General features: G+C 70.1%; 49 protein-coding genes (1 of these 49 running past the window's edge). 32 read left to right on the forward strand and 17 right to left on the reverse strand.

Features of this window, described 5'->3' with window-relative positions:
- Window positions 1-83: 83 nt before the first annotated feature.
- The 7 genes from CQ393_RS14840 to CQ393_RS14870 all read right to left on the reverse strand — a co-directional run bounded on the left by CQ393_RS14840 (window position 84) and on the right by CQ393_RS14870 (window position 6704).
- Window positions 84-383 carry a hypothetical protein gene (locus CQ393_RS14840; RefSeq protein ID WP_343199990.1) on the reverse strand — a complete coding sequence of 100 codons (300 nt, stop codon included), beginning with the start codon at window positions 381-383 and terminating at the stop codon, window positions 84-86.
- Window positions 380-1312 (reverse strand): cytochrome-c oxidase, cbb3-type subunit III, encoded by a 933-nt coding sequence (ccoP, locus tag CQ393_RS14845; protein WP_228114596.1) that lies wholly within the window; start codon window positions 1310-1312, stop codon window positions 380-382. The genes CQ393_RS14840 and ccoP overlap by 4 nt, the downstream gene beginning before the upstream one ends.
- Before the next feature lie 5 nt (window positions 1313-1317).
- Window positions 1318-1476 (reverse strand): cbb3-type cytochrome c oxidase subunit 3, encoded by a 159-nt coding sequence (locus CQ393_RS14850; RefSeq protein ID WP_153192509.1) that lies wholly within the window; start codon window positions 1474-1476, stop codon window positions 1318-1320.
- Window positions 1473-2102, reverse strand: a complete 630-nt coding sequence (gene ccoO, locus CQ393_RS14855; RefSeq protein WP_153192511.1) for a cytochrome-c oxidase, cbb3-type subunit II — start codon at window positions 2100-2102, stop codon at window positions 1473-1475. The genes CQ393_RS14850 and ccoO overlap by 4 nt, the downstream gene beginning before the upstream one ends.
- A 15-nt stretch (window positions 2103-2117) precedes the next feature.
- Window positions 2118-3557: a cytochrome-c oxidase, cbb3-type subunit I gene (ccoN, locus tag CQ393_RS14860; RefSeq protein WP_153192513.1), complete on the reverse strand. Its 1440-nt coding sequence runs from the start codon at window positions 3555-3557 to the stop codon at window positions 2118-2120.
- Between the two features lie 195 nt (window positions 3558-3752).
- Window positions 3753-4211 (reverse strand): azurin, encoded by a 459-nt coding sequence (gene azu, locus CQ393_RS14865; protein ID WP_153192514.1) that lies wholly within the window; start codon window positions 4209-4211, stop codon window positions 3753-3755.
- A gap of 429 nt (window positions 4212-4640) precedes the next feature.
- The gene (locus CQ393_RS14870) at window positions 4641-6704 is read right to left on the reverse strand and encodes a 3-hydroxyacyl-CoA dehydrogenase NAD-binding domain-containing protein (protein WP_153192516.1); all 2064 of its coding nucleotides are present in this window, start codon (window positions 6702-6704) and stop codon (window positions 4641-4643) included.
- Window positions 6705-7078: 374 nt separating this feature from the next.
- Between CQ393_RS14870 and rpoE the strand changes: the two genes are divergently transcribed.
- The 9 genes from rpoE to CQ393_RS14915 all read left to right on the forward strand — a co-directional run bounded on the left by rpoE (window position 7079) and on the right by CQ393_RS14915 (window position 15841).
- Window positions 7079-7699 (forward strand): RNA polymerase sigma factor RpoE, encoded by a 621-nt coding sequence (gene rpoE / locus CQ393_RS14875; protein WP_153192518.1) that lies wholly within the window; start codon window positions 7079-7081, stop codon window positions 7697-7699.
- Window positions 7696-8544 carry a sigma-E factor negative regulatory protein gene (locus CQ393_RS14880; RefSeq protein WP_153192520.1) on the forward strand — a complete coding sequence of 283 codons (849 nt, stop codon included), beginning with the start codon at window positions 7696-7698 and terminating at the stop codon, window positions 8542-8544. The genes rpoE and CQ393_RS14880 overlap by 4 nt, the downstream gene beginning before the upstream one ends.
- A 124-nt stretch (window positions 8545-8668) precedes the next feature.
- Complete coding sequence (locus CQ393_RS14885; protein WP_153192522.1) at window positions 8669-10189, forward strand: DegQ family serine endoprotease; 1521 nt, start codon at window positions 8669-8671, stop codon at window positions 10187-10189.
- Between the two features lie 150 nt (window positions 10190-10339).
- Window positions 10340-12133, forward strand: coding sequence for a translation elongation factor 4 (gene lepA / locus CQ393_RS14890; RefSeq protein WP_194269682.1), 1794 nt, complete (start codon window positions 10340-10342; stop codon window positions 12131-12133).
- Between the two features lie 43 nt (window positions 12134-12176).
- Entirely contained in the window at window positions 12177-12995 is an 819-nt protein-coding gene (gene lepB, locus CQ393_RS14895; protein WP_153192525.1) for a signal peptidase I, read from the forward strand.
- 26 nt (window positions 12996-13021) lie between these two features.
- Window positions 13022-13390, forward strand: a complete 369-nt coding sequence (locus CQ393_RS14900; RefSeq protein WP_153192527.1) for a DUF4845 domain-containing protein — start codon at window positions 13022-13024, stop codon at window positions 13388-13390.
- On the forward strand, window positions 13383-14057 hold the full coding sequence (gene rnc, locus CQ393_RS14905) for a ribonuclease III (RefSeq protein WP_343199991.1): 675 nt from the start codon (window positions 13383-13385) through the stop codon (window positions 14055-14057). Before CQ393_RS14900 ends, rnc begins: the two co-directional genes overlap by 8 nt.
- Window positions 14054-14950 carry a GTPase Era gene (gene era / locus CQ393_RS14910; protein ID WP_343199992.1) on the forward strand — a complete coding sequence of 299 codons (897 nt, stop codon included), beginning with the start codon at window positions 14054-14056 and terminating at the stop codon, window positions 14948-14950. Before rnc ends, era begins: the two co-directional genes overlap by 4 nt.
- 153 nt (window positions 14951-15103) lie before the next feature.
- On the forward strand, window positions 15104-15841 hold the full coding sequence (locus CQ393_RS14915) for a DNA repair protein RecO C-terminal domain-containing protein (protein ID WP_153192529.1): 738 nt from the start codon (window positions 15104-15106) through the stop codon (window positions 15839-15841).
- Between the two features lie 36 nt (window positions 15842-15877).
- Here the strand turns inward: CQ393_RS14915 and CQ393_RS14920 are convergent, their stop codons facing one another.
- A complete protein-coding gene (locus CQ393_RS14920) occupies window positions 15878-16594 on the reverse strand; it encodes a response regulator (RefSeq protein ID WP_153192531.1) in 717 nt (238 codons plus the stop codon).
- A 125-nt stretch (window positions 16595-16719) separates the two neighbouring features.
- Between CQ393_RS14920 and rlmD the strand changes: the two genes are divergently transcribed.
- The 8 genes from rlmD (at window position 16720) to CQ393_RS14960 (ending at window position 23794) form a co-directional block, all read left to right on the forward strand.
- Window positions 16720-18057 (forward strand): 23S rRNA (uracil(1939)-C(5))-methyltransferase RlmD, encoded by a 1338-nt coding sequence (rlmD, locus tag CQ393_RS14925; RefSeq protein ID WP_343199993.1) that lies wholly within the window; start codon window positions 16720-16722, stop codon window positions 18055-18057.
- Between the two features lie 156 nt (window positions 18058-18213).
- Window positions 18214-18717 carry a CYTH domain-containing protein gene (locus CQ393_RS14930; RefSeq protein ID WP_153192535.1) on the forward strand — a complete coding sequence of 168 codons (504 nt, stop codon included), beginning with the start codon at window positions 18214-18216 and terminating at the stop codon, window positions 18715-18717.
- A gap of 25 nt (window positions 18718-18742) precedes the next feature.
- Entirely contained in the window at window positions 18743-19435 is a 693-nt protein-coding gene (locus CQ393_RS14935; RefSeq protein WP_153192537.1) for a DsbA family oxidoreductase, read from the forward strand.
- A gap of 54 nt (window positions 19436-19489) precedes the next feature.
- Window positions 19490-20497, forward strand: a complete 1008-nt coding sequence (gene nagZ / locus CQ393_RS14940) for a beta-N-acetylhexosaminidase (protein WP_153192539.1) — start codon at window positions 19490-19492, stop codon at window positions 20495-20497.
- Complete coding sequence (locus tag CQ393_RS14945; RefSeq protein WP_153192541.1) at window positions 20497-21048, forward strand: hypoxanthine-guanine phosphoribosyltransferase; 552 nt, start codon at window positions 20497-20499, stop codon at window positions 21046-21048. The genes nagZ and CQ393_RS14945 overlap by 1 nt, the downstream gene beginning before the upstream one ends.
- Window positions 21049-21294: 246 nt before the next feature.
- Entirely contained in the window at window positions 21295-22053 is a 759-nt protein-coding gene (locus CQ393_RS14950) for an S-methyl-5'-thioinosine phosphorylase (RefSeq protein ID WP_153192543.1), read from the forward strand.
- 90 nt (window positions 22054-22143) lie between these two features.
- Window positions 22144-22350, forward strand: coding sequence for a cold-shock protein (locus tag CQ393_RS14955; protein WP_057506519.1), 207 nt, complete (start codon window positions 22144-22146; stop codon window positions 22348-22350).
- Window positions 22351-22564: 214 nt separating this feature from the next.
- The gene (locus CQ393_RS14960; RefSeq protein WP_153192545.1) at window positions 22565-23794 is read left to right on the forward strand and encodes an NAD(P)/FAD-dependent oxidoreductase; all 1230 of its coding nucleotides are present in this window, start codon (window positions 22565-22567) and stop codon (window positions 23792-23794) included.
- Between the two features lie 8 nt (window positions 23795-23802).
- On the opposite strand, the gene pdeM is transcribed toward CQ393_RS14960, so the two are convergent.
- The 4 genes from pdeM to CQ393_RS14980 are packed head-to-tail and all read right to left on the reverse strand — an operon-like array spanning window position 23803 to window position 29492.
- On the reverse strand, window positions 23803-24450 hold the full coding sequence (gene pdeM, locus CQ393_RS14965; protein ID WP_153192547.1) for a ligase-associated DNA damage response endonuclease PdeM: 648 nt from the start codon (window positions 24448-24450) through the stop codon (window positions 23803-23805).
- Complete coding sequence (locus CQ393_RS14970; protein ID WP_153192549.1) at window positions 24440-26893, reverse strand: ligase-associated DNA damage response DEXH box helicase; 2454 nt, start codon at window positions 26891-26893, stop codon at window positions 24440-24442. The genes pdeM and CQ393_RS14970 overlap by 11 nt, the downstream gene beginning before the upstream one ends.
- Entirely contained in the window at window positions 26890-28494 is a 1605-nt protein-coding gene (locus CQ393_RS14975; protein WP_153192551.1) for an ATP-dependent DNA ligase, read from the reverse strand. The genes CQ393_RS14970 and CQ393_RS14975 overlap by 4 nt, the downstream gene beginning before the upstream one ends.
- Window positions 28491-29492 carry a ligase-associated DNA damage response exonuclease gene (locus tag CQ393_RS14980; protein ID WP_153192553.1) on the reverse strand — a complete coding sequence of 334 codons (1002 nt, stop codon included), beginning with the start codon at window positions 29490-29492 and terminating at the stop codon, window positions 28491-28493. Before CQ393_RS14980 ends, CQ393_RS14975 begins: the two co-directional genes overlap by 4 nt.
- A gap of 88 nt (window positions 29493-29580) precedes the next feature.
- Between CQ393_RS14980 and CQ393_RS14985 the strand changes: the two genes are divergently transcribed.
- A complete protein-coding gene (locus CQ393_RS14985) occupies window positions 29581-31224 on the forward strand; it encodes an isovaleryl-CoA dehydrogenase (protein WP_153192556.1) in 1644 nt (547 codons plus the stop codon).
- A 43-nt stretch (window positions 31225-31267) separates the two neighbouring features.
- Here the strand turns inward: CQ393_RS14985 and CQ393_RS14990 are convergent, their stop codons facing one another.
- Entirely contained in the window at window positions 31268-32200 is a 933-nt protein-coding gene (locus CQ393_RS14990) for a LysR family transcriptional regulator (protein ID WP_153192558.1), read from the reverse strand.
- Between the two features lie 241 nt (window positions 32201-32441).
- On the opposite strand from CQ393_RS14990, the gene CQ393_RS14995 reads away from it, so the two are divergent.
- A complete protein-coding gene (locus CQ393_RS14995; protein WP_153192560.1) occupies window positions 32442-33380 on the forward strand; it encodes an alpha/beta hydrolase in 939 nt (312 codons plus the stop codon).
- A gap of 156 nt (window positions 33381-33536) precedes the next feature.
- The gene (locus CQ393_RS15000; protein WP_153192562.1) at window positions 33537-34397 is read left to right on the forward strand and encodes an SDR family NAD(P)-dependent oxidoreductase; all 861 of its coding nucleotides are present in this window, start codon (window positions 33537-33539) and stop codon (window positions 34395-34397) included.
- 300 nt (window positions 34398-34697) lie between these two features.
- On the opposite strand, the gene CQ393_RS15005 is transcribed toward CQ393_RS15000, so the two are convergent.
- The 3 genes from CQ393_RS15005 to CQ393_RS15015 form a co-directional block, all read right to left on the reverse strand.
- Window positions 34698-35093: a hypothetical protein gene (locus tag CQ393_RS15005; protein ID WP_153192563.1), complete on the reverse strand. Its 396-nt coding sequence runs from the start codon at window positions 35091-35093 to the stop codon at window positions 34698-34700.
- Between the two features lie 361 nt (window positions 35094-35454).
- The gene (locus CQ393_RS15010; protein WP_153192565.1) at window positions 35455-35796 is read right to left on the reverse strand and encodes a hypothetical protein; all 342 of its coding nucleotides are present in this window, start codon (window positions 35794-35796) and stop codon (window positions 35455-35457) included.
- A gap of 122 nt (window positions 35797-35918) precedes the next feature.
- On the reverse strand, window positions 35919-37094 hold the full coding sequence (locus CQ393_RS15015) for an acetyl-CoA C-acyltransferase (protein ID WP_153192567.1): 1176 nt from the start codon (window positions 37092-37094) through the stop codon (window positions 35919-35921).
- A 185-nt stretch (window positions 37095-37279) separates the two neighbouring features.
- On the opposite strand from CQ393_RS15015, the gene CQ393_RS15020 reads away from it, so the two are divergent.
- Complete coding sequence (locus CQ393_RS15020) at window positions 37280-40084, forward strand: autotransporter serine protease (RefSeq protein WP_153192569.1); 2805 nt, start codon at window positions 37280-37282, stop codon at window positions 40082-40084.
- A 71-nt stretch (window positions 40085-40155) separates the two neighbouring features.
- Here the strand turns inward: CQ393_RS15020 and CQ393_RS15025 are convergent, their stop codons facing one another.
- Window positions 40156-41253 carry a Glu/Leu/Phe/Val dehydrogenase dimerization domain-containing protein gene (locus tag CQ393_RS15025; protein ID WP_153192571.1) on the reverse strand — a complete coding sequence of 366 codons (1098 nt, stop codon included), beginning with the start codon at window positions 41251-41253 and terminating at the stop codon, window positions 40156-40158.
- Between the two features lie 274 nt (window positions 41254-41527).
- On the opposite strand from CQ393_RS15025, the gene CQ393_RS15030 reads away from it, so the two are divergent.
- From CQ393_RS15030 to CQ393_RS15080, 11 genes are all read left to right on the forward strand, one after another.
- Window positions 41528-45043 carry a methylmalonyl-CoA mutase family protein gene (locus tag CQ393_RS15030; RefSeq protein ID WP_153192573.1) on the forward strand — a complete coding sequence of 1172 codons (3516 nt, stop codon included), beginning with the start codon at window positions 41528-41530 and terminating at the stop codon, window positions 45041-45043.
- Window positions 45044-45086: 43 nt separating this feature from the next.
- Window positions 45087-45641 (forward strand): DUF262 domain-containing protein, encoded by a 555-nt coding sequence (locus CQ393_RS15035; protein WP_153192576.1) that lies wholly within the window; start codon window positions 45087-45089, stop codon window positions 45639-45641.
- A 10-nt stretch (window positions 45642-45651) separates the two neighbouring features.
- The gene (locus tag CQ393_RS15040; protein WP_153192578.1) at window positions 45652-46182 is read left to right on the forward strand and encodes a hypothetical protein; all 531 of its coding nucleotides are present in this window, start codon (window positions 45652-45654) and stop codon (window positions 46180-46182) included.
- A 3-nt stretch (window positions 46183-46185) separates the two neighbouring features.
- On the forward strand, window positions 46186-46662 hold the full coding sequence (locus CQ393_RS15045) for a hypothetical protein (protein WP_153192580.1): 477 nt from the start codon (window positions 46186-46188) through the stop codon (window positions 46660-46662).
- Between the two features lie 128 nt (window positions 46663-46790).
- Window positions 46791-48413, forward strand: coding sequence for a sensor domain-containing diguanylate cyclase (locus tag CQ393_RS15050; protein ID WP_153192582.1), 1623 nt, complete (start codon window positions 46791-46793; stop codon window positions 48411-48413).
- 535 nt (window positions 48414-48948) lie between these two features.
- On the forward strand, window positions 48949-49995 hold the full coding sequence (locus CQ393_RS15055) for an LD-carboxypeptidase (RefSeq protein WP_153192584.1): 1047 nt from the start codon (window positions 48949-48951) through the stop codon (window positions 49993-49995).
- A 173-nt stretch (window positions 49996-50168) separates the two neighbouring features.
- Entirely contained in the window at window positions 50169-50699 is a 531-nt protein-coding gene (locus CQ393_RS15060; protein WP_153192585.1) for a hypothetical protein, read from the forward strand.
- Between the two features lie 199 nt (window positions 50700-50898).
- Complete coding sequence (locus CQ393_RS15065) at window positions 50899-51609, forward strand: response regulator (protein ID WP_153192587.1); 711 nt, start codon at window positions 50899-50901, stop codon at window positions 51607-51609.
- Entirely contained in the window at window positions 51606-53003 is a 1398-nt protein-coding gene (locus tag CQ393_RS15070; protein ID WP_153192589.1) for an ATP-binding protein, read from the forward strand. Before CQ393_RS15065 ends, CQ393_RS15070 begins: the two co-directional genes overlap by 4 nt.
- Before the next feature lie 194 nt (window positions 53004-53197).
- Window positions 53198-56176, forward strand: a complete 2979-nt coding sequence (locus CQ393_RS15075) for a diguanylate cyclase (RefSeq protein WP_194269683.1) — start codon at window positions 53198-53200, stop codon at window positions 56174-56176.
- A 110-nt stretch (window positions 56177-56286) separates the two neighbouring features.
- Window positions 56287-57212, forward strand: the start of a protein-coding gene (locus tag CQ393_RS15080) for a ligand-binding sensor domain-containing diguanylate cyclase (RefSeq protein WP_228114598.1). It continues 2146 nt past the right edge of the window; only the first 926 of its 3072 coding nucleotides appear in the window; its start codon is at window positions 56287-56289; the stop codon falls past the right edge of the window.

Raw genomic sequence — 57212 nt, forward strand, 5'->3', positions numbered from 1 at the left:
TAGGCGTGGCGTATTGCTGCGCGGGGGCGATCAGTATCGGCGTGTAGCAGGGACGAGGAAGCGACGGATTGTCGCAGCCGCGTTCAACGGTCCGGCGGCAGGGCGCGGTTGAAGCGGCTGGCGGGCCGCAGCAGGATCCAGGTGAAGAGACTGGACGAAGCGGTGGCCAGCCAGAACATGGCGAAGCCCAGCGTATAGCCGAGCTCGCGCGAGATATTCAGGTTGGGGAAGGTCATGTCGCGCAGCGTCAGCGGGTCGACGAAGGCGAAGAACACCATCGTCGCCACGCCGGCGGCGAAGAAGCTGGGCCAGGCGATGGCCCCCACGCGCTGGGCCAGCGGACGTGGGGGATGGTCGAAGCGTGGCTCGCTGAAGTCGGTCACTTTGCGCTCGTGCTGGCCTTGGCGTCGGACTGATTATGCGACAACGACCAGACGTAGGCGGCGACCAGGCGGACGCGGGTCTCGCCGAGCAGCTCGCGGTGCGCCGGCATGCTGCCGTGGCGGCCCTGGGTGATCGTCTTGTACAGGCTGTCGCGGCTGTTGCCGTAGAGCCAGTAGTTGTCGGTCAGGTCCGGCGCGCCGAGGTCCTGGTTGCCCTTGCCGTCCACCCCGTGGCAGGCCACGCAGACGCCGTCGTACAGCTTCTTGCCGCGGGCGGCCATGTAGTTGTTCTGCAGGGTTTCCGGGGCCGACAGGGTGCGCACGTAGGCGATGGTGTAATCCACCGCCTCCGGGCCGCCCATGCCGGTCAGCACGGTGCCCCATTCCGGCATGATGCCTTCGCGGCCGTCCAGCACCGTCTCCAGGATGCGCTCGGGCGAACCGCCCCAGTGCCAGATGTCGTCGGTCAGGTTCGGGTAGCCGATGGCGCCCTGGCCCGAGGAGCCGTGGCAGGTGGCGCAGGTGTTGCCGAAGATCGAGCGGCCCAGCGCCAGTGCCTTCGGGTCCTTGGACAGCTGGTCGATCGGCTGGCCGGCGTAGGGCTTGAAGGTCTGCTCCAGCTTGGCGTCCTCGACCGCCTTCTCCCTGGCGTGCTCGCCCTGGGAGGTCCAGCCGCTGTAGCCGGGGATGTTGCCCAGGCCGCCGTACCAGAACAGGTAGCCGATGCTGAAGATGATGGTCAGGTAGAACAGGTTGATCCACCAGCGCGGCAGCGGCTTGTTGTACTCGGTGATGTCGCCGTCCCAGGTGTGCAGCGTGTCCTCCGGCTTCGGGTCGCCGGGGCGGCGGCGCGCGGTCCACCACAGCAGCCATACGCAGCCGAAGATGTTCAGCGCAACCAGGGCGATGACGTACCACGTCCATCCCATGCTCATCATCCGCGCTCTCCCCCGTTGCCGTATCGCACGTTGTCCTCTTCCAGCGGCAGGCGTGCCGCATCCTCGAATTCACGCTTGCGCTTCGGGCTCCAGGCCCAGATCCAGCCGCCGACGAACAAGGCCAGCAGCAGCGCGGTCACGATGCCGGAGATCATTGCTGGCCTCCCCGCGGCGCATGCCGCCCCAGGCCCTGCAGGTAGGCCACGACCGCATCCAGCTCGGTCTTGCCCTTGACGTCCTCGGCGGCGCTGGCGAGCTGTTCGTCGCTGTACGGGTCGCCCAGCGCCTTGAGCGCGGCCATGTGCCGGGCCACCGTGGCGCCGTCCAGCGTGTTCTTCTCCAGCCACGGGAAGCTGGGCATGTTCGACTCGGGCACCACGTCGCGCGGATTGACCAGGTGCACGCGGTGCCAGGCGTCGGAATAGCGGCCGCCGACGCGCGCAAGGTCAGGGCCGGTGCGCTTGCTGCCCCACTGGAAGGGACGGTCGTAGACCGACTCGCCCGCCAGCGAATAGTGGCCGTACCGCTCGGTCTCGAAGCGCAGGGTGCGCACCATCTGCGAATGGCAGTTGTAGCAGCCCTCGCGGACGTAGATGTCGCGCCCGGCCAGTTCCAGCGCCGGGTAGGGCTCCACGCCTTCCAGCGGCTTGATCGCCTCGGCCTGGAACATCAGCGGCACGATCTCGGCCAGGCCGCCGAAGGACACGGCCACCGCGATCAGCACCGCCATCAGGCCGACGTTCTTCTCGACTTTCTCGTGGGGATTCTTGTTCTCGCTCATGGGGTTCCTTCCTCCTCAGGCACGCACTTCGGAGGCGTCGACGGGCAGCAGCGGCTGCGGTTCGATCGCGGGGGCGGTGCGCCAGGTACGCCATACGTTCCAGGCCATCAGGCACATGCCGCTCAACACCACCAGGCCGCCGCCGAGGCGGATCAGGTAGTACGGATAGGTGAACTTGAGCGACTCGACGAAGGTGTAGGTCAGGGTGCCGTCGTCGTTGGTCGCGCGCCACATCAGGCCCTGCATCACGCCGGCGATCCACATCGAGGCGATGTAGAGCACCACGCCGATGGTGTGCAGCCAGAAGTGCGTGTCGATGGCCTTGACCGAATACATCTGCTCGCGGCCCAGCAGCTTGGGCATCAGCGCGTAGATCGAGCCGATCGAGATCATCGCCACCCAGCCCAGCGCGCCGGCGTGGACGTGGCCCACGGTCCAGTCGGTGTAGTGCGACAGCGAGTTGACCGTCTTGATCGACATCATCGGGCCTTCGAACGTGGCGATCATGTAGAACGACACGGCCACGATCAGGAACTTCAGGATCGGATCGGTGCGCAGCTTGTGCCAGACGCCGGACAGGGTCAGCACGCCGTTGATCGCGCCGCCCCACGACGGGGCCAGCAGGATCAGCGAGAACACCATGCCCAGCGACTGCGCCCAGTCGGGCAGGGCGGTGTACTGCAGGTGGTGCGGGCCGGCCCACATGTAGATCGCGATCAGCGCCCAGAAGTGCACGATCGACAGCCGGTAGGAGTAGATCGGGCGGCCAGCCTGCTTGGGCACGAAGTAGTACATCATGCCCAGGAAGCCGGCGGTCAGGAAGAAGCCCACCGCGTTGTGGCCGTACCACCACTGCACCATCGCATCGACCGCGCCGCTGTAGACCGGGTAGGACTTGGTCAGGCCGGCGGGGATGGAGATGTTGTTGACGATGTGCAGCAGGGCGATGGCCAGGATGAAGCCGGCGTAGAACCAGTTGGCCACGTAGATGTGCTTGACCCGGCGTTTTGCGATCGTGCCGATGAACAGCACCGCGTAGGCCACCCACACCGCGGCGATCAGGATGTCGATCGGCCACTCCAGTTCGGCGTACTCCTTGCCCTGGGTCCAGCCCAGCGGCAGCGAGATGGCCGCGGCCACGATCACCAGCTGCCAGCCCCAGAACACGAAGGCCGCCAGCTTGTCGGAAATCAGCCTAACGTGGCAGGTGCGCTGCACCACGTGCAGGCTGGTCGCCATCAGCGCGCAGCCGCCGAAGGCGAAGATCACCGCGTTGGTATGCAGCGGCCGCAGCCGTCCGTAGCTGAGCCACGGAATGCCCTCGCCGAGCGTCGGCCAATAGAGCTGGGCGGCGATGATCACGCCCACCAGCATCCCCACGATGCCCCAGACCACGGTCATCACCGCGAACTGGCGCACCACCTTGTCGTTGTATGTCCCCTGCACGCTTTGCATGCGGCCTGATCCTCGGTCTGAACGGGGGAATCATCCCCGCGTGGAGCACTCCGGGCATTGACTTGGATCAATGCGTGTCCCGGGCGTTTGCAGTCATCCACGCACCGCGATGGGCCGTTGGATGCCATCCTGAACAGTATATGACGAAGGCCCGGGCGACAGGGTCGCCCGGGCCTGGGTCCTGGGTCCGGCGGATCAGCGGGTGACGACCAGCTTGCCCTTCATCATGGCCGAGTGGCCCGGGAAGGTGCAGTAGAAGCTGTAGTCGCCGCCGGCGGTGAGCTTGTTGCCCGGGAAGCGGACCTGGGTCTTCTGCCCGCCGCCGATCAGGCTGGTATGGGCGATCACGCGTGCGTCGCCGGCAGGCACGTAGTTGTTCGCGACGCCGGCGCGGATCGCGTCGCGGTTGACGCCGGCCATGTCGGCGGTGGTCGAGACCACCACGTTGTGGCCCATCGCCGCGGCCGGCAGCTTGCCGGTGTGGGCCAGCTCGATGGTGATGGTGGCGCAGCCGGCCGAAACGGTGGCTTCCTTGAGATCGAACTGCATCGCGTCGTTGCCCTTGAGCGAGACGGTGCAGTTGCCGGCGGCCTGGGCCGCGCCGGCGGCGCCGATCAGGGCCAGGGCGAGGAGAAGGCGGCGCGAGGTTTTCATGGGGTTGCTCCTGTGGGGTATGCGATGGACGCTGCGTGCGGCCTGGTCGTCACGGCCCGGCGACGGTGTGCCGGGCGACGGGTATAGATTCGGCCCGGGCGCGCCGGATTGCCTTGATTTGCGTCAATCGGCGCGCAGGTGGCGCGAATGGCCATGCGCTGCGTTCATCCGCGCCCGCCATCGCGGGGCTCCGGGGAGAGAGCCGCGATGGCGCGGGCGATGAAGTCGCCGGGAGCGGCCTGCGGCATCGCCTGTCGCTGGCGCGGAACTCCCGGGTGAGGTCCACGATGGCACGGGCGATGAAAACCGACGGGGCGGCCTGCTGCCTTGCCTGTCGCTGGCACAGCAAGGTGTTGCGATGGATGCGGCAGAAAAAAACCGGGGCTGCAATGCAGCCCCGGTCGTGTCCCCACTGCTTCGTGCGGGCGGTCAGGCGATGGGTTCGCGCAGCACCGGCATGTCCCAGCCCGGGCGCGGGGCGAAGCGGTCGCCATGGCGCGCCTGCAGGGTCCTGAGCTTGTCCACCAGCGTGTCGGCGCCGGTGGCGCGGATGTGCTGGATCGGGCCGCCGCGGAACGGCGCGAAGCCGGTGCCGAAGATCACGCCGGCATCGAGCAGGTCGGCATCGGCCACCACGCCGTCGTGCAGGCAGGCCACCGCCTCGTTGAGCAGCGGCAGGATCAGGCGGTCCTCCAGGTCCGACGGCGCCTGGTAGTCCCTGGCCACGTCGGGTTTGACCGCGCGGCCGTTTTCCCACTTGTAGATACCCTGGCCGTCCTTCTTGCCGCGCTTGCCCGGTTCCACGGTCGCCAGCGCGGCCGGGATCTGCAGGCCCAGGAACGGCGCCAGTTCCCTGCCGACGCTGGCGGCCACGTCCAGGCCCACGGTGTCGAGCAGTTCGATCGGCCCCATCGGCATGCCGAACTTCACCGCGGCGCGGTCGATCGCCGGGCCGGGGATGCCCTCGGCGTAGGCGGTGGCCGCTTCCAGCATGTAGGGGAACAGCACGCGGTTGACCAGGAAGCCCGGGGTGCCGGCCACCGGCACCGGGAACTTGCCCAGCGCCTTGCAGAACGCGGCCAGCCGCTGCTCGGTTTCCGGCGCCATGGCGTCGTGGTGGATGATCTCCACCAGCGGCATCTGCGCCACCGGGTTGAAATAGTGCAGGCCGGCGAACCGGGCCGGCTGGGCGATGTGCTCGCGCAGCTCCACCAGCGGGATCGAGGAGGTGTTGGTGGTCAGCAGCGCGTCGGCCTTCATCCGCGGCTCCAGCGACTGGTACAGCTCGCGCTTGGCCTCCGGGTTCTCGATGATCGCCTCGATCACCAGGTCGGCCCTGGCCACGCCGTCGCCGGCCAGGTCGGCCTTCAGCCGTGCCGCCACTTCCGGGCGCTTGGCCGGGTCCTTCACTTTTTTCTCGAACAGCGCCTGGGCGCGGGTCATGGCCGGGTCGATGAAACGCTGCTCGCGGTCCTGCAGGGTGACCTCGAAACCCTTGTAGGCTGCCCACGCGGCGATGTCGCCGCCCATCACGCCGGCGCCGACCACGTGCACGTGGCCGATACGGGCGTCCTTGCCGCCCAGGCCCTTGAGCCGTTCGGTCAGGAAGAAGATGCGGATCAGGTTGCGCGCGGTCGGGCCGCCGGCCAGCTTGACCACGGCGCGGCGCTCGGCGTCCAGCCGCGCCTGGATGCCGCTGCCGCCGGTGCGTTCCCAGGTCGAGATCAGCGCGTACGGCGCCGGGTACTGGTCCTTCTTCGCCTTGCGCGCGACCTGCTTGGCCATCTGCGGGGCGAGGATCTTGCGCGCCAGCCAGGTGTTGGTGGCCCAGGCGGTGGCGCGCTGCTTGAACGGCCGGGTCACGCCAGACTGCAGCAGCGATACCGCCGCGTCGACCAGCACCGCCGGCGCGGCGACCTTGTCGACCAGGCCGATGCCGCGCGCGGCCGAGGCCGACAGGGTGCGCCCGGTCAACATCATGTCCATCGCCGCCGGCGCGCCGACCAGCCGCGGCAGGCGCGCGCTGCCGCCCCAGCCCGGGAAGATGCCCAGCTGGGTCTCGGGCAGGCCGATGCGGGTGGACGGGTCGCTGGAGGCCACGCGGTAGCGGCAGGCCAGCGCCAGTTCGGTGCCGCCGCCCAGGCAATGCCCGTGGATCGCGGCGACGGTCGGGCAGGGCAGCTCGGCCAGCTTCTGGTAGGTGGACTGGCCGCGGCGGATGGCGTCGTTGACGGTGCCGCGGCGGTCGAACTCCTGGAATTCCTTGAGGTCGGCGCCGGCGATGAAGCCGGCGGCCTTGGCCGAGCGGATCACCACGCCCTTGGGCGGGTCGATCGCCAGCCGCTCGACGATGTCGCCCAGTTCCAGCAGCACGTCCTGCGACATCGCGTTGACCGGACTGTCGCGGCGGTCCAGGGCGAGCACGACGATGCCGTCGTCGCGGATCTCGGCCTGCCAGTGAGTGAAGCGGAGCCCATCGAAACCTGAAAGCATGGGACGTTCCATCCGGTTGTGTATGGAGAAGATCGCTATGATCCAGAGGTTGTTTCCCCGGCGTCAAATCCCAATGCTGGGAAGCATGGGCGTTCGCGCCGGCCGGTCATCGCCGACAGGCTATCCGAACGCAGGTAGGAACATGTTCACGTCCCTGTTGCGCCCGTCACGGCGGTCGACGTGCGGTGCCCGGTATCCTCGCGTGTTCCCCGCGCGCTTCCGGAATCGGCGCTGGTCGCGGGACGCGGGACGCGGCGACGGTAAACATGGTCTGAAGGCCGGTACGGCGACCCGCGGACGGGGCGCTGAACTTTTTCCGCCACAGGCGGTCTCATTGCCCGACGTCGGTTGGGCTGACAGGAGTGCGGCCCCCCATGGCCGAGGTTGAAACACCGCAGGAGCTGGATCTGGAGCTGGTCCGGCGCGTGCAGCGCGGCGAGAGCGCGGCGTTCGATGTCCTGGTGCGCAAGTACCAGCACCGCATCGTCGCGCTGATCGGGCGCTACATCGCCGACTGGAGTGAATGTCAGGACGTGGCCCAGGACACTTTCGTGCGCGCCTACCGCGCGATCGGGAATTTCCGTGGCGACGCCCAGTTCTATACCTGGTTGCATCGAATCGCAGTGAATACCGCCAAGAACTACCTTGCCGCGCACAACCGGCGCCCGCCGACCGACGATGTCGAGATCGGCGACGCCGAACAGTTCGACGCCGGCGCGCGCCTGCGCGACACCGACACGCCCGAACGCGAACTGATGCGCCAGGAACTGGAACAGACCGTGATGAAGGCGGTCGACGCGCTTCCCGAGGAGCTGCGTTCGGCCATCACGTTGCGAGAGGTGGAAGGCATGAGTTACGAGGAAATCGCGCAGAAGATGGGGTGCCCGATCGGCACCGTGCGTTCGCGGATCTTCCGCGCCCGCGAAGCCATCGACGTCCAGCTGCGTCCGCTGCTGGACACCGCCAGCGCCACCCGTGAAAGGAGCCGCGCATGAATGTTTCCGGTCGCCAGGCGGTCGATGCCGCCGACAAGTTCGAACTTCATTACCGGCAGCAGCTGTCGGCGCTGGTCGACGGCGAACTGCCCACCGACGAGGCGCGGTTCCTGCTGCGCCGGCTGCAGCACGACGGCGAACTATCCGGCTGCCAGGAGCGCTGGCAACTGCTCGGCGACGTGCTGCGCGGCCAGGCCTGCGCGCCGGCGCCGGCCGGTTTCGAGCTGAAGGTCCGCGAGGCGATCGCCGCCGATGCCCGGCCGATGCCGTCCGCCTCGGAGCGGCAGGTACGGCGCACCGGCTGGCGACGCTGGGGCGGCGGTGCCGCGCTGGCGGCCTCGGTCGCGGCCGTGGCCCTGTTCATGGCGCGCGAGCGGATGCCCGAGCCGGCCGCGCCGGAAACGGTGATCGCCAGTGCCGCCCAGGTTCCCGCCGCCACGGCGGTGGCCGATGCCGGCCAGGCTGCGGAAGCCGGCGCCGGGCTGGCCGCGGCGGTGCCTGCCGTGGCCGCCGCGACGCTGCGGCGCGCGGATGCATCGGCGCGCCGCGGCAGCGCCACCCGTACCCAGCAGGCGGCGCGCGGCGTCGCCGCACGGCAGGCCGAGCCGGCGCGCGCGGTGGCCGCGCAGGCGCCGGTGCCGGCCCTGCGCCACGATCCGTTCGCCGACCCCGGCGGCGTGCTGCAGGCACGTCCGTGGCCGCGCTCGAGCCTCTCGCCGGCGTTGTCGGGCAATGCCTTGAACGCCAGCCTGCCGGCCGAAGGCGGGGCGACCTTCTACCCGTTCGAGCCGCGCATGCCCTCGCAGGGCATGGCGGAGCCGGGCGCGTCGACGCCGCGGCACTGAGCCGGCGCTCCTTCCCACGCCCGCGGCCTGCGCGGCGGGCGTCGTTTCCCCGGGATTTCCCCGTCTGGCGGTCGATGCCGGACGGAGCGTGTTTCTTCCTCTTCCAATCGGAGGCTTGAGTCTGATGACCCACCGTATCCATACGCGGCTGTTCGGCCTGCTGGCGATCACCCTGCCGCTGGCCGCCTGCGCCCAGAACAACGCGCCCGCCGCCCCCGCCGAGCAGGCGGTCGCCGCCCGTCCCGCCGCGCCGGCGCCGCAGCTGGTCAGCGGCCTGCCCGATTTCACCCAGTTGGTGGACCAGGTCGGGCCGGGCGTGGTGAACGTCGAGACCGTCATCGGCCCGCGCCGCAATCCGCGCATGGCCGGCGGCGGCCGCCCGGACATGGACCAGCTGCCGGACTTCTTCCGGCGCTTCTTCGGCCCGGACTTCCAGATGCCCGGCGGCGATGCGCCGGACAATGGTCCGCGCGGCCGCGGCATGGGCTCGGGCTTCATCATTTCCGCCGACGGCTACGTGCTGACCAACCACCACGTGATCGACGGCGCCGAGACGGTCAAGGTCAAGCTCAGCGACCGCCGCGAGTTCGACGCCAAGGTCGTCGGCAGCGACCAGCAGTACGACGTGGCGCTGCTGAAGATCGACGCCAAGGGCCTGCCGACCGTGCGCGTGGGCGATTCCAACACGCTCAAGCCCGGGCAGTGGGTGGTGGCTATCGGCTCGCCGTTCGGGCTGGACCACTCGGTCACCGCCGGCATCGTCAGCGCCACCGGCCGCAGCAACCCGTATGCCGAGCAGCGCTACGTGCCGTTCATCCAGACCGACGTGGCGATCAACCAGGGCAACTCCGGCGGCCCGCTGCTCAACACCCGCGGCGAGGTGGTCGGCATCAACTCGCAGATCTTCTCCGCCTCCGGCGGCTACATGGGCATCAGCTTCGCCATCCCGATCGACCTGGCGATGAGCGCGGTGGAGCAGATCAAGAAGACCGGCAAGGTCAGCCGCGGCCAGCTCGGCGTCATGGTCGGTGCGGTGACCACCGACATCGCCCAGGGATTCAAGCTGCCGGATAGCCGTGGTGCGCTGGTCAACCAGATGGTCGAGGATTCGGCCGCAGCCAAGGCGGGCGTGCAGCTGGGCGACGTGATCCGTTCGGTCAACGGTACCGAGATCGCTGCCTCCAGCGACCTGCCGCCGCTGATCGGCGCCATGCCGCCGGGCAGCAAGGTCCGGCTGGGCATCCTGCGCGACGGCAAGCAGCGCGAGATCACCGTGACCCTGACCGAGCTAGCGGAGGATGCGGCCCGTGCGGCCAATGCCCCGGCGGCGGCCGGCGAGGACAGGCCACAGGTCGGCGCCAACGCCCTGCTGGGGCTGGAAGTGGCCGACCTGACCGCGGCCGAACGCAAGCAGCTGGGCCTGGAAGCGGGCGAGGGCGTGCGCATTACCGGCGTGAACGGCCAGGCTGCGCGCGAGGTGCGGCTTTCGCCGGGCATGGTGGTGCTGCAGGTCGGCCGCACCCCGGTCGGCAGCGTGGCCGCGCTCAACCGCGAACTGGCCGGCTATAAGAAGGGCGACGTGGTGATGCTGCTGGTGCGTGCCGGGGGCAACAGCGCCTTCGTCGCGGTCCGGGCCGGCAACTGACGCCCTTCAGGAAGCTGTACGCAGGGGCCGCCTCCGGGCGGCTCCTGCCGTCCGGGCCGGCGCCGGTGCGGGCCGGACGCCGGGCGTGCGATAATGCCGCGTTATCCTGACGACGCGCCGCGCCGCCGCCACCTTATGTCTGCCGATCCAATGCGGAACATCCGCAATTTCTCCATCATCGCCCACGTCGACCATGGCAAGTCCACCCTGGCCGACCGCATCATCCAGATCTGCGGCGGCCTCACCGCGCGCGAAATGGAAGCGCAGGTCCTGGACAACAACCCGATCGAGCGCGAGCGTGGCATCACCATCAAGGCGCAGTCGGTGTCGTTGCCGTACACCGCGCGCAATGGCGAAACCTACTACCTGAACTTCATCGACACCCCCGGCCACGTCGACTTCTCCTATGAAGTCAGCCGCTCGCTGGCCGCCTGCGAGGGCGCGCTGCTGGTGGTGGACGCGGCGCAGGGCGTGGAAGCCCAGTCCGTGGCCAACTGCTATACCGCGGTCGAGATGGGCCTGGAAGTGGTGCCGGTGCTGAACAAGATCGACCTGCCCACCGCCGACACCGAGCGCGCCAAGGCCGAGATCGAAGCAGTGATCGGCATCGACGCCACCGACGCGGTGCCGGTATCGGCCAAGACCGGCCTGAACGTGGAGGAGGTGCTGGAGGCCATCGTGCACCGCATCCCGCCGCCGGCCCCGCGCGCGACCGACAAGCTGCAGGCGCTGATCATCGACTCCTGGTTCGACAATTACCTGGGCGTGGTCTCGCTGGTGCGGGTGATGCAGGGCGAGGTCAAGACCGGCGACAAGCTGCTGGTCATGTCCACCGGCCGCAACCACCAGGTCGACGCGGTGGGCGTGTTCACGCCCAAGCGCAAGGTCACCGGCAAGCTGTCGGCGGGCGAGGTGGGCTGGATCACCGCGTCGATCAAGGACGTGCACGGCGCGCCGGTAGGCGACACCCTGACCCTGGCCGCCGACCCGGCGCCGGCGCCGCTGCCCGGTTTCCAGGAAATGCAGCCGCGCGTGTTCGCCGGCCTGTTCCCGGTCGACGCCGAGGACTACCCGGACCTGCGCGAGGCGCTGGACAAGCTGCGCCTGAACGACGCCGCGCTGCGCTTCGAGCCGGAAAGCTCCGAAGCGATGGGCTTCGGCTTCCGCTGCGGCTTCCTCGGCATGCTGCACATGGAGATCGTGCAGGAACGCCTGGAGCGCGAGTACGACCTGGACCTGATCAGCACCGCGCCGACCGTGGTCTACGAGGTGCTCAAGAGCGACGGGTCCATCGTGATGATGGACAACCCGGCCAAGCTGCCGCCGGTGAACCAGGTCGAGGAGATCCGCGAGCCGATCATCCGCGCCAACGTGCTCACCCCCGAGGAGTACATCGGCAACATCATCAAGCTGTGCGAGGAGAAGCGCGGCAGCCAGATCGGCATCAACTACCTGGGCAGCCAGGTGCAGATCAGCTACGAGCTGCCGATGGCCGAAGTGGTGCTGGACTTCTTCGACAAGCTCAAGTCGGTCAGCCGCGGCTACGCCTCGCTGGACTACCACTTCGTGCGCTTCGAGGCCGGCCCGTTCGTGCGCGTGGACGTGCTGATCAACGGCGACAAGGTCGACGCGCTGTCGCTGATCGTGCACCGCAGCCATGCCGACCGCCGCGGCCGCGAGCTGTGCGAGAAGATGAAGGACCTGATCCCGCGGCAGATGTTCGACGTCGCCATCCAGGCCGCCGTCGGCTCGCAGATCATCGCCCGCACCACGGTCAAGGCGATGCGCAAGAACGTGCTGGCCAAGTGCTATGGTGGCGACGTTTCGCGCAAGAAGAAGCTGCTGGAGAAGCAGAAGGAAGGCAAGAAGCGCATGAAGCAGGTCGGCCGCGTGGAGATCCCGCAGGAAGCCTTCCTGGCCGTGCTGCAGATGGACAACAAGTGACCGGCGCCTGCCGCCGGGTCCCGTGCATAGCGAAGGATGACGAATGAAATGGTTTGAAATCGCCCTGGTGGTGCTGACCCTGGGGTCGGGCCTGGTCCTGCTGCTGGACAAGCTGTTCCTGGCCAGGCGCCGCGCGACCAAGGGCGGCCTGCTGGACAGCGAGGAGCCGGCGGTCGTCGACTATTCGCGCGCCTTCTTCCCGGTACTGGCCGTGGTGCTGGTGCTGCGCAGCTTCATCGCCGAGCCGTACAAGATCCCGTCCAGCTCGATGATGCCCAACCTGCTGATCGGCGATTTCATCCTCGTCAACAAGTTCGCCTACGGCATCCGCCTGCCGATCACCAACACCAAGGTGATCCCGACCGGCGAACCCAGGCGCGGCGACGTGGTGGTGTTCCAGTTCCCGGGCCATCCGGACATGCCGGGCGACCCGCAGCGCGGCGAGAACTTCATCAAGCGCGTCATCGGCCTGCCGGGCGACCGCATCGGCTTCCATGGCGACACCCTGTCGATCAACGGCCAGCCGCTGGCCTACGAGGTCAAGGGCGAATACGTCGGCAAGGGCCGCGGCGCGGAAATGAACGGCGCCAGCCTGCTCAGCGAGGCGCTGCCGGGCCGCACCCATACCGTGCTGGAATACCTGGGCCGCGCCAATCCGGCCGGGCAGGGCGACTGGGAAGTGCCGCAGGGCCAGTACCTGGTGATGGGCGACAACCGCGACAACAGCGACGACGGCCGTTTCTGGGGCTTCCTGCCGGAGCAGAACCTGCGCGGCAAGGCGTTCCTGATCTGGCTCAACTGCAGCGGCTGGTTCTGCAAGGACGGCTTCGAGCCGTCGCGGATCGGCTCGGGCATCCAGTAACGTAGGCGCAACCGGGGGAGAACGCTATGAATCGCAAGCAAGGCGGCATGACGCTGACGTCGTTCCTGATGGTGTTGGCCGTGGCGGGTTTCGCGGTGTACATCGGCATGAAGCTGTTCCCGATGTACCAGGAGTTCTATGCGGTCAAGACCTCGATGAAGGCCCTGGCCAAGGAGCCGGGCAGCGCCGATCCGGTCAAGGCGCAGGAGCTGTTCTTCAAGCGCATGGACATGAATTACTCCGACAGCGTCAAGCGCGAGAACATCAAGTTCGACCGCATCGACGGCGGCGTGCGCATGAACGTGAGCTACGAAGTGCGTCGCCCGCTGGTCGGCAACCTCGACATCGTCGGCCGCTTCGAGAATTCCCAGGAACTGACGTCGCACGGTGAGTAGGACGGTGACGCGGGGTGACCGCATCGGCCACCCGTTCCGGGACCCGGGGCTGCTGCGGCAGGCCCTGACCCATCGCAGCGCGGGCGCGCCGCACAACGAGCGCCTGGAGTTCCTCGGCGACAGCATCGTCAACCTGCTCGTGGCCGAGGCGCTGTTCGCGCGCTGGCCCAAGGCCGACGAGGGCGCGCTGACCCGGGCGCGGGCGGCGCTGGTGTGCGAGGGCGCGCTGGCGGCCATGGCCCGCACCCTGGAGCTGGGCGAGCGCCTGACCCTGGGGCCGGGCGAGATGAAGTCCGGCGGTCACCGCCGCGATTCGATCCTGGCCGACGCCTTCGAGGCGGTGGTGGCGGCGATCTACCTGGACGCCGGTTTCGAGGCCTGCCGCGCGCGGGTGCTGCCCTGGTTCGAAGCGCCGATGGCCGCCGTGCCGGTCGGCAAACCCGAAAAAGACCCCAAGACCCGCCTGCAGGAATGGCTGCAGGCGCGGCAGAAACCCCTGCCGGTCTATGAACTGGTATCGGAGACCGGCGATGACCACGCCCGGCATTTCCGGGTACGCTGCCGCCTGACCGACCCGGACGTGACCACCGAGGGCGAAGGCAGCTCCCGGCGGCTGGCAGAACAACAGGCGGCTGCGGCCGCGATCGAGCAACTGGATTCCAAGTGAACGAGACCACCTCCCACCGCTGCGGCAGCGTCGCCGTCATCGGCCGCCCCAACGTCGGCAAATCGACCCTGACCAACGCCCTGGTGGGCGCCAAGGTCAGCATCGTCTCCAACCGGCCGCAGACCACGCGCCACCGCCTGCTGGGCATCGCCACCTATCCGGAAGGCCAGCTGGTGCTGGTCGACACCCCCGGATTGCACCGCCAGCAGAAGCGGGCCATGAACCGGGTGATGAACCGCGCCGCGCGCGGCTCGCTGGAAGGCGTGGACGCCGGCCTGCTGGTGATCGAGGCCGGGCGCTGGGACGAGGAGGACACGCTGGCCTTCAACGTGCTGCGCGATGCCGGCATCCCGGTGGTGCTGGTGGTCAACAAGGTCGACCGCCTGAAGGACAAGGGCGCGCTGCTGCCGTTCCTGCAGGAGATCACCGAAGGCCGCGACTTCGCCGGCGTGCACCCGATCTCGGCACAGAAGCGCAACGGCCTGGAAGCGCTGGTGCGCGAGGTGCTCGCGCTGCTGCCGGAAGCCCCGCCGATGTTCGGCGAGGACGAGATCACAGACCGCAGCCAGCGTTTCCTGGCCGGCGAACTGGTGCGCGAGCAGCTGATGCGCCAGCTGGGCGAGGAACTGCCGTACGCTACCACGGTGGAGATCGAGCGCTTCGCCGAGGACGGCAACCTGCTGCGCATCGGCGCGGTGATCTGGGTCGAGCGCGAGGGCCAGAAGGCCATCGTGATCGGCAAGGGCGGCGCGCGCCTGAAGGAGATCGGCGCCAAGGCCCGCCTGCAGATGGAGCGGCTGTTCGGCGCCAAGGTGTTCCTGGAAACCTGGGTGCGCGTGCGCGAGGGCTGGTCGGACGACGAAGCCGCGCTCAAGGCCTTCGGCTACGAGTGAAGCCGGGAACCGGGAAGGGGCAACCGGGAATGACGGTTCGCGGGTAGACGGGTTCGAATTGCTTCACCCGGTGCCAGGTGGCCAAGGTGTGCCGCCCCAGGCGCGGCGCAACTCCATTCCCCGTTCCCTGTTCCCCCTTCCCGGCCCTACCGCATGCGCATCGACGACGAACCTGCCTACGTCCTGCATGCGCGCCCCTGGCGCGAGACCAGCCTGCTGGTCGAGGCGCTGACGCGCGAGCATGGCCGCATCGGCCTGCTCGCGCGCGGCGTGCACGGGCCGAAGAAGCAGGCCCTGCGCGCGGCGCTGCAGCCGCTGCAGTCGATCCGCCTGGATGCGGCGATGGCCGGCGAACTGGCGCAGCTGCGCCGCGCCGAGAGCCAGGACGCGGCGCCGCGCCTGCACGGCCAGGCGATGCTGGCCGCCTTCTACATCAACGAACTGGTGCTGCGGCTGGCGCCGCGCCACGATCCACTGCCCGAGCTGCACCACGCCTACGGTCAGGTGCGCGGGCGGCTGGCCGACGCGGACGGGCTGGCGTGGGCGCTGCGCCGCTTCGAGCGCGACCTGCTCGACGCGCTGGGGTTCGGCTTCGACTGGACCAGCGCCGCGGACGGGCAGCCGATCGATCCGGCGGCGCGTTACCGGCTGGACCCGCAGGAAGGGCCGCTGCGCCTGCTGAGCGAGCGCAACGCCGCCGAACGCCGCGGCCTGGCCACCGGCGTGGCCCTGCTGGCGCTGGGCGAGGACCGCATGCCCGGGGCGGCCGACCTGGCCAGCCTGCGGCCGCAGATGCGCGCGGTACTGCTGCACCACCTGGGTGGGCGCGGGCTCAAGTCCTGGGAGATGCTGGGCGACCTGGCCCGCGGCAACGGGCCGGTTCCAGGCTGACCCCGCGGCGCGCCGCGGGTGCCGCGGTGGTTCCTCTCAGTGGAGCAGGGCGCTCACCGCCGCATCGAACTGGCGCCGCGCCATGTCTGATTCCGGCGCCTGGTGCAGCTGCCGCACCGCGCGGCCGAGCCGCGAGGCGCCGACGAAACCACAGCTGGCCTGCAGGCGGTGCAGCTGCGTGCGCAGGGCGCCGGCATCGTGCTGCCGCAGCGCCACCGAGACGGCGTCGCGGGCGACCGGCAGCTCGGACAGGAACAGTTCGCGCAGCGCCACGACATGGGCCCGCTGGCCGTTGAGCGCGCTCAGCGCCGCGTTCTCGTCCCAGTCCGGCGTGGCCGCGTCCTCGCCCGCCGGGGCGTCGGCGCCGCGGTTGCGGCCGAGGCAGCCGCGCACGGCGTCGAGCAGGTCGGCGCGGGTCATCGGTTTGGCCAGGAACCGCTCGAAACCGGCCTCGCGCAGCGACTGCCGGGTACCGGCGCCGTTGTCGGCGGTATGGGCCAGGGCGGGGACGCCGGCGTGCAGCGCGCGCAGGCGCTGCAGCAGTTCCTGGCCGGTGCCGTCGGGGAGGTTGGCGTCTATCAGCCACAGGTCGTGGCGCGTCGCGCCGCCCATCTGCAGCGCCTGCGCGACCGAAGCAGCGACATCGACCGTGGCCGGCAGCGCTTCCAGCGCGGTACGGAAAAAGCCCTGGCTGGTCGCGTCGTCTTCGACCAGCAACAGGCGCGGCGGGTTGGCCTGCGCGTGCGTATTCATCTGCTGCCTCCATGTCAGCCGTGCCGGGCATGATTGGCGAAGTGGCCCGGCCGCGCAAGCGGCGGAAGTCCTGCCCATGCGCATCTGCGACAATGGCGCCCCCTTCGCCCGCAGCCGTCCGCCACGTGGCCCGATCCAGATCCCGCATAGACAAGACCCCGTTCCAGACCGACATCCTCGACCTCAGCCATGACGGCCGCGGCGTCGCCCGCCGCGAAGGCGAGGGCGGCAAGGTGACCTTCGTCGCCGGCGCGCTGCCCGGCGAGACGGTGATGGCCGAGCAGACCGGCAAGAGCCGCCACTTCGACGAAGCCCGCACCGTGGAGGTGCTCACCGCCTCGCCGCACCGCGTGCAGCCGCGCTGCCCGCACTTCGGCGTCTGCGCCGGCTGCGTGCTGCAGCACCTTGAGGAAGGCCAGCAGATCGTGGCCAAGCAGCAGGTGCTGATGGACAACCTGACCCGCATCGGCCACGTCAGCCCGGGCACGGTGCTGCCGCCGCTGGTCGGCGACAACTGGGGCTACCGGCGCAAGGGCCGGTTCTCGGTGCGCCGCGTCGAGAAGAAGGACAAGACCCTGGTGGGTTTCCGCGAGCAGGACCCGCGCTTCGTCGCCGACCTGTCGCAGTGCCTGACCGTGATCCCGGAGATCGGGACCAAGGTGGCGGCGCTGTCGGCCTTCATCGAGGGCCTGGACGGCAAGCGCGACATCCCGCAGATCGAGTTCATCGGCGGCGATGCCGCCATCGCCCTGACCGTGCGCCACCTGCAGCCGCTGTCCGACGCGGACCGGCAGGCGTGGCAGGCATTCGGCGAGCAGCATGGCTTCGCCATCTACCTGCAGCCCGGCGGGCTGGAGTCGGTGCATCCGCTGTGGCCGGCCGAAGGCGTGCCGCTGTCGTTCGCGCTGCCGCAGTGGGACGTGGAACTGGCGTTCCGCCCGCTGGACTTCATCCAGGTCAACGCCAAGCTCAACCAGCAGATGATCGCGCACGCGCTTGCGCTGCTGGACGCTCAGCCGGACGAGCGCGTGCTCGACCTGTTCTGCGGCCTGGGCAACTTCACCCTGCCGCTGGCGCGCACCGTGCGCGAGGTGGTGGGCGTGGAAGGCGAGGCCGGGCTGGTGGCGCGGGCCAGGGAGAACGCGCAGCGCAACGGCCTGGACAACGCGCAGTTCTTCGCCGCCGACCTGACCCAGGACCAGCGCAGCGCACCGTGGATGCGGCAGGGCTTCGACAAGCTGCTGCTCGACCCGCCGCGCTCGGGCGCCATCGACGTGCTGCAGCAGCTGCCGCTCAAGCAGTTCAAGCGCATCGTCTACGTCAGCTGCCACCCGGGCTCGCTGGCGCGCGATGCCGGCTACCTGGTCAACGAGCAGGGCTTCACCCTGGTGTCGGCCGGCGCGATGGACATGTTCCCGCACACCGCGCACGTGGAAAGCATTGCGGTGTTCGAAAAGAAATAAATCCGTGCACAGGGATGTGCGTTGCTGTTGCGAGGGAATCGCATCAATGAATCCGCGCACAGGGATGTACGCTGCTTTGCGAGGGACCCGCATCATCGAACCCGCACCACGGATGGGCGTCACCGGCGTGAGGGACCCACACGAACGAGGTTTTGCATGGGCATCGAGATCGAGCGCAAGTTCCTGGTCACCAGCGACGACTGGCGTGCCGCCGCGCACGCCGTCATCCCGATGGCGCAGGGCTACATCAACGACATGGCGGCGATGGACAGCGGCGCGCAGAAGGCCTCGGTGCGCGTGCGCATCCAGGGCGAGGCGGCGTACCTGAACATCAAGTCGCGCGAACTGGGCCATACCCGCCAGGAGTTCGACTACCCGGTGCCGGTGGACGAGGCGCGCGAACTGCTGGCGCTGTGCGTCGGCGGCCTGGTCGACAAGCGCCGCCACCTGGTCAGGCACGGCGGCCTGCTGTGGGAAGTGGACGAGTTCCTCGGCGACAACGCCGGGCTGGTGGTGGCCGAAGTGGAACTGGAAAGCGCCGACCAGTCGTTCGAGAAGCCGGACTGGGCCGGCGCCGAGGTGACCGACGAGGCGCGCTACTACAACCTCGCGCTGGCCTCGCACCCCTATTCGCAATGGAGCGCCGCCGAGCGCGCCTGAGCCCCACCAAGACGGAGGAATTCCCATGCGCATCGACATATGGTCCGACGTGGTCTGCCCCTGGTGCTGGATCGGCAAGCACCGCTTCCAGCGCGCGCTGGCGCTGATGGGCGACAAGGCGCCGCAGGTCGAGGTGCGCTGGCATCCGTTCCTGCTCGATCCCGATGCCGGCACCACGCCGGTGCCGCTGCGGCAGGCCTATGCCGCCAAGTTCGGCGGCGCCGGGCGGGTCGAGCAGATGCTGGCGCAGACCCAGGGCACCGCGCAGGCCGAAGGCCTGCCGATGGATTTCGACCGCGGCCAGGTCCGGGTCACCACGCTGCCGGCGCACCGCCTGCTGTGGCTGGCCGGGCGCGAGGGCGTGCAGGAACAGGTCGGCGAGGCGCTGTTCCGCGCCCATTTCGAGCATGGCCGCAATCTCGCCGACCCGCAGGTGCTGGCCGAGGCGGCCGCAGCCGGCGGCATCGCGGCCGGGCGCGTCGAGGCGCTGCTGGCCTCGGACGAAGGCCTGGCCGAGGTCCGCGCCGGGCTGGGCCAGGCGCAGGCGCTGGGCATCCAGTCGGTGCCGACCTTCGTCATCGACGGCCGCTACGCGGTGCAGGGCGCGCAGCCGCCGGAGGTGATCGCGCAGGTGCTGGCGAAGGTCGCCGCCGAGCAGGCCCCGGCCGCCGGCGGCGCGGATGAACAGGCCTGCGGACCGGATGGCTGCCGGCTCTGACGCGATGGCCGCCATCTGCGACAATGCCCGGCTTGGCTGTATGGGAACCCGCACATGCTTCTGATCGGCGTCGCCGGCACCGAACTGACCGCGTCCGAACGCGACTGGCTGCAGCATGACGCCGTGGCCGGCGTAGTGCTGTTCAAGCGCAATTTCGCCTCGCGCGGGCAGGTGGTCGAGCTGACCGCCGCGATCCGCGCGGCGACCGCGCGCCCGCTGCTGATCGCCGTGGACCAGGAAGGCGGGCGCGTGCAGCGCTTCCGCGAGGGCTTCACCGACCTGCCGCCGCTGGACGGCTTCGGCCGGCTGTATGCCACCGACCCGGACGCCGCGCTGGCGCTGGCCGAGCAGCATGCCTGGCTGATGGCCAGCGAGATCCGCGCCAGTGGCCTGGACCTGAGCTTCGCCCCGGTGGTGGACGTGGGCCATGGCAACCTGGCCATCGGCAACCGCGCCTTCGCCGAGGACCCGCAGGTCGTGGCGGCGCTGGCCCAGGCCTACGTGCGCGGCATGCACGGCGCCGGCATGGCCGCCACGCTCAAGCACTTCCCCGGCCACGGCACGGTGCGTGAGGACACCCATGTCGACACCGCCGTCGACCCGCGCCCGCTGCACGAACTGGAAACGCAGGATCTGCTACCGTTCCGCGCCGGCATCCAGGTCGGGGCCGATGCGGTGATGATGGCCCACGTCGTCTACCCGCAGGTCGCGCCGGAACCGGCCGGCTATTCGCCGCGCTGGATCAACCAGATCCTGCGTGGACAGCTGGGCTTCCGCGGCGTGGTGTTCTCCGACGACATCGGCATGGCGGCCTCGTTCGCCGCCGGTGGCGTCAAGGCCCGGGTCGATGCCCACCTGGACGCCGGCTGCGACGTGGTGCTGGTCTGCCACCCGGAGCTGGTCGAAGAATCGCTGCAGGCCGTGGCCGGCCGCAGCCTCAACACCGCCGCGCTGCTGGGCCTGATCGCCCACGGCGCCATGGGCTGGGGCGGCCTGCTGGCCGACGCCCGCCACGGCGATACCCAAACCCGTCTGCTCGAAACTCTCGGAAGAACCGCCTGATGTCCAAACTCACTCTCGAACAAGCCGTGGCCCAGGCCGACCTGCTGGTCGATCGTCCCGCCATCGACCAGGCCATCGCCGGCATCGCCGACGCCATCGCGCGCGACTACAGGGGCGAGGTGCCGGTGTTCCTGTCGATCATGAACGGCGCGCTGCCGTTCGCCGGCCAGCTCGCGCTGGAACTGGGCGCACGCGGCCAGGACGCGCAGTTCGACTACATGCAGGCCTCGCGCTACCACGGCGAGAGCGGCGGCGAACTGGTCTGGAAGCACCGCCCGGTGTCGGCGCTGTTCGGCCGCCGCGTGCTGCTGGTGGACGACATCCTCGACGAGGGCTTCACCCTGCAGGGCGTGCGCGAATGGTGCCTGGAACAGGGCGCCACCGACGTGCGCATCGCGGTGCTGGCGGTCAAGAAGCACGACCGCTGCCTGCCCGACGTGCGCGCCGACTATGCCGGCATCGAACTGCCGGACCGCTTCGTGTTCGGTTTCGGCATGGATGTCAGCGAGTCGCTGCGCCCGCTGCCGGCCATCTACGCGATGAAGCAGTAAGGGGAGGGAGCTGGCCGTTGGCCGGCACGCGCCATCGCTTCGCGCTGTCGCCCCATGGTTCGCGTTGCAAACCATGGACCCCGTTTCTCGCCTGCTACACCCCCGCGCCTTCGGCGCGTCCCCTGACTCAGGGGGCTTTTCCCGGTCGCGAACTGGCAAGGGGCAGAAGCGGTCGTTGGTCGGCGCGATAGCGAGGGACAGCAGGCCGCGTCACCCTTGATTGCGAAAACAGATCAGGAAACAACCATGGGCAATATCGAACTGGCCGTGATCGGCGGCACCGGCGTCTACGCGCTGGCCGCGCTGGACGAGGTGCAGAGCCATGAAGTGCAGACCCGCTACGGCGCGCCGTCCGGCCCGGTGCGTGTCGGCCTGTTGGACGGCCGGCGCGTGGCCTTCCTCGCCCGCCATGGCGAGGGGCATTCGATCCCGCCGCACAGGATCAACTACCGCGCCAACCTGGCCGCGCTCAAGCAGCTGGGCGCCACCCGCGTGCTCGCGCTCAACACCGTCGGCGGCATCGGCGAGGACTTCGGGCCGCGCGTGCTGGCCTGCCCGGACCAGCTGATCGACTACACCTGGGGCCGGATCTCGACGCTGTGCGAGGAGGACGGCAGCGAGGTGCTGCACGTGGATTTCGGCCACCCGTACACGCCGTCGCTGCGCGCGCAGGTGCTGGCCGCGGCGCGCGCGCGCGGCGTCGCCGTGCATGACGGCGGCTGCTACGGCGCCACGCAGGGGCCGCGCCTGGAGACCATCGCCGAGATCGCGCGCATGCGCCGCGACGGCTGCGACCTGGTCGGCATGACCGGCATGCCCGAAGCCGGGCTGGCGCGCGAGCTGGACCTGGAATACGTCTGCCTGGCGATCGTCGCCAACTGGGCGGCCGGCTGCGGCGACGCGGCCGAGATCACGATGCAGGAGGTGCTGGACAACGTCGCCGCCGCCTCGGCGGGGCTGCCGGACCTGGTAGGCGGATTGGTGGGCGGATTGGCCCGGGGGTGATTGTCATCCCGGCCCAAGCTTTGCATACTCCGCCGGTACGCTTCATTCAGCGTGCATCAATCCATTCATCGAACAAGGTCTCGCATCACCATGCCGAACGGTACCGTCAAGTGGTTTAACGACGCCAAGGGATTTGGCTTCATCTCACCGGAGGACGGCAGCGCCGATGTCTTCGCGCACTTCTCCGCGATCAATTCCAAGGGCTTCCGCAGCCTGCAGGAAGGACAGCGCGTCAGCTATGACGTGACCCAGGGCCCGAAGGGCGCACAGGCTTCCAATATCACGCCGGCCGAGTGATCCACGCGGCCGTGCCGAAAGAACCCCGCCGCGGCGGGGTTTTTTTTGCTCCCGCCGTCCCTGGCCGGAACCCTTCGAGCCATCGGCAAGCGATGTCGAAAACCGCTGCAAACGGTTTTTTGGGGACGCATCTCCAGCGCCGCAATACCGGCGCCGGGCGATGGCGTAAGCCGCCGCCGGTTCCGCCGCGGTGGCCGCATCCGCAGGAAACGCAATGAGCAAGACGCTGGACATCGCCATCGTCGGCTACGGCACCGCCGGCCAGTCGCTGGCCGTGCTGCTGTCGCGCGACGGCCACCGCGTGCAGGTATTCGAACGCGCCGCTCGCCCCGGGCCGGTGGGCGCGGGTTTCCTGCTGCAGCCCAGCGGACTGCAGGTGCTGTGGCGCATGGGGCTGTTGCCGCAGGTGCTGGCGCACGGCGCGGTGGTGCGGCGGCTGTACGGCGAGACGCCGTGCGGACGCGCGGTGATGGACATGCGCTACACCGGGCTGGATGCGCGCCTGCACGGCGTGGGCATGCAGCGCGGCGCGCTGTTCTCGCTGCTGGAAGCGGCGTGGGAGCCGGGCGGGGCCCTGCACGTGGACAGCGGCATCGCCGCCATCGACGACAGCCTGCGGCGGGTGCGCGACCAGCACGGCCACTGGCACGGCCCGTTCGACCTGGTGATCGCCACCGACGGCGCCGCGTCCGGACTGCGCGCGCAGGTGCGCGGCACGCGGCTGGACCGCGTCTATCCGTGGGGCGCGCTGTGGTGCCTGTTGCCGGCCGGCGACTGGGCTTTCGCCGACGAGCTGCGCCAGCGCTACGTCGCCGCGCGCAAGATGATCGGCCTGCTGCCGGTGGGCACGCGGCCGGGTGACGAGGTGCCGCGCCTGAGCTTCTTCTGGAGTCTGCCGCGCGATGGCTTCGATGCCTGGGAGCGCGCCGGGCTCGAGCCCTGGCTCGACGAGGTCGCGCGGTTGTGGCCGGAGGCGCGGCGACGGCTGCAGGGCATCACCGTGCACACGCAGCTGGCGCGCGCCAGCTATCGCGACGCGGTGATGGAACGCTGGTACCGCGGCCGGCTGGTGCTGGCGGGCGACGCGGCGCATTCGATGAGCCCGCAACTGGGGCAGGGCGTGAACATGGCGCTGCTCGACGCGCTGGCCCTGCGCGATGCGCTGCGCGAGGAGGCCGACGTCGATGCGGCGCTGGCGCGCTACCAGGCCGCGCGCCAGGGGCACGTGCGCCTGTACCAGTTCTGGAGCCGCTGGCTGACGCCGCTGTTCCAGTCCGACCGCGACTGGATCGCGCACGCGCGCGACCTGCTGTTCAAGCCGATGGGGCGCATGCCCGGCGGCCGCGGGCACATGCTGCGCGTGCTCAGCGGTACCCAGCTGGGCCTGTTCGGCACGCTGCCGTTGCAGGACGACTTCATGCGCGCGCTGGCCGGCGCGGACTGAGCCACCGGTCAGGACGGGGGCAGGGCGATGGCCTGTCCCTCGACACAAACCACCACGCGCTGGCCCGGCTGCGCCTGCAGCAGCTGCCCGCCGGTGAAATGCGAGAACGCCGGCAGCACCGTCAGCGCCTGGCGCAGGTGGAACGCCGGCCAGCGCCGCTGCATGCCCGGCAACCGCGCCACCGGATGCAGGTGGCCGGCGACGACGTGGCCGCGCGGGTCCGGCCGCGGCTCGTGGGCGAACACGAACGGCGGCTGCGCCACCGCTCCCGGATGGATGTCGATGTCCAGCGCCGCCGCGCCGGCGGCGCGGTCGTGGTTGCCGCGCACCAGGTGCAGGGCGACGGCGGCGTGGGCCTGGCGGAAGCGCCGCCACTGCGCCAGCCACGCGGCATCGGCGGCCATGCCGGCGTGCAGCATGTCGCCCAGGATCCACAGCTGCGCCACCGGCAGCCGTCGCAGCAACGCGTCGAGCCGCGCCAGGTCGTGGCCGGTGCCGCCGCGCGGCAGGGCGATGCCGGCGCGACGGAACGCATCGCCCTTGCCCAGGTGCAGATCGGCCAGCAGCAGCCAGCGTTGGCGCGGCCAGTACAGCGCGCGTTCGCCGCACAGCAGCATCTCCTCGCCGGCCAGCAGCAGCGGCAGGTCAGCGGCCATGGCGCCGTTCCAGTTGCGCGGCGGCGCGCAGCACGCGCTCGCGCCAGCTTTCGTTGCTCAGCTTGCCGCGCAGGCGCTCGGCCCACAGCGGGAAAGCCAGCGGCGTCAGCGTCGGCGGGTGTCGCAGTTCGATGCGGCGCCGGGCGCAGTCGTCCAGGGTGCGCAGCAGGCCGGGCAGGTCCAGCGCTTCGTCCAGTGCCTCGCGCTCGGCCTGGGCCAGCAGCAGGTGGCCCGGATCGTGTTCGCGCAGCACGTCGTAGAGCAGGCCGCTGGAGGCCTGGAGTTGCCGCAGCGAGCGCGGCGCGCCGCCCGGCGGCGCCGGCACCAGCAGGCCGGCGGTGCGGGCGATGCCGCGGAACTGGCGGCGCGCCAGCTCGGCCAGGTTGACCGCCTCGCGCAGGTCGGCTTCCACCGCTTCGGTCGAGAACAGGGCGTGCAGCCGCGCCGGCTCCAGTTGCAGCGGCCGTTCCGGCGCCAGCACCAGGCCCAGGTCGGTGACCGCGTAGCCGATGCTGTTGCGCGCCTGGCGCGACAGCCGCAGCGCCAGCAGGGTCGCCAGCGCCTCGTGGATGCGGCGCCCGGCGAACGGATAGCAGAACAGGTACTGGCCGTCGCGCCGCTGCACCTGTTCCAGCAGCAGGTCGGTGGCCGCGGGCAGCGCCGACAGCGCTTCCTGCAGCGCCAGCAGCGGCCGCAGCCAGCGCATCTCCGGGCTGGCGTCGGGCGCGGCCAGCAAGGCGGCGACCTCGCGGCCCAGCGGCTCGGACAGCGGCAACTGCCCGCCCTGCCAGCGCGGCACGGTGGCCGATGGACCGCGCGCGGCGCGCACGTAGGCCACCATGTCGCGCAGCCGCACCAGTTCCAGCAGGCGCCCGGCGAAATGGAAGCGTTCGCCCGGGCGCAGGCGGCCGGCGAACTGTTCCTCCACCGAGCCCAGTTCGCCGCCGCGCAGGAAGCGCACCCGCACGCTGCCGTCGCTGCTGATGGTGCCGATGGACAGGCGGTGGCGGCGGGCGATGCGGCGGTCGTGCACGCGGTAGACGCCGTCGGCGTCGAGGCTGACGCGCTGGAAGTCGGGGTAACGGCCAAGCGCGGCGCCGCCATGCACGATGAAGTCCAGCACCGCCTGCCACAGGCCCTGCTCCAGCGCGGCGAAGGAATAGCTGCGCCGCACCCGCGCCAGCAGGTCGCCGGCGCGGAAGCCGCCGCCCAGCGCGCAGCTCACGCAGTGCTGCGCCAGCACGTCCAGGCTCAGCCGCGGCGGCAGCCGCGCCTCGATCACCCCGGCGCGCAGCGCGTGGCGGGCGGCGGCGTACTCGACCGTTTCCAGCGCGTGGGTGGGTACGCAGACCACGCTGCCGCTGGCGCCGGGGCGGTGGCGGGCGCGGCCGGCGCGCTGGCGCAGCCGGGCGATGCCCTTGGGGCTGCCCAGCTGCAGCACCTGGTCCACCGCCGGGAAATCCACGCCCAGGTCGAGGCTGGAGGTGGCGACCACGCAGCGCAGGGTGCCGGCGCGCAGGCCATCCTCGACCTGCCGGCGCAGCGTCAGGTCGAGCGAGCCGTGGTGCAGCGCCAGCGCGGCTGGATCTTCCGGCCAGACCGAGGCCAGCGCCTGGTGCCACAGTTCGGCCTGCGCGCGGGTATTGGTGAACAGCAGGCTGCTGCGCGCGGCCAGCAGGGCCTCCAGCACCCGCGGCAGCTGCGCCAGGCCCAGGTGCCCGGCCCACGGGAAACGTTCGCCGGGGGCCGGCAGCAGGGTGGTCACGTGCACCGGGCGTGCCCGCGCGCCGTGTACCAGCCGCGCCTGCGGCAGGTCAGGCAGCAGCACCTGGCAGGCCTGCTGCGGATTGCCCAGGGTCGCCGACAGGCCCCAGGTCCGCGCCTGCGGCGCGGCCTCGCGCAGCCGCAGCAGGTCCAGCTGCAGCAGCACGCCGCGCTTGCTGGCCAGCAGTTCGTGCCATTCGTCGACGACGATGCAGCGCAGCCGGCGCATGTGATCGAGCGTGTGCGCGTGGCTGAGCAGCAGCGACAGCGATTCGGGCGTGGTCACCAGCACGTCGAGCCGGCCTTCCAGTGCGCGGCGGCGCTCGCCGGCGCCGGCGTCGCCGGTGCGCAGCCCCACTTGCCAGTCCAGCCCGAGCGCCTGCAGCGGCGCGCGCAGCGCCAGCGCGGTGTCGCCGGCCAGCGCCCGCAGCGGCGTCACCCACAGCACCTGCAACGGCCGTGCGGCGCCGCGCCGGCGCGGTGGGGTTTGTTCCTGCAGCGCCTGCAGCAGGGGACCGCCGTAGACCGCCAGGGTCTTGCCGCTGCCGGTCGGGGTCAGCAGCAGCCCGGAGTCGCCGGCCAGGTAATGGCGCCACATCGCGCGCTGGAACGGCAGCGGCTTCCAGCCGCGGCTGGCGAACCAGGCACCGAGCGCGGCCTGCGCCTGCGCTGGCGTCATCGCGCCAGGTCCAGCAGCGCGGCCAGCGCGTCGGCGTCGGCCGCGCGCTTGTCCTGGCGCCAGCGCAGGATGCGCGGGAAGCGCACCGCCACCCCGGACTTGTGCCGGCTGCTGCGGTTGACGCCCTCGAACGCTAATTCGAACACCTGTTCCGGCGGCACGCTGCGCACCGGGCCGAAGCGCTCCAGGGTGTGGGCGCGGATCCAGCGGTCCAGGGCGGCGATCTCGCTGTCGTCCAGCCCGGAATAGGCCTTGGCCACCGGCACCAGGCGGCCTTCGTCCCACAGGCCGAAGGTGTAGTCGGTATGCAGGGTGCTGCGGCGGCCGTGGCCGGCCTGCGCGTACAGCAGCACCGCGTCCACGGTGAGTGGGTCGATCTTCCACTTCCACCAGTCGCCGCGGCGGCGCCCGGACTGGTAAGGCGAGGCCAGCCGCTTGAGCATCAGCCCCTCGACGCCGCGCTGGCGCGAGCCGGCGCGCAGCGCCGCGGCCTGCGCCCAGTCGTCGGGCAGCAACCGCGGCGAGGCCTGCAGGCGCGGGTCGCCCAGGGTATCGAGCAGCGTTTCCAGCTGCGCACGGCGCCAAGCCAGCGGCAATTCGCGCAGGTCGCGGCCGTCCAGTTCCAGCAGGTCGAAGGCCAGCAGCCGCGTCGGCGCCGCGCGCAGCGTCGCCGCGCCGGGTTTGCGCCGCTGGATGCGGGTCTGCAACGCGGAGAACGGCAGCGGCGCGTCCGCGTCCGGCTGCCAGGCCAGCAGCTCGCCGTCGATCACGCAGCCGTCGGGCAGCGCCGCGGCGGCCTGCTCGATCTCCGGGAAGCGGCCGTCCAGCCGTTCCTCGCCGCGCGACCACAGCGCCACCTCGCCATCGCGCCGCAGCAGCTGCAGGCGGATGCCGTCCCACTTCCATTCCAGCAGCCAGTCCTGCGCCGCTCCCAGCGCTTCGGGTTCGCCCTGCAATGGCGAGGCGAGGAAGAACGGGTAGGGCTGGCGGCGGTCCTCCGGCGACTCCGCGGGCGAGAGCAGCCGCGGCAGGAACGCCGGCGACGGCGTCCAGCCGCCGAGCATGCGCTGGGCGATGCGCGCGATGTCCAGCCCCGACCACTCGGCCAGCGCCTGCTGCACCAGCCGCTGCGACACGCCCACGCGCAGCGCGCCGGTCAGCAGCTTGTTGAACACCAGCCGCTCCGGGTAGGCCAGCGCGCGCCAGCCGGCCACCACCGCGGCGCGGCGCTCGGGTTCGGGCTGGTTGGCGGCCGGCAGCAGGCGGCGCTCGATCCACGTGGCCAGCGAGGCGTCGGGCGCCGCATGCGGCGGGTCGTCCAGCAGCAGGGTCAGGGTCTCGGCCAGGTCGCCGACGTGGTCGTGGCTGTCGGCCACCAGCCAGTCCGGCAGCCCGGCCTCGGCCGCCACCCAGGCGCGCAGCTCGGTGGTGGTGGCCAGCTTGCGGCGGGCGCCGCCGACCTTGCCGCCGGCGAGCAGGTGCAGCGCCCAGGCGGCGTCGTGGGCGTCGGCGTGGCGGAAGTAGTCCACCAGCGCGGCGCGCTTGTCGCCGGTGGCGGTGCTGCGGTCCAGCCGCTGGTACAGCCGCGCGAACGCCTTCATTCCTCGTCCCCGTAGCCGGTGCGGAAGGTTTCGGCGGCCACGCCCCGGTCCTGCAGGTAGCGGATCAGCGCGTCGCTGTCGCCGTGGGTGGCGATCACCCGGCGCGCGCCGGTCTGTTCGATGGTGGCCAGCAGCGCCGGCCAGTCGGCGTGGTCGGAGACGACGAAGCCGCGGTCCAGGTTGCGCCGCCGGCGGTTGCCGCGCAGCCGCATCCAGCCCGAGGCGAAGCCCAGCTGCCAGTGGCCGAAGCGGCGCAGCCAGGTGCCGCCGGCCACCGAGGGCGGGGCCAGCACCAGCCGCCCGGCGGCGTCGGCGCGGCGCTCCTGCTCGGCGACCGTCTCGCATCCGGGCAGGGCCACGCCGGCGTCGCGGTAGGCGCGCACGCCATTGGCGATGGCGCCATGCAGCCACACCGTGGGCGCGTCCAGCCGCTGCAGTTCGGCCAGCAGCCGCTGCGCCTTGCCCAGCGCGTAGCACAGCAGCACGGCCGCCTCGCCGCGCGCCTCGCACTCGGCGCGCCACTGCAGGATGTCGGCGGCCACCGCGGCGGTGTCCGGCCAGCGGTAGACCGGCAGCGCGAAGGTGGCCTCGGTGATGAAGGTGTCGCAGCGCAGCGGCTCGAACGGCGCGCAGGTCGGGTCCGGCTGGCGCTTGTAGTCGCCCGAGGCCACCCAGACCTGGCGGCCGTCGTCGATGCGTACCTGCGCCGAGCCGAGCACGTGCCCGGCCGGATGCAGCGACACCTCCACCCCGCCCAGGCCGAAGCGCTGGCCGTAGTCGTGCGCCTCGATGACCGCGTCCTCGCCCAGCCGCCAGCGCAGCAGCGAAAGGCCGGGCCGCGCGCAGTGGTAGCGGCCCATGCCCGGCCGCGCGTGGTCGCCGTGGGCGTGGGTGATGACCGCGCGCGCCACCGGCCGCCATGGGTCGATATGGAAATCGCCGGCCGGGCAATACAGCCCTTCCGGCCGCAGCACCACCAGGTCGTCTTGGCTGGACATGCGCCCGACTGTGCCGGGCGCTTCGTGCAGGCGGCGAGAACGCCCGCTGCGGCACAATGCACTGGCCGCACCCTCGGGAGGTGGAACGATGACCGACGCGACCGCGCCGTTCGAGACCCACGTGGTCCACAACCAGCCGCCGCCGTTTCCCGAGCGCAACCTGTGGCGCGACGACATCGCGCTGCGCGAGGCGGTCGCGCGCGAGGGCGGCGGGGCGTTCGCCGCCGAGCTGGACGCCTACGGCGCGCTGGCCGGCGGCGAACTGTACCTGCTCGGCTTCGACGCCAACCGGCAGCGGCCGCTGCTGCGCACCCACGATGCGCAGGGCCACCGCATCGACACCGTGGACTTCCACCCGGCCTGGCACCGGCTGATGGACGTGGCCAAGGCGCACGGCGTGGCCGGGCTGTCGTGGTCGCAGCCGCGGGCGGGCGCGCACGTTGCGCGCGCCGCGCTGAGCTTCCTGCACCACCAGGCCGAGGCCGGCAGCAGCTGCCCGCTGACCATGACCCACGCCGCGGTGGCGGTGCTGCGGCGCGAGCCGGCGCTGGCCGAGTGGGCGGCCAAGGCCGCCGCGCCGCACTACGACCCGCGCGACGTGCCCATCGCCCACAAGGCCGGCATCACCGTGGGCATGGGCATGACCGAGAAGCAGGGCGGCTCGGACGTGCGCAGCAACCGCACGCTGGCCACGCCGCTGGCGGAGGAGGGCGACTATTCGCTGGTCGGGCACAAGTGGTTCTTCTCCGCGCCGATGTCCGACGGCTGGCTGGTGCTGGCGCAGGCGCCGGGTGGGCTGAGCTGTTTCCTGCTGCCGCGGCGGCTGCCAGACGGCACCCGCAACGCCTTCCGGCTGATGCGGCTGAAGGACAAGCTCGGCGACTGGGCCAATGCCTCCAGCGAGGTCGAGTTCTGCGGCGCCCGCGCGCGGCGCATCGGCGAGGAAGGGCGCGGCGTGGCGACCATCATCGAGATGGTCATGCTCACGCGCCTGGACTGCATGCTCGGCGCCGCCGCGGAAATGCGCATGGCGCTCGCCCAGGCGCTGCACCATGTCCGGCATCGCAACGCCTTCGGCCGGCGCCTGGTCGACCAGCCGCTGATGGCCAACGTGCTGGCCGACCTGGCGCTGGAATCGGAGGCGTCCACCGCGCTGGCGCTGCGCGTCGCGCGCGCGGTGGATGCGGCCGCGCACGATCCGGACGAAGCCGCGTTCGCGCGCGTCGCCACGGCGGTGGGCAAGTTCTGGATCTGCCGGCGCGCCTCCGGCTTCGTCAACGAGGCGCAGGAATGCCTGGGCGGCGCCGGCTACATCGAGGACTCGATGCTGCCGCGCCTGTACCGGCAGGCGCCGCTCAACTCGATCTGGGAAGGCAGCGGCAACGTGCAGTGCCTGGACGTGCTGCGCGCGCTGTCGCGCGAGCCGGCGTCGCGGCAGGCGCTGCTGCGCGAGCTGGAACAGGTCCGCGGCAGCGAAGCGGCCTACGACGCCGCGCTCGATGCCCTGCGGCGGACGCTGGACGAGGCGGCGGTGGCCGAGTCCGCGGCGCGGCGGGTCGCCGCCTCGCTGGCGATCCTGCTGCAGGCCGCGACCCTGCTGCGCGCGGGCAGTCCGGTCGCTGCGGCGTTCATCGGCGCGCGGCTGGCGCACGGCGCGCCGCCGGCCTACGGCATGCTGGATGCGCGCGTGCCGTTCGCCGCCTTCCTGGAGCGCGCGTTGCCGGAGGATTGACGGCGCTGCCCTTTTCGCGCCGGATGAAACGGGCAACGGCGGTTCATGCCGGGGGCTGCGGCGCGTCCTGCGCTTCCATCCGTTCCAGGTTCCCGCGCAGCGCCTGCAGCAGCAGCGAGAACGCCGGCGAGGCGGGGCGGCGGTTGGGGTAGTAGAGGTGGTAGGGCTCGTAGGTCTTGCGCCAGTCCGCCAGCACCTCGACCAGTTGCCCGGATTCCAGCCAGGGCTGGGCATGGTGCAGCGGCAGGTAGGCCAGGCCGATGCCCTGCAGGGCCGCCTGGCAGGTGGCGCCGATGCCGTTGACCACCACCTGGCCCTCGGGCTTCACCCGCTGGTCGCGGCGGCCACGGGTGAAGGTCCAGGCGTAGATCTCGCCATGGGTGGGCAGGCGCAGGCCCACGCAGTTCAGGTCCACCAGTTCCTGCGGCCGCTGCGGGGTGAAGTGAGCGGCCAGGTAGGCGGGCGTGGCGACCACCGCCATCGGGATCGGCGGGCTGATGCGCATGGCGATCATGTCGCGCGCCACCAGCCCGCCGCGGCGCACGCCGGCGTCGAAGCGGCCGCTGACGATGTCGGAGCGGGCGTAGTCGGTGGTCAGCTCGACGCGGATGTCCGGGTACTGCGCCAGCATCGGCGCGATGGCCGGCATCAGCACGTTGTGCACGGCGAACTCGTCGGCGTTCAGGCGCAGCGTGCCGGCCGGCTTGCCGCGCAGCTCGCCGATCCGCGACAGCCCGGCCTCGATCTCGTCCATCGCCGGCCCGACCAGCGAGCGCAGGCGCTCGCCTGCCTCGGTCAGCGCCACGCTGCGGGTGGTGCGGGTGAACAGCCGCAGTTCCAGCCGCGTCTCCAGCGTGCGTATCACCTGGCTGAGCGCCGACTGCGACACGCCCAGGCGCGCGGCGGCGCGGGTGAAGTTGGCCTCCTCGGCCACCATCAGGAACGCGGTCAGTTCCTTGAGCGTGCTGCCGGTCATTGAGAAGATTTCCTGATAAGTACAACAGGATTTTCCGGGATTATCGCGGTAATGCAATGTCCCTAACCTGTGCATCCGGCGCCGGGGCCCGCCCTGGCCACCGGCCACGAGGAAACCGCCATGCCGGCCACCACTTTCGCCAACGACCCCGCCGGAACGGGGCGGCGAGGCGGTGCCCCGGCCCAGCCCGTTCTTCGGGAGCCGCCTGTAACGCACCCACCGGATGAAGAGGAATATTTCCATGAGCACCCAGCAAGCCATCGCCTTCAGGAACCGCACCTGGGACGTGGCCGCCACCCTGCGCCTGCCCGAGGGCTTCGACCCCGGCAGGAAATACGCCGCCATCGTCTGCGCGCACCCGATCAGCAGCTGCAAGGAGCAGACCTCCGGCGCCCTCTACGGCGAGGCGCTGACCAGGGAGGGCTTTATCACCCTGGCCTTCGACGCCTCCACCCAGGGCGCCAGCGGCGGCGAGCCGAGGTACAGCGAAGACCCGGCCACCCGCGTGGAGGATTTCCGCTGCGCGGTCGATTACCTGGTCACGCTGCCCTACGTCGATGAGGAGCGCATCGGTGTGCTGGGCGTGTGCGGTGGCGGCGGCTATGCCGTCAGCGCGGCGATGACCGAACGCCGCTTCAAGGCGGTAGGCACCGTGGTGGCCGCCAACTACGGCCGGCTGATGCGCGAAGGCGACATGTCGCCGGACGCGGCGATCCGGACGCTGGACGCCATCGCCGCCCAGCGCACCGCCGAGGCGCGCGGTGCCGAGCCGCTGGTCGTCGGCTACATCCCGGGCTCCGAGGCCGAGCGTGCGCAGGCCGGGCTGGACGACATCGACATCGTCGAGGCCGTGCAGTACTACACCACGCCGCGCGGCCGGCAGCCGGGCTCGCCGAACAGGCTGCGCTTTTCCAGCACCGCCGCCGCCGTGGGCTGGGACGCCTTCCATCTTGCCGAGGTGCTGCTGACCCAGCCGCTGCACATCGTCATCGGCAGCGTGCCGGGCGGCTTCGGCTCCTACCGCGACGGTTTCGAGCTGCATCGCCGGGCGCGCTCGCAGCACAAGAGTCTGCAGATCGTCGCGGGCGCCAGCCACTACGACCTGTACGACAAGCCGGAAGCCACCGGCCAGGCGCTGGCGCAGCTGGTGCCGTTCTACCGCAGGCACCTGGGCGTCTGAGCCTCCGCACGCGGCGCTGTTGCGGGTGCTGCGCGCGGTCCACGGCTTTTCCCATCGTTCTCCGGTCCTCCCGGCGCCTGCCGCCGGGAATGGCCGCGCCGTGCCGCACCCGGCCGGCCTGATTGCCGGCCACTCTCCCTTCTTCAAGGAAACGACATGAGCAAGACATGGTTCATCACCGGCGCCTCGTCCGGTTTCGGCAAGGCCCTGGCCGAACAGGTGCTGGCCCGGGGCGACAACGCCGTGCTGGCCGCGCGCCGCCTGGAGCCGCTGCAGGCCATCGCCGCCGCGTACGGCGAACGCGCGCTGCCGCTGCGGCTGGACGTGACCGACGCCGCCGCGCGCGCCGCCGTGCTGGAGGCCGCCGCCGGCAGGTTCGGCCACATCGACGTGCTGGCCAACATCGCCGGTGCCGGCGCCTACGGCGCGCTGGAGGAATTCACCTCCGCGCAGATACGCGCCAACCTGGAGCTGAACTTCTTCGCCGCCGCCGGACTGTCGCGCGAGGTATTGCCGCAGATGCGCGCGCGGCGGTCCGGGCGCATCCTCAACCTGACCAGCATCGCCGGCCTGGTGGCCTTCCCCGGCAGCGGCCTGTACAACGCGTCCAAGTTCGCGCTGGAAGGCTTCACCGAAGCGCTGCACCACGAGGTCGCGCCGTTCGGCATCGGCGTCACCCTGGTCGAGCCGGGCGCCTTCCGCACCGGTTTCGCCGGCGCGGCCGCCATGCGCGCGGCGGGCCGCATCGCCGACTATGCGGCGCTGGACGCGGGCATGGACGACTACTTCGCCGATCAGGATGGCCGGCAGATGGGCGATCCGGCCAAGGGCATGCGGGTGGTCGTGGACATGGTGGAAAGCGGCGAGGCACCGGTGCGCCTGATGCTCGGCGAGGACGCCTACCAGCTGTGGGAAAGCGCGCTCGCCTCGCGCAGCCGCGACCTCGCGCGATGGCGCACGCGCGGCGAGGACACCGCGATCCCGGGCGCGGCGAAGAACCCGGTGCAGGCGTTGTAGGTCGAGCGCGGCACTTTCTCCGGCTCATCCGCGGGAGTGGATGCAGGCCGACGGTGCCGTCCGATCCATCGGCCCCGTGCAAGTCACACGCAAGGAGCGGGGGCGGCGGGCTTCCCGCCATGCAGTTCCGCCGTTCGCTGTTCCAGCGGGAGCGGGAAGGCCGGCTCCGCTGCATTCCCGTCGATCGGGGGCGTACCGGCGTGGCTGGAACGGACCTCTTCGTATCCTGCCGCCCCTCTCGCACTGGAGAGGGGCGACCTGACGAGGGCTCTGCGTGCCCTCGGTTACCTATGCGACGGATCAGCGCTTGGCGTCGTCGGCCTTCTCGCGCGCCTTCTCGGCCGCATCGTGCGCATGGTCGGCGACCTTCTGCGCGGCGTTGGCGGTCGCGGCGCTGGCATCGGCCGCCGCTTCCTTGGCCTTGACGGCGGCGTCGTCCGAAGCCGAGCGGGTCGCATCGGCCGCGCGGTCCAGCGCCTGCTCGGACTTGGCGGCCGCTTCGCGGGTGGCGTCGGCCGCACGGTCGGCCGCCGTGCGCGCCGCATCGGCGGCCGATTCGCCGGCGCTGCGTGCGGCATCGGCGGCATGGTCGGCGGCGGCCTCCGCATCGCGCTTGGCCTGTTCGGCATCGGGGTTGTTGCAGGCGGCCAGTGCCAGCACAAGGCTGCCGGCCAGCAGCGGGACAAGGATCTTCATTGCGTTCTCCTGATGTTGGGGGACGACGCGCGCAGCGTAGGAGGACGCGGATTCAGATTGCGTCAACGCCGCGGCGATGGCGCGCGGGCGTGTACCCGCTGGAGGAGTCATGCCGCCTGGCCGGAAGGAGGGCGCCACGTACTGCGCCAGCGGCCGGAACGGCCACGCGGAAGGGCAGATGGCCGATGGCGATCCCGATACATCTGCCGGCGCCCTGCATGGGCGGCGGACGTGAACCAACCGCCGCGACGAGTTCCGGCAGGCATCGCAGGTCGATGGAAGGTTTGCCGCCGTGGATCGGGCAACAAAAAAGCCGCTGGCGAACCAGCGGCTTTTCAGACTTGCGTCGAAGAAGAAGTTATTACTTCTTGGCTTCTTCAGCAGCGTCCTTGGCCTTGTCGGCCACGTCTTCAGCAGCCTTGGCAGCGTCGGCAGCGGCGCCGGCAGCGGCGTCGGTAGCGGCGCCAGCGGCGGCGGCAGCGGCGTCACCAGCGGCGTCAGCAGCGGTGGCGGCGGTGTCGGCAGCAGCCTGGGCGGCGTCGGCGGTCTGGGCGCCGGCGGCAGCAGCCTGGTCGGCGGCGGCCTGGGCGTCGGTGGCGGCTTCGTTGGCCGAAGCAGCGGCGTCCTGGGCAGCTTCCTGCTTCGAGCAGGCGGCCAGAGCCAGGCCCAGGGCCATCGCGATCAGCAGCTTGTTGATGCTCATTGTGTGAATCCTCGTCGTTAGATTAGGCAACGCGCCATTGCGCGCCTTAAACATGATGACAAGCCGATTTCGACTGTCAAGCGAACGCGCATTCATTTTTGAGAAAAAGGTATTAATCCCAATTAAATCAATTCGATGGCGATGGCCGTCGCTTCGCCGCCGCCGATGCACAGCGAGGCGATGCCACGCTTGAGGCCGCGCTTGCGCAGGGCGTTCACCAGCGTGACCACCAGCCGCGCGCCGGAAGCGCCGATCGGATGGCCCAGCGCGCAGGCGCCGCCGTTGACGTTGACCTTGGCGTGCGGGATGCCCAGTTCGCGGATCGGCGCCATCGCCACCACGGCGAAGGCTTCGTTGATCTCGAACAGGTCCACCTCGTCGATCTTCCAGCCGGCCTTGTCCAGCACCTGCCTGATCGCGCCGATCGGCGCGGTGGTGAACCATTCCGGCTCCTGCGAGAAGGTGGCGTGGGCGACGATGCGCGCCAGCGGCTGCACGTCGCGGCGTGCGGCCTCGTCGGCGGCCAGCAGCACCACGGCGGCAGCGCCGTCGGAGATGCTGGACGAACTGGCCGCGGTCACGCTGCCGTCCTTCTTGAAGGCCGGTTTCAGGGTCGGGATCTTGGCGATGTCGGACTTGCCCGGCTGCTCGTCCTGGTCGAACTCGGCCTCGCCCTTGCGGGTGGCGACCTTGACCGGGACGATCTCGCCCTCGAACGCGCCGCCGGCCTGCGCGGCCTGGGCGCGCCTGACCGACTCGATCGCGTAGGCGTCCTGCTCCTCGCGGGTGAAGCCGAACTTGGCGACCGTGCCTTCGGCGAACACGCCCATGGCCTGGCCGTCGTAGGGATTGGTCAGGCCGTCCCAGGCCATGTGGTCCACCGCCTGGAAGTTGCCGTAGCGGTTGCCGGTGCGCGAGTTTGGGATCATGTGCGGCGCGTTGGACATGGACTCCATGCCGCCGGCGACGACGACGGTGGCCGAGCCGGCCTTGATCAGGTCGTGGCCGAGCATGACGGCCTTCATGCCCGAACCGCACACCTTGTTGAGCGTGGTGCAGCCGGTGCTGGTCGGCAGGCCGGCGGCGAGCGAGGCCTGGCGCGCCGGCGCCTGGCCCAGGTTGGCAGGCAGCACGCAGCCCATGATCACTTCGGAGACGTCGGCGGCGGCGACGCCGGACTGCTCCATGGCCGCGCGGATCGCGGTGGCGCCGAGGGTCGGGGTGGGGACGCCGTTGAACTGGCCGAGGAAGGAGCCGATGGCGGTGCGCTTTGCGGCGGCGATGACGATGTCGGACATGTGCGGTCTCGGTTGTATCCTGCAACGATTATCGAAAGCCGCTGGCGGCGTGCCCATTGGACCAACGGCACATCCGGGCAGACAGCGGTTTGTCGTTGCAGTATAGAAGGTGTGCCATCGCATGGCCGGCCGATGGCAATACCTGAACACACATCGGTGTCCGGCGAGCCATTGGGGAAGAGCAGATGCGCAGCGCACCGCGGGGCCGCAACGTACTGGCCGCTTCTTTGACGCTGGTCCTGGCCGCCTGCGGCGGGGGCGGCGGCACCAAGTCCACGCCGCCACCGGTCAACCCGCCGCCGACCACGCCACCGCCCACCCCGACCACGCCGCAGCCGGCGATGGACGCGCACCTGGCGCTGACCAACGCCAAGGCCGCGCAGGCGGCCGGTTTCACCGGCGCCGGCATCCGCATCGGCGTGGTCGATTCGGGCGTGATGCGCAACCACCCCGCGCTGGCCGGGCGGGTGCTGGCCAACTTCAGCTACGTGGACCCGCGCAGGAACAACCTGGCGGTGGACGACGTGGTCGGCCACGGCACCACGGTGGCGCAGCTGGCCGCCGGCGCCGCCACCGGGCAATGGCCCGGGGGCATCGCGCCGGGGGCGCAGATCGTCTCGGCGCGCATCATCAACGACGAACGGCCCAAGGACGACGGCTCCGGCCAGGGCAACGAGGTGACCGGCGGGCTGGGCATGGCCGGCATCCACGACGACCTGATCCGCGCCGGCGTGCGCATCATGAACAACTCCTGGGGCGGCCTGTACTGGACCCGCGCGAACGTGACGGCGGAAATCGCCGCCGAGTACCGCCCTTTCATCGTCGGCAACGACGGGCTGGTGGTGTTCGCCACCGGCAACGAAGCGCGCGCCAACCCCGGCGACATGGCCGCGCTGCCGAGCCAGCCGGGCGACGGCGGCACGCACCCGGCGGCCGACCTGGAGCGCGGCTGGCTGGCGGTGGCGGCGCTGGACACGGCGAACCCCGGCCGCCTGGCCGACTACTCCAACGCCTGCGGCGTGGCGAGGAACTACTGCCTGGTCGCGCCGGGCACCGCCGCGTTCCTCGGCGCCAATGCCACGGCATCGAATCTCTCGTATTACTTCGGCAGCGGCACCTCGTATGCGGCGCCGCTGGTGTCCGGCGCGGCGGCGCTGGTGTGGCAGGCGTTCCCATATTTCGACAACAACCTGGTGCGGCAGACGCTGCTGGGCACCGCCACCGACCTGGGCGATCCGGGGCCGGACGCCGTGTTCGGCTATGGCCTGCTCAACGTCGGCAAGGCGGTGCAGGGGCCGGCGAAGTTCGACTGGGGCGACGTCACCGTCGCCCTGGAGGGCAGTTCTACCTGGAGCAACGCGCTCACCGGCAGCGGCGGGCTGGTCAAGCGCGGCGGCGGCACGCTGACGCTGGGCAACGCCGGGCTGCCGCTGGACTACACCGGCGCTACCCGCATCCAGCAGGGCACCCTGGTGCTGGCCGGCGACCTGCACCATTCCGATGTGTCCGTGGAAAGTGGCGGGCGCCTGGCCGGCACCGCATGGATGGGCGCGGACCTGCGCAATGCCGGCGTGGTCGAGCTGGATGCGGCCGGCGCCGCGCAGGGTGGCATGCGGGTGGCGGGCGACTACGTGCAGCTGCCCGGCGGGCGGCTGGCGCTGACGCTGGGCAACGGCCAGCTGCAGGTCGGCGGCAGCGCCACGCTGCAGGGCGGCGACGTGCACGTGCTGGGCGTGCGCCAGGGCTACGTCACCCAGGCGCGCGAGTACGTGCTGACCGCCGATGGCGGCCTCACCGGCCGTTTCGACGCACTGACATCCGCATCGGGCGTATTCCTGAAGGCCGCGCTCGGGTACAGCAGCACCCAGGCGTGGATGGACATCGAACGCATCGACGTCAACGCCGCCGCGCGCTCGATCGCCGGCATCAGCCCGGCGGCACTGGGCGCTGCGGCGCGGGTGGAGCAGGCGTTCCGTCAGCTCGACGCGCAGCAGGGCAGCGGCCCGGTCGCCGGCGGCTTCATCCGCGCCGCGGCAGCCATCCAGCAGAGCCCGGGCCAGCAGGCGGCCGTGGCGACCCTGCGCAGCCTGTCGGGCGAGGCGCATGCCCTGGCGACGGCGATGACCTTCGACGGCATCGACATGAACCGGCGCGCGCTGTCGGCGCAGTTCGGCGAGGGCGGCAGCCGCGCCGACGGCGCCTGGTCGCGTTCGCTGGGCGGTGGCGGGCAGGGCGGGTATGCCGGCAGCGACTACCGCCTGGGCGGATGGATGCTGGGCCGCGAGACCGGCATCGGCGAGGCGCGGGTAGGCGTCGCCTTCGGACAGATGCAGGCCGAACTGGCCGGCGGCGTGGCCGGCGACAGGGGCCGCGACCGCCAGACCCAGGCGCGCTTCTACGCCGGGCAGCAGTGGGGACGGGCCTACGCGCTGGGACAGCTCGGCATCGGCCGCTACCAGCGCGAGCTGGACCGTGGCCTGCTGCTCGGCGGCGAGCGCGCCGGCGTGCAGGCGCAGTACGACGGCCGCTTCCTGGCCGGCAGCCTCGAGGCGGGCTACCGCTTCGGCGGCGCGGCCGCCTCGTTCACGCCTTATCTCGGCGTCGACTACGCCCGCATCGACAGCGATGCCTTCCACGAGCAGGGCGGCTACGGTTTCGGGCTGAGCGCCGGCGACTGGCGCTCCAGCCAGGCGCGCGCGCTGGCTGGACTGCGCGGCAACTACCGCTGGCGCGCACTGGAAGTGAACGGGTATGCCGAATGGCAGCAGTCGCTGTCCGCCAGCGGCACCGCGTTGTCCGCGCGCTTCACCGGCATCGACGCCTGGGCGCCGCTGCAGGGCCTGCAGCCCGCGCCGGCGTCGGGGTTGGTCGGGGTGTCGTTCGATGGCTGGCTGACACGCGATGCGCGCCTGTCGCTGGGCTACGACCAGCGCTTCGGCGGGCGCCAGGACAACCGGCAGGTGTCGTTGCGGTTGCTGCGCGCGTTCTGAGTTCCCGGCGGCGGGCACGAGAAGGCGGACGACGCTGTCGCCCGCCTTTTTCTTGTTCCACGATGCCGCGCTTATTCGCCGCGCAGGCGGCTCATGCGCGGCGCGGCGCGGCCCAGCGGCATCTTCAGCTTGCCGATGGATTCGATGCGCGCCTCGGCGATGCGGTCGGCCGCGCGCTGCGGCGAGACGCCGTCGCGTTCGGACTGGTCGAAGATGCGGCCGAGGTTGTGGTAGATGCTGCGGATCAGGCGCATGGCGCGCTCGCGGTTGTAGCCGTCGATCTCCAGCGACACGTTCATCACGCCGCCGGCGTTGACCGCATAGTCCGGCGCCCACAGCACGCCGCGCTTGTACAGCTCGTCGCCCACCGCGTGGCTGGCCAGCTGGTTGTTGGCGGTGCCGCAGATGACCTTGGCCTTGAGCCGGTCCAGCGTCTCCATGCCGACGGCGCCTTCCATCGCGCAGGGCGCGAACACGTCGGCGGCCACGTCGTAGATGGCGTCGGGCTTGACCGCCTCGCAGCCGTACTCGGTGACCGCGCGCTGCACCAGCACCGGGTCCAGGTCGGTCACGTACAGCTTGGCGCCGCGCTCGCGCAGCAGCTTCACCAGTTCCATGCCGATGTGACCCAGGCCCTGCACGGCGATGCTGACCTTGCCCACTTCCTCGTGGCCGAACTTGCGGTTGATCGAGGCCATCAGCGCCTGCAGCGCGCCGTAGGCGGTGAACGGGGCCGGGTCGCCGGAGCCGCCATGGACCTGGTGCACGCCGGTCACGTAGCCGGTCTCCAGGTAGATCTGCTCCATGTCGTTGACGTCGCTGCCGACGTCCTCGGCGGTGATGTAGCGCCCGCCCAGCGCCTCGACCTGGCGGCCGAAGGCGCGGAACAGCACCTCGCTCTTGTCGGTGCGCGGATCGCCGATGATCACCGCCTTGCCGCCGCCGACGTTCAGCCCGGCCAGCGCGTTCTTGTAGGTCATGGTGCGGCTCAGCCGCAGCACGTCGCGCAGGGCGTCGTCGCTGTTGGCGTAGGGACGCATGCGCACCCCGCCCAGGGCCGGGCCCAGCGTGGTGTTGTGGATGGCGATGATCGCCTTCAGGCCGGCATCGCGGTTATGGCAGAACACGACCTGTTCGTGGCCGGAAGTGGCGAGGGTTTCGAAAAGCATGGAAGCTCCGATAGGCGTTACTGCGACAACGTCCGTGATCCTGCAGGCAACTGGCGGGCCAGAAAACAAAAATGCGACTTCGTCGTTGGGGTGACGGGTCGCGGGCGGCCATTCTAATGCATTCGGCGGCCGCGGGATGTTCACGCCGCCGGACGCCCCGGCGCCGCTCCGGGAAGGCCGATGCCGCGGCAAGGTCACGCTGCGCTGCAACCTGACCTGTGCGGCATGCGGCCCTATCATCGGTTTCAACAGAAACCGAGATGTCGCACGGCCCATGAGCACGCCCGCCCCCCACCTCCCGCAGACGCAGACGGACACCAGCCCGCTGCGCTTCGTCACCGCCGCCAGCCTGTTCGACGGCCACGACGCGGCCATCAACATCATGCGCCGGCTGATCCAGGCGCAGGGCGCGGAAGTGATCCACCTGGGCCACAACCGCTCGGTCGAGGACGTGGTGCGCGCGGCGCTGCAGGAAGACGCCGACGCCATCGCGCTGTCGTCCTACCAGGGCGGCCACGTGGAGTACTTCAAGTACATGGTGGACATGCTGCGCGAGCGCGGCGCCGGCCACATCCGCGTGTTCGGCGGCGGCGGCGGCACCATCACCCCGGAGGAGATCCGCGAGCTGCAGGACTACGGCGTCGAACGCATCTACCACCCCAACGACGGCATGAAGATGGGGCTGGTGGAGATGATCCAGGACGTGGTGGTGCGCGCCGGGGGCACGCGGGAACAGGGAATCGGGAACGGGGAAGGGGATGTTTCCGCCAGGCCCGACATCAATGACGAGATCGGCATCGGCCGCATGCTCAGCGCGCTGGAGGACGGCCGCTTCAGCGACGCCGAGCTCGAGAAGCTGCGCAAACACTGGGCCAGGGTGGACGGCGATTCCCCGTTCCCCGTTGCCCATTCCCGGCTTGCCCCGGTCATCGGCATCACCGGCACCGGCGGCGCCGGCAAGTCCAGCGTCACCGACGAACTGCTCAACCGGTTCCTGGCCAGCTTCCCGCAGATGCGCATCGCGGTGGTCTCGGTCGATCCGACCCGCCGCCGCACCGGCGGCGCGCTGCTGGGCGACCGCATCCGCATGAACGCGCTGCGCAGCCCGCGCGTGTACATGCGCTCGATGGCCACCCGCCGCCAGCACGCGGCGGTCAACACGGTGCTGCGCGACTGCATCGGCTTCCTCCGCTCGCTGGCCTACGACCTGGTCATCGTCGAGACCGCCGGCATCGGCCAGAGCGATTCGGAGATCGTCGACCTGGTCGATTTCCCGATGTACGTGATGACCAGCGATTTCGGCGCGCCGAGCCAGCTGGAAAAGATCGACATGCTCGACTACGCCGAACTGGTGGTGCTCAACAAGTTCGACAAGCGCGGCGCCGAGGACGCGCTGCGCGACGTGCGCAAGCAGTGGAAGCGCAACCGCGTGGCGTTCACGATGAAGGACGAGGACGTGCCGGTCTACCCGACCATCGCCTCGCAGTTCAACGACCCGGGCATCAGCTGGATGTTCGCCAACCTGTGCCGGTTGTTGCGCGACAAGCGGGGAATGGGGAACGGGGAAGCGGGAGGGGAGGGGCACTGCGATTTCGCCCCGGCCATCGACACCACCTTGAAGGAGCCGCGAGCCACCGTGCTGATCCCCGGCAGCCGCGTGCGCTACCTGGCCGAGATCGCCGAGCAGGGCCGTTCGATCAATGCCCGCATCGAATCGCAGGCGGACGTTGCCGAGCGCGCGCAGGGCTGCTGGCAGGCGTTGAAGGAGCTGGGCAATGCCGCGTTGCCGAAGGCGCTGGACCTGTACCCGGTCGACGCGCTGACCGACGGTGCCGGCGACACCAGCCTGCGCACCCTGCGCCAGCGCTACAACGACGCGGTGCAATCGCTGGATTCGGAGGCGCTGCGGCTGCTGCGCGAATGGCCGGCGCGGCTGAAGTCGATCACCGACGAGGTCAACGAATACCAGGTGCGCGGCAAGACCATCCGCGTGGAGAACTACCGCCAGTCGCTCAGCCACCAGCAGATCCCCAAGATCGCCGCGCCCACCTACCGCAGCTGGGGCGAACTGCTGGTGTTCCTGCAGAAGGAGAACCTGCCCGGTTCCTATCCGTACACCGGCGGCGTGTATCCGTACCGCCGCAGCGGCGAGGACCCGATCCGCATGTTCGCCGGCGAAGGCACGCCCGAGCGCACCAACCGCCGCTTCCATTACCTGAGCGTCGGCCAGCCGGCCGCGCGCCTGTCCACCGCCTTCGACAGCGTCACCCTGTACGGCGAGGACCCGGCGCCGCGCCCGGACATCTACGGCAAGATCGGCAACTCCGGGGTCAACATTCCCACGCTGGACGACATGAAGAAGCTGTACTCCGGCTTCGACCTGTGCGCGCCGACTACCTCGGTGTCGATGACCATCAACGGCCCGGCGCCGATGATCCTGGCGATGTTCATGAACACCGCCATCGACCAGCAGGTGGAGAAGTATCTGAAGGCCGACCCGGCGCGCTGGGCCGAGGCCGGGAAGAAGATCGCGGCGATGTTCGACGGCCGCGCCCGCCCGCAGTACCACGGCGAACTGCCGCCGACCAACGACGGCCTGGGCCTGGGCCTGCTCGGCGTCACCGGTGACCAGCTGGTGGACGCCGACACCTACGCGCGCATCAAGGCCGAGACGCTGTCCACCGTGCGCGGCACCGTGCAGGCCGACATCCTCAAGGAAGACCAGGCGCAGAACACCTGCATCTTCTCCACCGAATTCGCGCTGCGGATGATGGGCGACATCCAGCAGTACTTCGTCGACCACGGCGTGCGCAATTTCTACTCGGTGTCGATCTCCGGCTACCACATCGCCGAGGCCGGCGCGAACCCGATCAGCCAGCTGGCCTTCACCCTGTCCAACGGCTTCACCATCGTCGAGTACTACCTCGCGCGCGGCATGAAGATCGACGACTTCGCGCCCAACCTGTCGTTCTTCTTCTCCAACGGCATGGACCCGGAATACACCGTCATCGGCCGCGTCGCCCGCCGCATCTGGGCGCGCGCGATGCGCGAGCGCTACGGCGCCAACGAGCGCAGCCAGATGATGAAGTACCACATCCAGACCTCGGGCCGTTCGCTGCACGCCCAGGAAATCCAGTTCAACGACATCCGCACCACCCTGCAGGCGCTGTACGCCCTGTTCGACAACTGCAACAGCCTGCACACCAACGCCTACGACGAGGCCATCACCACCCCGACCGAGGAAAGCGTGCGCCGCGCGGTGGCGATCCAGATGATCATCAACAAGGAGCTGGGGCTGAACTTCTGCGAGAACCCGTGGCAGGGCAGCTTCATCGTCGACAAGCTCACCGACATCGTCGAAGAGGCCGTGTACAAGGAGTTCGAGGCGATCAGCGAGCGCGGTGGCGTGCTTGGCGCGATGGACACCATGTACCAGCGCGGCAAGATCCAGGAAGAAAGCCTGTACTACGAACACAAGAAACACGACGGTAGCCTGCCGCTGGTCGGCGTCAACATGTTCCTGCCGAAGGAGCATGCCGGCGAAGTGGCGACCGAGATCGAGTTGATCCGCTCGACGGAAGAAGAGAAGGGGCAGCAGATCGAGAACGTGGCCGGCTACCAGGGCAGCCGCAACGGCTATGCTGCCGATGGGCTGAAGGCGCTACAGGCGACCGCGCGGGAGCGGCGGAATGTGTTTGAATCGCTGGTGGAGGCGGTGAAGACGCACAGCCTGGGGCAGATTAGCCATGCGCTATACGATGTGGGTGGCGAGTACAGGCGAAATATGTGATTTATTTGCGCAGCTCGTTATAAGCTATTTCAGGAGGATTTGAATGTCACCAGATGCTGTCGATGAAGCGAATGTGGTTAGGGAGGATGAGTGGCTTTATGAGCACACGGAAGATGATGATGAATCAAAAGGTATGCTTGCTCCATATCAAATTTCCTTTTTTCCAGCTGACTTTACCCTAAGTGGTTATCACGAGAAGAAGAAAAATGGCCAGCTTATAATTCCGCCCTTCCAAAGGAACTATGTTTGGGATGTCGTTAAGGCTAGCAGGTTGATTGAGTCTTTCCTCTTGGGACTTCCTGTGCCTGGGGTTTTTCTCTATAAGGAGAAAAAAACAAATCGACTGCAAGTGATTGATGGCCAGCAGCGCATAACCAGTGCCATCCGATTCTTTGAGTCTAGGTTTGATGATAGGGTATTTCGACTTAAGGGTGTTCAGCCTAGGTGGGACGGTAAGACTTTTGATGAATTGGATGAGGTGGACCGTTTTCAGTTGCACGACACAGTGCTCAGAGCAACTGTTGTGCAGCAATTAGACCCGGAGGATGATTCAAGTATTTATCACGTGTTTGAGCGGTTAAATACTGGGGGGGGTTAATCTTAACCCAATGGAGGTGCGAAAATGTGTTTATTTTGGCGAATATTTTCAGCTTCTTGAGCATCTCAATGAATATCAGGGGTGGCGCAAGATTCTTGGAAAAGATGCGCCCGACAAGCGGCTTCGTGACACAGAGTTATTGCTTCGGGTGTTGGCGTTTGGCTATGATGGCGCTCATTATGAGAAGCCTATGAAGCAGTTTCTAAATAGGCATATGCGTGAGACGCGAAGAATGAGTGCTGATGATTTGAACGCGCGCATTAAAGATGCCGCGACGCGTTTTGAAAGCACTATTGACTTGGTGATTGAAGCGTTGGGTGAGAAGCCTTTTCACCTCAGGCAAAGATTGAATTATGCAATTACGGATGCTGTTCTTGGTGCGATACTCAGTGGCGTCCGGCCTACCGTTGATAAAATTCGTGCTGGTTACGATTCTTTATTGAGGGATGATGATTTTATTGCGGCGGTATCTTTTAATACTAGTGATGAGAAGCAGGTTGCCATTCGAGGCTTGCTTGCAAAAGAAGCGTTTCAGGTGTAGGGCATGGAGTGGCTTCTGCGTACGCGGCTAGCATTAGATGAGTGTCGTCAGCATATCGATGCGACGTCTTCATCTGGATCGGAAGTCGAGGCCTTCTTGGCGCAGTATTTGCTAATAGTGTTGAGTGCGGAGATTCAGGAGGAAATATATAGAGTTGTAGAGATGCGTGCCAATAAGTGTGGTGACAGGGAGATATGTGAATTCACGCTTGCATCTTCTAAAAAGATACTTCGCAGTGTAAAGATTAATGAGTTGTCGGGATTCGTTGGGGGATTTGGGGTTGAGCGTAAAGCGAAATTCGGCGGCTTGCTCGATGATAGAACTATATTTCAATATAATTCGGCTATTGACAATAGGCATTCGGTCGCCCATAGAAGTGGGGCCCAGGTTACTCTCGCTGATATGCTTGCTGTCATTGAGTCGGCAACGCTGGTTTTACAGTCAGCTATGGCAGCATTGATGGATGATCCTGTCGGGTGATGGTTTACATGATCATCCCGCGAATTCCTTAGGCCCAATGCAGCCATGCCTGCATGGATACGGCAGCATTGTTAGCTGGGGTGCACGCCGCTGGACTGGGCAATTGCGCTCGGTAACCATAGCCCCGTATGCCCACCATCCCCACGCCGTCCGCGCACCTGCTGCAACTGCTGCCCGAGGCAGTGGTGCAAACGGATGCGCTGTGGGAGATCACGTACCTCAACCCAGCCTGGCACACGCTTACCGGCCATCCGGTGGAGGCGGCGCTCGGCCGGTCCCTGCTTGAATTCGTGCATCCCGACGACGTGGGCACCCTGCGCTCGGGCATGCCGGTGTTCCGGTTGCGGTTCGCCGATGGGGATTACCGCTGGGTGCGCCTGCAGCTCCATCCGGAGACGGATGCGGCGGAGCGGGTGATCAGCCGCCAGGGCGTGCTGATCGAGATCACCGAGGTGACCGAGCAGGTGCTGGTGGAGGTCCGCCAGCGTTTCCTGCGGCTGCTGGAGACCATCGACGGCGTGGTCTGGGAGGCCGAGCGCGGGGTGGGCAATACCTTCCTGAGTCCGCAGGTCGAGCGGCTGTTCGGCTACACGGTGGAGGAGTGGCGTTCCGATCCGGGTTTCTGGCGGTCGCGCGTGCATCCGGACGATCTGCCCGAAGCGCTGGCCATCGACGATGCCGCGTACAACGCCACGCACAGCTATGCCTACGAGATGAATTACCGGCTGTTCGCCAAGTCCGGCAAGGTGGTGTGGGTGCGCGACCTGTGCCGCGCGGTGGTCGAGCCGGAGCGGCCGAACCGCATGATCGGGCTGATGATCGACGTGACCCGGCAGAAGAACACGGAGCTGGAGCTGCTGCGCTCCGACAACCGCTATGCGCTGGCCACCCTCGGCTCCAACGACGGCATCTGGGACTGGGACCTGCGTACCGACGTGCTGCATGTGTCCGGGCGCTTCCACGAGATCGTCGGGCTGGGCGGTGCCGATCACGTGCACGGTGGCGGCTGGGATTTCTTCCACCAGCTCATCGATCCCGACGACCGCGCGCGGGTGCAGGCGGCCTGCCGCCGGCACCTGTCGGGCGACAGCCCGAACTTCTCGGTGGATTTCCGCGCATTCCACGGGGCGGGGCGGCTGGTGTGGGTCAACTGGCGCGGGGTCGCACAGTTCGAGGACGGTGTCGCCGTGCGCATGGCCGGCTCGTTGAGCGACCTGGCCGAACGCGGCAGTTCCTACGACGCCCTGACCAACCTGCCGGGCCGGCCGCTGTTCCGCGACCGCCTTGCGCATGCCATCGCGCTGCACCGGAACGAGGCCGCGAACGACGAGGAGGCGCCGGCACGGGCGGGGACCACGATGTTCGCCGTGCTGCTGCTGGACCTCAACCGGTTCAAGGCCGTCAACGACACCCTGGGCCACCACGTCGGCGACCAGCTGTTGCAGCAGGTGGCGCGCCGGCTCGAATCCTGCGTGCGCGCGGTGGACCTGGTCGCGCGCATGAGCGGCGACGAGTTCAACGTGCTGCTCGAAGCCATCGAGCCCGACGAAGCGGCCGCGCGGGCCCGGCAGATCGCCGCCGCGCTCGAAGCGCCCTACGAGATCGGCGGACACACGGTGAGCAGCGGCGCGAGCATCGGCCTGGTCAGCAGCGCGTCCGGCCTGGCGACCATCGACGACTACCTGCGCGCCGCGGACTCAGCCATGTACCAGGCCAAGAGCCGGTCGTTGGGCGTGTGCGTTTTTGCATGACGCACATCCCTGTGCGTCACCCTTCGGGCGACTTCGCCGTGAAAAACGGCTGTCCTTCCGTTTTTTCATGATGCGCACCCCGGGCGTCGTCGTTCGGGCGGCCTCGCTGTGAAAAACGGTGACGTTTTCCCGGTGGAAGGAGGCTGAAAGCCGCTATCGACCGGAATTCGCCAAGCCCCTTCGGGGGCGGTGGCCTACGCTACGGCCTGGCGCGCGACGACAGTCTGCCGGAAGCGGTCGCCGTTCCAGAGGTGCCGATGTTGAAGGCAGCGGGCGATGGCGGTCCTGTGTCGATGGCTGCGCCCCGATACCGGTACCGGCGGCCCACCCGCCACAGGCCATGACAGATCGTGCGGCATCCATGCCGCGCGGTTATGGATGCGGTGCGGTGCCGGCCTCGGAAAATGCGTCCGGCGCCTTGCATCGCGCACTTTTCCCATGCGCGGACGCGGGGTTTCCCGACACCGGCGCCGCACTGTCGGGCGGGCGAGGCCGTTGCTACCCTCGGCCGGACTTTCCCCAGACAGGCGGTGGCATGGACAGGCGGCGATTCATCGGCGGCACGGCGTTGGCGGGAGCGTTGCTGCCGCTGGTAGGCACGGGCAGCGCGCTGGCGGCGCAGCGGGGCAGGCGGCTGCTGCCGCTCCCGCTGGAGAAGGGCGACACCGTGGGGCTGGTCAGCCCGTCGGCGGCCAGCAGCGACCAGCTCAGCCTGCAGCTGGCGCGCGAAGCGATGGAGGCGCTGGGTTTCAAGGTCAAGACCGGCGCCCATTACGGCGCGCGCTACGGCCACCTGGCCGGCACCGATGCCGAGCGCGCGGGCGACCTGAACGCCATGTTCGCCGACCGCCAGGTCAAGGCCATCGTCTGCGTGCGCGGCGGTTCCGGCGCGGCGCGTCTGCTGCCGCTGTTGGATTACGCCGCCATCCGCGCCAATCCCAAGGTGCTGCTGGGCTATTCGGACATCACCGCGCTGCATTGCGCGATCCAGGCCAGGACGGGGCTGGTGACCTTCCACGGGCCGATCGGCTCGGGCAGCTGGAACCGGTTCAACGTGGACCAGTTCGAGCGCCTGTTCTTCAAGCGCGAGCTGATGGAGTACCGCAACAGCGTCGACACCGAGGACGAACTGGTGCCGCGCAAGAACCGCACCAGTACGATCACCGGCGGCACCGCGCGCGGCGAACTGGTGGGCGGCAACCTGACGGTGCTGACCGCGCTGGCCGGCTCGCCCTATATGCCGGACTTCAGCGGCAAGATCCTGTTCCTGGAGGACGTGGACGAAGCGCCCTACCGCATCGACCGCATGCTAAGCACGCTGAAGCTGATGGGCGCGCTGGACCGGATTGCCGGCTTCATCTTCGGCGAGTGCACCGGCTGCACGCCCGGCGACGGCTACGGGTCGCTGACGCTGGACCAGCTGTTCGCCGACTACATCGCGCCGCTGAAGATCCCGGCCTACCGCGGCGCGATGATCGGCCACATCCGCGAGCAGTTCATCGTGCCGGTCGGCGGCCGCGTGGAGATGGACGCCGATGCCGGCAGCTTCCGCCTGATCGAGCCGGTGTTCGCACCGGCCTGAGCGGCGGTGGCGAGGCGAGGGCGGCGGAGGCTTCCACGCGCATCTGCGCCGCTGCCATCACGCCCGAGGCGGCTGGCTATGTGAAAGGCGCGTCGCGACGACGGCGCGCCGCTCACGCGGTTCCAACCAACTGCCTGTTAGACCGGGTACACCCCCGAGTAGAGGAGTGGACCATGTCCGACAATCCCATTACCGGCGAGGTGTCCAACAGCAAGCTGGCGGCGGTGTTCCCGGCGCAGGCACCGGCGCAGGCCGCGGCGGCGGACCTGGTGGAGCAACTGGGTTTCCAGCCGGCGCAGGTGAAGCTGCTCACCCCGGACACGGCCGATGTCGACATCAAGCTGGAACCGGAAGGCGGCGGCATCTGGCGCACCATCGTGCTCGCGCACCTGAAACTGTGCGTGCTCGGCGCGTTGGCCGGCGCGGCGATCTTCGCGGCGATGCTGCTGGCGGGCATCCCGTTCGTCGAGAACTCGCCGTGGACCGCGGGCGGCTGGTGGGTGCTGTACGGCGCGATCGGCGGCCTGTTCCTGGGCGGGCTGGTGGCCCTGCGCCCGGACCACGACCGCTACATCCAGGCCGCGCGCAAGGCCGTGGCGGCCGGGCGCAGCGCGGTGGTGGTGCATGCGCTGTCGATGACCCAGCAACAGCAGGCGGCACGTTTCCTGGCCGAGCGCGGCGCCGACGTCACCCGCACCCTGTAGCGCGCCGGGTGGCCGCTCCCGGCCCCGCGGTCTGCTGCTATCCCGCCCGTGCATTGATCCGCCGGCAGCCGCCGGGTGTGCGGAAGGCGCGCTTCGACCGCGTCGTCACCAAAAGTCGGACGCCCGCCACGCTTCCGGCAGGGCCGGCCGCGCGCCGCGCTCGGTTAGCATGGAGCCCCCCTGAAGGAAGCACGGACCCATGCATCGGCTGCTGGTGGTCGACGACGACAGCGACATCCGCGACCTGCTGGCCGAACAGCTCGGCCGCGCCGGCTATGAAGTAGGCACCGCCCGCGACGGCGCGCAGATGCGCCACGCGCTGGCGCGCGAGCACGTCGACCTGGTCGTGCTCGACCTCAACCTGCCGCACGAGGACGGGCTGGTGCTGTGCCGCGAACTGCGCGCGCGCTCCAGTACGCCGGTGATCATGCTCACCGCGCGCGCCGAGCCGATCGACCGCGTGCTCGGCCTGGAGATGGGCGCCGACGACTACCTGGCCAAGCCGTTCGAGCCGCGCGAACTGCTGGCGCGCATCCGCAACGTGCTGCGCCGGACCGAAGCGCTGCCGGCCAACCTGGAGCCGCTGGCGATGCGCCGGGCGTCGTTCGCCGGCTGGGTGTTCGACCTGGAACAGCGCCGCCTGGTCGATCCGGCCGGGCGCGTGGTGATGCTGTCCGGCGCCGAGTTCCGCCTGCTGCGGGTGTTCGTCGGCCATGCCAACAAGGTGCTCTCGCGCGAACAGCTGGTGGCGCTGAGCAGCGGCCGCAGCCACGGCGCGCAGGACCGCGCCATCGACCTGCAGGTCAGCCGCCTGCGGCAGAAGCTCGGCGATGCCGGCGGCGCCGGCGGCCTGATCAGGACGGTGCGCAGCGAAGGCTACGTGTTCGCCGGCGTGGTGGCGCTGGGATGAGCCGGCTGCGGCGTTTCTTGGCGTCCATGGCCGGGCGGCTGTTCGTCATCCTGCTGGTGGGCATGATGGCCGCGGCGATCGGCGCGACGCTGCTGGCCGATATGCACCGCCGGCAGGAGTTCGAGCACCAGAACCTGGTGCGCATCGCCGACCGCCTGCAGGGATTCGTCAACCTGCTCGACGGCAACCCGGAGCTGCGCCCGCGCCTGCTCGCGGTCGGCGGCGCCAGCGTGCGCGAGGCCAGCGGCGAGTTCCGCATCGGCAAGGAGGACCGGGCGCTGATGGAGATCTTGGCCGACCGCGACGGGCCGGTCGCCGACGCCCGCGTGCGCGCGGCCGGTTTCCGCGCCTGCCTTGCGCCGTTCCCCGATTTCCTGCCGCCGCGCGACAAGGCCAAACGGCCGCATCGCCCGCGCGACCCGGCGTTCATTCCGCCGCGCTGCCGCCTGGTGGAGCTGCGGCTGGGCGACGGCACGCCGCTGCGGCTGGCGTTGCAGTACCCGGCGATGGCGCACGACCGCGTGTTCGCCTTCGACCCGCTGTTCCTGTCGCTGCTGGCGCTGGCCATCGCCGCGCTCGCCTACGGCGTGGCGCGCATCGCCAGTTCGCCGCTGCAGCGGCTGGCCGACGCGGCCACCGAACTGGGCCAGGACCTGCAGCGCGAGCCGTTGCAGGTGGACGGGCCGCAGGAAGTGCGCCGCGCCGCCGAAGCCTTCAACGCCATGCAGCAGCGCCTGCAGCGCCATCTCGGCGAACGCACGCAGATGCTGGCCGCCATCACCCACGACCTGCAGACGCCGCTCACGCGGTTACGGCTGCGGCTGGAGAACGTGGCCGACGAGCCGCTGCGCGAACGCCTGGTCGCCGACCTGGCCGCGATGCAGGCGCTGATCCGCGAAGGCCTGGAACTGGCGCGCAGCGCCGAGAGCGCTGAGCAGCGGGTGGCGCTGGACCTGGATTCGCTGCTGCAGAGCGTGGCCGAGGACGCGGTCGAGGCCGGGCACCAGGTCGAGTTCGAGCAGGGCTGCGGCGCGGTGCTGCGGCTGCGTCCGCTGGCGATGCACCGGCTGTTCTCCAACCTGGTCGACAACGCGGTCAAGTACGGGCACGCGGCGCGCATCCGCGCCGAGATCCGCGACGGGCAGGTGCAGGTGCGCATCCGCGACCGCGGACCGGGCCTGGCGCCGGACGAGCTGGAGGCGGTGTTCGCGCCGTTCCTGCGCCTGGAAACCTCGCGCTCGCGCCAGACCGGCGGCGCCGGGCTGGGCCTGACCATCGCCCGCACGCTGGCCGAGAAGAACGGCGCCACCCTGGTGCTGCGCAACCATCCCGACGGCGGCCTGGAAGCGGTGGTCGCCTGGCCGTCGCCCGCCTGGAGCGCGCTGCGGCGGTGAGCGCGGCGCCGCGCGTGGCGTCGTCTTTCGCGTCGCTGCCGGGTCGTCGCGTCGGCGGGCAGGGCCGCCGCGCCGCGGCCGCAACGGGGGCGGCGCCCGCGGGCGGTATCCAGCTTCCGCGCTCAGGTAGTATGCGCGCGATGACAGCCGCGCCAGTCCCGCCAGGACGTCCGCCGCCGCCGCGGGCGCGCGGCATGCGCGCGTGGCCGTGGCGCGCGCTGGCGGCGCTGCTGGTGCTGTGCGGGATCGCGGTGCCGGCGCTGGCCGGTGACCTGCGCGACTACACCCACGACGTGTGGACCACCCGCGACGGCCTGCCGCACAACACCATTTCCGACATGGCCCAGAGCAGCGAGGGCTACCTGTGGCTGGCCACCTGGGAAGGGCTGGTGCGCTACAACGGCAACGAGTTCCGGGTGTACGACCGGCGCAGCCAGCCGGCACTGCGCGACAGCGCCATCGCCGCGGTCTACGCCAGCCGCAGGGGCGGGCTGTGGTTCGCCGACTCGCGCGGCAACCTGGGCTGCTGGCAGTCCGGCGACCGGCTGCGCTACTGGGGACGCGCGCAGGGTCTGCCCGGCACCGTCATCGACAGCGTGTTCGAGGACGCGCAGGGCATGGTGTGGATCACCCTGAACGGTACCGGGCTGGGGCGCCTGCATCCGGCCAGCGGCCGCTTCGAGCTGCTGCGTCCGCCAAGCGACGGCGCCGGCTTCGTCGGCATCCGCCCGGTGCAGGACGATGCCGGCCGGTTGTGGATTGGCACCCTGCACGGCCTGATGTACGTCGATGGCGACCGCCTGCTGCCGGCCCCGGCGGCGTTCGGCCTGAAGCCGGTCCTGTCCTGGCCGTACCGCGCAGCCGATGGCCGCATCTGGGTGGTGGCCGGCGACACCCTCTACCGCATGCAGGACGGCGGCCTGCAGCACTGGCGCACGCTGCCGCAGGCCGGGCGCATCACCGCGCTGCTGCAGGACGACTACGGCACGCTGTGGCTGGGCACCGAGAACCGCGGCGTGCTGCGCCTGGACGAAGACGGCGTGGAGCAGGTCGGGCGCGCCATGGGCCTGCCCGACGGGCGCGTGGCGGTGCTGTTCGAGGACCACGAGGGCAGCCTGTGGGCCGGGGTCAACGGCGGCCTGTACCGCCTGCGCGAAGCCTTGTTCAGCACCATTGGGGTGCAGGCTGGGCTGGTGAACGACTTCGTCCGCACCTTGGCGCAGGACGCCGGCGGCACGGTGTGGATCGGCGGCAGCAGCGGCCTGGACGGCGTGGCCGCCGATGGCGGCATCCGCCACGTCGAGCTGCCGCCGGCCAACGCCAACCGCGGCGAGGTGTCGGTACTGGCCCTGCTCGCCGCCGGCGACGAGGTGTGGGCCGGCACCTATGGCGACGGCATCTACCACCTGCGCGACGGCCGCGTGCTGGCCCGCTTCGACCGCGACGACGGCCTGCCCAACAACCATGTGCGTTCGCTCGCGCCCGCCCGCGACGGCGGGCTGTGGGTGGGCACGCGCCAGGGCGTGGCCCGGCTGCGCGATGGCCGGGTCGAGCCGCTGCAGGGCGCCGGCCTGCCGCACACGCTGGTGCACGCACTGCTGGAAACCCCGCGGGAGCTGTGGATCGCCGCGCTGTCGGGGCTGTACCGGTATGCCGACGGCGTGGCCGAGAAGGTGCCGCTGGGCGAGGGCGACGACGGCGGGCAGCGCGTGCTGGCGCTGTACCACGACGCCGCCCGCGACGCCCTGTGGGTCAGCAGCGACCGCGGCCTGTACCGGCTGCGTGGCGGCAAGGTGGCGCACGTCGGCCTGGCGCAGGGGCTGCCGGTGGACGCGGTGTTCCAGATGGTGGTGGACCCCGCCGGCTCGGCCTGGCTGGGCAGCAACCGCGGCGTGCTGCGCATGGACTACGCGCAGCTGGACGCGGTGGCCGACGGCCGCCTGGCGCGGGTCGGCGTGGACCTGTACGGCAACCGCGACGGCATGACCAACGCGCAGGGCAATGGCGGCTCGGGCATCAGCACCCTGCTGGCCGCCGATGGCGCGGTGTGGTTCGCCACGGCCGGCGGCGCGGCCGTGGTGCAGCCCGCGCGCCTGCAGCGTTTCCGCGAGCTGCCGGCACCGGCGGTGGTGGTGGAGGCGCTGCTGGCCGACGGCCGGCCGCTGCCGTTCGTCGAACAGGGCCAGGTGCGGGTGCCGGCCGGTACCCGACGCCTGGCCATCACCTACGCGGCGCTGACCTATCTTTCGCCGCAGGGGGTGCGCTACCGCACCCGGCTGGACGGTTTCGACCGCGGCTGGGTGCCGCGCGGCAGCCACCGCACCGTCGAGTTCACTTCGCTGCCGCCCGGCGACTACCGCTTCCGTGTAGAGGCGGCCAACGGCGAAGGCGCCCCGGCCGGCGCCGCCGCGGTGCTGGGCCTGCGCATCGAGCCGTACTGGTGGCAACGTACCTCGGTGCGCATCGCCGGCGCGCTGGCGCTGGCGATGCTGGCCTTCGGCCTGTACCGGCGCCGGCTGGTGCAGTACCGGCGCGACACCGCGCGGCTGGCGCGGCTGGTGGACGAGCGCACCGGCGACCTGAAACGGCAGGCCGAGCAGCTGGCCGAGGCCGACCGCGAGAAGCAGGGGCTGCTCGACCGCCTCGGCGCGCAGGCGCGGCTGCTGGAGCAGCAGGCCCACCAGGACGCCCTGACCGGCCTGCCCAACCGGCGCGCGTTCGAGGCGCGGGCGCGCTGGGAGATCGAGCGCGCGCAGCGCGAGCGCCGGCCGCTGTCGCTGGCGATCCTGGACATCGACCATTTCAAGCGCATCAACGACGAGCGCTCGCACGCCGTCGGCGACGAGGTGCTGCGCCGGTTCGCCGCGGTGGTGGGCCAGGCCTGCCGCGCCGACGACTTCCTGGCCCGCATCGGCGGCGAGGAGTTCGTGCTGCTGCTCCCCGGCCTGCCGCTGGACGCCGCGCGCGCGGCCTGCGAGCGCCTGCGCGCCGCGGTGGCCGGCCCCGTCCTCGCGCAGGTGGCGCAGGGCCTGCCGGTCACCGTCAGCATCGGCGTGACCGAGGCGGGGGCGGGCGCCACGCCCGGGGTCCTGATGCAGGAGGCCGATGCGGCGCTCTACCGCGCCAAGCACGGCGGCCGCAACCGCGTGGAAAGTGCCGGTGCGGACCGCTGAGACCGGCGCCTGCGCCGCGCCGCGCGTGAAGGCGGCATCGGCGCGCATCGCGTTGCTGCGCGGTGCGGGGAATGCACCTACCATGTGCGCACTCCCCCCCGTTCGTGCACATGACGTCGCCGCCGCAGCCTGAGCGCATCGACCGCCACCACCGGGTGGCCGGCATGCCGTTGAACCGCCGCGCATCGCCGCGTCGCAGCCGCCGTGCCCGCTGGTGGGCCTGCCACGTCCTGCTGCTGTTGCTGTGCCTGCTGGTCCCGGCCGGCGGCGTGGCGGCGGCGGAACGCACGCCGCCGCTGCGCGACTACGCGGTCGACATGTGGACCTCGCGCAACGGCCTGCCGCACAACTCGCTGCGCGGCATCGCGCAGACGCCTGAGGGCCACCTGTGGTTCGCCACCTGGGAGGGCGTGGCGCGCTACAACGGGCTGGATTTCGAGCTCTACGACCGCAGCACGACGCCCGGCCTGCTCGACAACGGCATAGGCGCGCTGTACGTGGACCGCGACGGCGCGCTGTGGGTGACCGACTCGCGCGGCAACGTGCTGCGGCGCACGCTCGACGGGCGCTGGCGGCAATGGCCGCAGCAGCCGCCGGCGCCGCAGGTGCTGATCCAGGGCATGCAGAAGGACAGCAAGGGCCGGCTGTGGCTGCTCTACGAGGGAAGGGGGCTGGGCTATATGTCGCCGGAGGGACGCTTCGTCTATGAAGCGCCGCCGCCGGGCGCGCCGGTGAACATGACCCTGTCCAACTGGCTCGCGGTCGACGACAGGGACCGTGTCTGGGTCGGCACGATGGATGGATTGAGGCTGCGCGGCGACGACGGCGTGCTGGGCAATGCGCCGGCCCGCCTGGGCCTGCCGCCGGGCTCGGCATGGCCCTATCGTGCGCCGGATGGTGCGCTCTGGATCGTGGCCGAAGGCGCGCTGTACCGCATGCAGGACGAGGGTGCGCGGCGGGTGCACACGCTGCCGGGCATTTCCCACACCACGGCGATGCTGCAGGACCGCCACGGCGACCTGTGGCTGGGCACCGA

Source organism: Stenotrophomonas sp. MYb238 (assembly GCF_009496535.1).
Taxonomy (GTDB): Bacteria; Pseudomonadota; Gammaproteobacteria; order Xanthomonadales; family Xanthomonadaceae; genus Stenotrophomonas.

Bases quoted from the DNA above. Each gene is read 5' to 3' on its own strand.
- CQ393_RS14990 (WP_153192558.1), bottom strand. From the start codon at position 32,200: ATGACCGGCAGCACGCTCAAGGAACTGACCGCGTTCCTGATGGTGGCC.
- rpoE (WP_153192518.1), top strand. From the start codon at position 7,079: ATGGCCGAGGTTGAAACACCGCAGGAGCTGGATCTGGAGCTGGTCCGG.
- CQ393_RS14950 (WP_153192543.1), top strand. From the start codon at position 21,295: ATGGGCAATATCGAACTGGCCGTGATCGGCGGCACCGGCGTCTACGCG.
- CQ393_RS14885 (WP_153192522.1), top strand. From the start codon at position 8,669: ATGACCCACCGTATCCATACGCGGCTGTTCGGCCTGCTGGCGATCACC.
- CQ393_RS14945 (WP_153192541.1), top strand. From the start codon at position 20,497: ATGTCCAAACTCACTCTCGAACAAGCCGTGGCCCAGGCCGACCTGCTG.
- ccoN (WP_153192513.1), bottom strand. From the start codon at position 3,557: ATGCAAAGCGTGCAGGGGACATACAACGACAAGGTGGTGCGCCAGTTC.
- CQ393_RS15010 (WP_153192565.1), bottom strand. From the start codon at position 35,796: ATGAGCATCAACAAGCTGCTGATCGCGATGGCCCTGGGCCTGGCTCTG.
- CQ393_RS14850 (WP_153192509.1), bottom strand. From the start codon at position 1,476: ATGATCTCCGGCATCGTGACCGCGCTGCTGCTGGCCTTGTTCGTCGGC.
- CQ393_RS15045 (WP_153192580.1), top strand. From the start codon at position 46,186: ATGGAGTGGCTTCTGCGTACGCGGCTAGCATTAGATGAGTGTCGTCAG.
- CQ393_RS15065 (WP_153192587.1), top strand. From the start codon at position 50,899: ATGCATCGGCTGCTGGTGGTCGACGACGACAGCGACATCCGCGACCTG.
- CQ393_RS14985 (WP_153192556.1), top strand. From the start codon at position 29,581: ATGACCGACGCGACCGCGCCGTTCGAGACCCACGTGGTCCACAACCAG.
- ccoP (WP_228114596.1), bottom strand. From the start codon at position 1,312: ATGGGATGGACGTGGTACGTCATCGCCCTGGTTGCGCTGAACATCTTC.
- CQ393_RS15050 (WP_153192582.1), top strand. From the start codon at position 46,791: ATGCCCACCATCCCCACGCCGTCCGCGCACCTGCTGCAACTGCTGCCC.
- CQ393_RS14915 (WP_153192529.1), top strand. From the start codon at position 15,104: ATGCGCATCGACGACGAACCTGCCTACGTCCTGCATGCGCGCCCCTGG.
- lepB (WP_153192525.1), top strand. From the start codon at position 12,177: ATGAAATGGTTTGAAATCGCCCTGGTGGTGCTGACCCTGGGGTCGGGC.
- CQ393_RS15015 (WP_153192567.1), bottom strand. From the start codon at position 37,094: ATGTCCGACATCGTCATCGCCGCCGCAAAGCGCACCGCCATCGGCTCC.
- CQ393_RS14970 (WP_153192549.1), bottom strand. From the start codon at position 26,893: ATGACGCCAGCGCAGGCGCAGGCCGCGCTCGGTGCCTGGTTCGCCAGC.
- CQ393_RS15060 (WP_153192585.1), top strand. From the start codon at position 50,169: ATGTCCGACAATCCCATTACCGGCGAGGTGTCCAACAGCAAGCTGGCG.
- CQ393_RS14995 (WP_153192560.1), top strand. From the start codon at position 32,442: ATGAGCACCCAGCAAGCCATCGCCTTCAGGAACCGCACCTGGGACGTG.
- CQ393_RS15020 (WP_153192569.1), top strand. From the start codon at position 37,280: ATGCGCAGCGCACCGCGGGGCCGCAACGTACTGGCCGCTTCTTTGACG.
- CQ393_RS15070 (WP_153192589.1), top strand. From the start codon at position 51,606: ATGAGCCGGCTGCGGCGTTTCTTGGCGTCCATGGCCGGGCGGCTGTTC.
- CQ393_RS15040 (WP_153192578.1), top strand. From the start codon at position 45,652: ATGGAGGTGCGAAAATGTGTTTATTTTGGCGAATATTTTCAGCTTCTT.
- CQ393_RS14960 (WP_153192545.1), top strand. From the start codon at position 22,565: ATGAGCAAGACGCTGGACATCGCCATCGTCGGCTACGGCACCGCCGGC.
- CQ393_RS15000 (WP_153192562.1), top strand. From the start codon at position 33,537: ATGAGCAAGACATGGTTCATCACCGGCGCCTCGTCCGGTTTCGGCAAG.
- ccoO (WP_153192511.1), bottom strand. From the start codon at position 2,102: ATGAGCGAGAACAAGAATCCCCACGAGAAAGTCGAGAAGAACGTCGGC.
- CQ393_RS15025 (WP_153192571.1), bottom strand. From the start codon at position 41,253: ATGCTTTTCGAAACCCTCGCCACTTCCGGCCACGAACAGGTCGTGTTC.
- CQ393_RS14935 (WP_153192537.1), top strand. From the start codon at position 18,743: ATGCGCATCGACATATGGTCCGACGTGGTCTGCCCCTGGTGCTGGATC.
- CQ393_RS14930 (WP_153192535.1), top strand. From the start codon at position 18,214: ATGGGCATCGAGATCGAGCGCAAGTTCCTGGTCACCAGCGACGACTGG.
- CQ393_RS14920 (WP_153192531.1), bottom strand. From the start codon at position 16,594: ATGAATACGCACGCGCAGGCCAACCCGCCGCGCCTGTTGCTGGTCGAA.
- CQ393_RS14880 (WP_153192520.1), top strand. From the start codon at position 7,696: ATGAATGTTTCCGGTCGCCAGGCGGTCGATGCCGCCGACAAGTTCGAA.
- pdeM (WP_153192547.1), bottom strand. From the start codon at position 24,450: ATGGCCGCTGACCTGCCGCTGCTGCTGGCCGGCGAGGAGATGCTGCTG.
- lepA (WP_194269682.1), top strand. From the start codon at position 10,340: ATGCGGAACATCCGCAATTTCTCCATCATCGCCCACGTCGACCATGGC.
- CQ393_RS14980 (WP_153192553.1), bottom strand. From the start codon at position 29,492: ATGTCCAGCCAAGACGACCTGGTGGTGCTGCGGCCGGAAGGGCTGTAT.
- CQ393_RS15075 (WP_194269683.1), top strand. From the start codon at position 53,198: ATGCGCGCGTGGCCGTGGCGCGCGCTGGCGGCGCTGCTGGTGCTGTGC.
- CQ393_RS14955 (WP_057506519.1), top strand. From the start codon at position 22,144: ATGCCGAACGGTACCGTCAAGTGGTTTAACGACGCCAAGGGATTTGGC.
- CQ393_RS15035 (WP_153192576.1), top strand. From the start codon at position 45,087: ATGTCACCAGATGCTGTCGATGAAGCGAATGTGGTTAGGGAGGATGAG.
- nagZ (WP_153192539.1), top strand. From the start codon at position 19,490: ATGCTTCTGATCGGCGTCGCCGGCACCGAACTGACCGCGTCCGAACGC.
- CQ393_RS14900 (WP_153192527.1), top strand. From the start codon at position 13,022: ATGAATCGCAAGCAAGGCGGCATGACGCTGACGTCGTTCCTGATGGTG.
- CQ393_RS15055 (WP_153192584.1), top strand. From the start codon at position 48,949: ATGGACAGGCGGCGATTCATCGGCGGCACGGCGTTGGCGGGAGCGTTG.
- CQ393_RS14870 (WP_153192516.1), bottom strand. From the start codon at position 6,704: ATGCTTTCAGGTTTCGATGGGCTCCGCTTCACTCACTGGCAGGCCGAG.
- CQ393_RS14975 (WP_153192551.1), bottom strand. From the start codon at position 28,494: ATGAAGGCGTTCGCGCGGCTGTACCAGCGGCTGGACCGCAGCACCGCC.
- azu (WP_153192514.1), bottom strand. From the start codon at position 4,211: ATGAAAACCTCGCGCCGCCTTCTCCTCGCCCTGGCCCTGATCGGCGCC.
- CQ393_RS15005 (WP_153192563.1), bottom strand. From the start codon at position 35,093: ATGAAGATCCTTGTCCCGCTGCTGGCCGGCAGCCTTGTGCTGGCACTG.
- CQ393_RS15030 (WP_153192573.1), top strand. From the start codon at position 41,528: ATGAGCACGCCCGCCCCCCACCTCCCGCAGACGCAGACGGACACCAGC.